Raw genomic sequence first — 55,092 nt, 5'->3', positions numbered from 1 at the left:
CGTGGCGGACCCGCCCGCGCGTGATGTTCACGTCTTCGGCCGGGTCGATGTCGGGCAGCGGGCCGTCCGGGTCATAGGCGGAAAGGTCTTGGCCCCAGACCTGTTCGAGGAAGGCGATGGCGGTCTGCGGGGTCACCTGCTGACGGCGCAGGTGGTGCGCTCGTTCGTGGGCGTCGGCCGTGGTGTCGCCGAGCACGAATCCGGCGGCGGGCAGGATCTTCAGGTCATCGCGGCCGCGACCGTACTTGGCCAGGCGGCCCTTCACATCCCGGTAGAACCGCTGCCCATCCTCGAGTTCGCCGTGCGCGCTGAAGATGACATCGGCGGTGGCGGCGGCGAATTCGCGGCCTTCGTCGGAGTCACCGGCCTGGATCTGCACCGGATAGCCCTGCGGACTGCGCGGCAGCACGAACTGCCCGTCGATCTCGAACTGCTCGCTGGAGAAGTGCACGGTCGGGACAGGCGGCGCGAAAACCCCGCGCTCCCGGTCGATCACGAGCTCACCGTCGGGACGGCTGTCCCACAGGGCCCGGGTGGCGTCCACGACCTCGCGAGCCCGGGTGTAGCGCTTGGCGTGCTCCAGATAGCCGCCGCGCCGGAAGTTCTCGCCGGTGAACGCGTCCGAGGAGGTGACCGCGTTCCAGGCGGCACGACCACCCGAGAGGTGATCCAGCGTCGCGAATTGCTTTGCCAGCTCGAACGGTTCGTTGAAGGTGGTGTTGATGGTGCCCGCGAGACCGAGATGGGTGGTGACGCCCGCAAGCGCATTGAGCACCGTGAAGGTGTCCGGGCGGCCGACCACGTCCAGGTCGTGGATGCGGTCGCGGTGCTCACGCAGCCGCAGGCCCTCGGCCAGGAAGAAGAAGTCGAACAGTCCGCGCTCGGCGGTGCGCGCCAGGTGCACGAAGGAGTCGAAGTCGATCTGACTGCCCGAGGCGGGATCGGTCCACACGGTGTGGTGGTTGACGCCCGGGAAGTGGGCGGCCAGGTGAATCTGCTTGCGCAGGCGCGGATCCGGCATGGTGGCTCCTCAGGCGGTCGCGTAGCGGGAGGCGGGGCGCGCCAGGCCCAGTCGTCCGCGCAGGGTCGGGGTGAGGGCGGGCAGGTGCGGCAGTGCGGCGGGCAGGGCGAGTGGCCGCAGCACCACGCCGTCGGCGGCACAGTCGGTTTCGATGCGATGCAGGATGTGGCGGAGTTCGGCGGTGGTGCCGATGTGGAACACCGTCGGCGGGGCCGGGGTGGCGATCCAGTCCTCCAGTTGCGCCACCTCGGCGGCGGCCGCGTCGACCGACGCCGCGAGATGAATGTCGAGATCCAGCAGCACCCGGACCAGGTTCGGGTCGCGACCGGCGGCGGCGATCGCGGCCCGCAGTTCGGTGCGGGTGGCGGCGGCGGTCGCGAGATCCGGTGCGGCAATCCGGATCAGATCGGCGCGATGTACGGCGAGGCGGATGCTGTGCGGGTCGGCGGCGCGCACGGTGACCAGTGGTTGGCCCTGCGGCGGGCGCGGGGTGATGGACGGGCCCTTCACCGCGAAGTGCTCGCCGGTGAAGTCGATGTAGTGCAGTTTCTCGCGGTCGATGAAGCGGCCGGTGGGTTCGTCGCGGATCTCGGCGTCGTCCTCCCAGCTGTCCCACAGCCGGGTGACCACCTCGACGGCCTCGTCCGCCTCCTGCCAGCGGGAGCGCTCGTCCTGCTCCGGCTTGCGCCCGAACAGCGCGGCCTCGCCCGCCGACACGGTGACCTCCCAGCCCGCCCGGCCCTTGGTCGCGAAGTCCAGGCTCGCAATGGCTTTGGAGAGATGGAAGGGCTCGGTGTGGGTGACCGACGCCTGCGGGACCAGGCCGATGCGGCGGGTCGCCGCGGCGGCGCGGGCGGCCACGGCCACCGCGTCCAGGCGGCCCGGCACGCCGCCCGTCGGCAGGGTGAAGGCATCCGGCAGGAAGGCGAGATCGAGGCCCGCGTCCTCGGCGGCCCGCAAGGCGTCCACCCAATACGAGGCGCCGAACACGTCCTCGGCGCGGGAGTCGGCCCGCCGCCAGGAGGCGGGGTGCACGCCGGTCCCGGACAGTTCCAGGCCCAGCAGCAGCGGTGACGGTTGCGGCATCAGGCTGTCCTTTCGAGCGGGGTGGGGACCTCGGGCACGGCGACCCGGGGCACGGCCGCGAGCAACTCGCGGGTGTAGTCATTGGCCGGATTGTCGAAAAGCTGTGCCGTGGCGGCTGTTTCGACGACCACGCCTTGGCGCATGACGGCGACGCGATCGGCCAGGCGGCGGACCACGGCCAGGTCATGGGAGATGAACAGGTAGGCCAGATCCAGTTCCGCCTGCAGGTGTTCGAGCAGGTCCAGGATCTGCGCCTGCACCGAGACATCCAGGGCGGACACCGGTTCGTCCAGGACCAGCAGGTCCGGACGCAGGGCCAGGGCGCGGGCGATGGCGACCCGCTGACGCTGGCCGCCGGACAGTTCGGCGGGACGCCGATCCAGGTAGGTGGCGGGCAGGGCGACCTGGTCGAGGAGCTCCGCGACCGTCTCGCGGCGGGAGTGCCGATCACCGATTCCGAACGCCTGCAAGGGTTCCGCCACGATCTTGCCGATCGTGAGCTTGGGATTCAGCGAGACGTACGGGTTCTGGTAGACGACCTGGATGCGGCGGCGTAGGGCGCGCAGCCCGGACCCACGCAGGGCGGTGATGTCCTGACCGTCGAAAGTGACTGTGCCCGAATCGGCCTCGGCGAGCCGGGCGATGATGCGGGCGGTGGTCGACTTGCCCGAGCCGGATTCGCCGACCACGGCCAGGGTTTCGCCGCGGCGCACCTCCAGGGAGACGTCGTCGACGGCGGTGAGGGTGAAATCCCTGGTGATACGGAAGGATTTACGCAGGCCGGTCGCCGTCAACAGTGGTGGCGACGGCTCCCGGACCGGGCGCGGCGGCGGTGTGCCGGTCGGTTCGAGGCTCGGTGCGGCAGCGATCAGGCGTTTCGTGTATTCGTGCTGCGGATTGCCGAGCACCTCGGCGGCGGTGCCGGTTTCGACGATCAGGCCCGCCTGCATCACGGCGATGCGATCCGCGCGCTCGGCGGCCACCGCCAGATCGTGGGTGATCAGTAGTACCGCCGCCCCCGTCTCCTCGGTGCGCCGCGCCAGATGGTCGAGGATGCGGCGCTGCACGGTGACATCCAGTGCGCTGGTCGGCTCGTCCGCGATCACCAACTCCGGCCCGCAGGCCAATGCGATCCCGATCAGCACCCGCTGGCGCTGACCACCGGACAGATCCTGTGGATACTGCCGCGCCCGCAGTTCCGGCCGATCCAGCCCGGCCTCCTCCAGAATCCGCACCGCCTCCAGCCGGGCGGTGCGGCGATCCGCCCGGCCGTGGATGCGCAGCACCTCCCCGACCTGTTCGCCGATGCGCAGCACCGGATTCAGCGAGGTGCCCGGATCCTGCGGCACCAGCCCGATATGCGCGCCCCGAATGCGGCGCAGCACCCGCTCCGGGGCACGCTCGATGCGCTCCCCGGCGAAGGTGATCTCGCCCCCGGTGATGTGACCGCCGTTCAGCAGCCCGATCACCGCGTGCGCGAGAGTGGACTTCCCGGAACCGGATTCGCCGACCAGGGCGACCGTCTCCCCGGGCCGCACCTCGAGCGACACCCCGCGCACGGCGGCCGTGGTCCCGGTGCTGCCCCGATAGTCGACCTGCAGCCCCTCAATACTCAGCAGGCGATCGGTCATCGCGCACCGTCCTTCTGAAGTGCGCGCGCAATGCGCTGGGTGGACAACACCAGGGCGACGATGACCAGGCCCGGCAGCGTGGTCATCCACCAAGCGGTCGCCAGGAACCCGCGCCCGTCGGAAACGAGCGAGCCCCACTCCGGGGTCGGCGGCACCGCCCCGTAGCCGAGGAAACTCAGCGAAGCCACGAACAGCACCGCGACGCCGAAATCGACCGCCGCCAGCGCCGCCACCGGGCCGTAGGCATTGCGCAGCACATGCCGGAACAGCACCGTGTGCCACCACACGCCGGAGGCGAAGGCCGCCTCCACGTACGGTGCGCGCCGCACCCGAAGCACCTCGCCGCGCATGACCCGCGCGAACCGGGCGATCAGCGAAACACCCACGGCTATCGCCACATTGCGGGTGCCCAGACCCAGCACGGTGATCATGGCGAGCGCCACCAGCAGATCCGGGATGGAAAGCAGGACGTCGACCACCCGCATCAGCGCGGAGTCCAGCTTGCCGCCCGCGGCACCCGATACCAGGCCGACCAGCGAGCCCACGACCAGACCCAACGCGACGGCGAACACCGTGGCGCTCACCGAAAGCCCCGTGCCGTGCACCACCCGCGTGTACAGATCGCGCCCGAGATTGTCGGTCCCGAACCAATGCTCGGCGCTCGGCCCACGCAACTTCTGGGCCGGGATACCACGCAGCGGATCACCACTCGCGAAGATCGAAGGCACCAGTGCCCACGCCAACACCAGCGCGACGACAACGCCGGCGACGGTCAGCCCGAGGTGGCGGCGAACCCATACTCCGGCTGCCGCCGCGCGCTCGCCGACCGCCGCACCGGGCGCGGGCAGCGTCGGGGCGTCGGCCACCAGCGGCTCAGGCATCGAACGCCTCCTCGTCCTCGACCCAGTAGGCGATGCCCGGGTCCAGGAGCGGGTGGGTGAAGGTGATGACGCGGAGCTGGGAGCGCGGGCCCGATGGGACGCGCAGGCGCTCGCGCAGGTTGCGGATCAGATGGCTGGTCGGGCGGTCAGGCATGAGCGCGCTCCTTCGGTGCGTTGCGCTGCACCACACGGGGATCCAGGAGTGGATAGGCGAGGTCGATGAGCAGGTTGACGGTGACGAACGCGAGCGCGGCGAACACGACGATGCCCTGCACCACCGGGATGTCCTCGTGCAGCACCGATTCCTGAGTCAGTCGGCCCAGACCGGGGCGGGAGAACACGGTTTCGGTCACCACCGAGCCCGCCAGCACCTGACCGACCCAAAGACCAGCCACCGTCAATGCCGGCGTGGCGGCAGGCCGCAGTACGTGGCGCAACTGCACCCACCAGCGCGAGGCACCCTTCGCGAAGGCGACCTCCACGAACGGCTGCCGCCAGGTGCCGACCAGGCTCGCGTAGAGCACCTGGGCGATCACGGCGCCGACCGGAAGCGCAAGGGTGACGGCGGGCAGGATGGTGCCGCCGAATCCGGTACCGCCGAACGCGGGCACCAGCCGCAGCCGGAACGAGAACAGTTGCAGCAGCAGTAATCCCACCCAGAACGCGGGCAACGACGCACCGATCGGCGGCAAGGCCGTGAGCAGACCGCGCAGCCACGGCCGCCGGGTGTAGGCGGCGGCGAGCGCGAGTGCGGTGCCGCCCGTGATCGCCAGCAGCAGGCCGAATCCGGCCAGCGCCAGGGTCGAGGGCAATGCGTCGGCCAGCGCACCGGTGACGGTCTGGCCGCTGAAGATCGAGTGCCCTAGATCGCCGCGCAACGCGTGGGTGAGCGCCGTCCAATACTGTTCCCACAGCGGCTGATCCAGGCCGTATCTGGCCCGCATTTCCGCCACCGCCGCGGCGTCGACCGGGGTTCCGGCGACGGCGTTGACGGCCATGTCCACGGGATCGCCCGGCAGCAGGTAGAGCACGACGAACGACAGCGTGAACGCCGCCCACAGCACGCCTATCGCCTGGAGCACCCGTCCGATCACGTAGCGGCCCATGGGATTACCGCCTCAGCCAGGTGTCGTGGAACTGCAGGCGGGCGGAGGCCTCGAACTTGACGCCCGCGGTGTTCTTGCCGACGCCGATGGCCTGGGAGAGTTCGATGGTGGGGATCCACAGGCCCTGGTCGAGGACGGCCGACTGGGCGTCGCCGATGATCTTGGCGCGGGCCGCCGGGTCGGTGGCCGAGAGCTGTTGGGACAGCAGGGTGTCCAGGGGTTCGGCGGGGGCGCGGCTGTTGAGGTTGCGCTGGTCGACGGCGAAGGTGGTGCGCAGGATGTCGCCGTCGGCGCGGGTGGAGTTGTAGTAGTCGAAGTCGAAGTCCTTGTTGTTCTGGCGCACATTGGATTCCGCCACCGACAGCGGCTCCAGGCGCAGGTCGAAGCCGACGGCTCGGAGCTGCTGCTGGGTCAGTTCGAGAATGGCCTGGTTGCCCGCGAAGACCGGCGCGAAGATGACGCTCGCGGACAGTCGCTGACCGTCCTTGACGCGGATGCCGTCCGCGCCCGGCGTCCAGCCCGCCTGGTCTAGCAGCTTCTTGGCGGTGTCCGGGTCGTACTTGACGCGCGACGAAAGATCCACGTAGCCCGGCGTTTTCGAGGCCAGGACGCTGGTCGCCACCTGGAACTGCGGGCCCAGCACGGTGTCCACCAGTTCCTTGCGGTTGATGGCGGGCACCAGGGCCGTCCGCACCGCCGGATCGCGCAGCGGGCCACGGGTCACGTTGACCTGCAGGCCGAAGGGAACGCCTGGGTTGGCGGTGAACTGCACTCGGCCGCCGCCGGATTCGATCTGCGAGACATCCTGGGGCAGTGCGTCACTGATGGCGTCCAGCTGCCCGGAGGCGAGGCTGCCGGTGCGGACCCCGGACTCGGGGACCACGGTGAACACGATCTTGTCGAGATACGCCTCGCCCTGGCTGGCGAAAACCGCCGAGCCCCAGGCATATCCGGCCCGTTTGGCCAGCGTCGCGGAGGCGTTCTGCTTCCACTCGGTGTAGGTGAACGGCCCGCTGCCGATATTCGTGCCCAGGCAGCGGTCGTCGGCGGACTTCGCGACGGTGGCATCGGACTGGATACCGAGCTGCGGGGTCGAGGTCGCCTGCAGAAACTGCGAATTCGGGCCAGAGAAGTCGACGCGCACCGTGTGCGGATCCACCACCGTGCTGCCGGTGTATCCGGCCAGGTAGCTCGCACCGAGCGGTGCCTTCGCGCCGCCCAGCGCCACGATCGAGTCGAAATTCCTGCGCACCGAATCGGCGGTGAGCGGAGTGCCGTCGCTGAAGGTGATGCCGTCCTTCAGATGGAAGGTGAAGGACTTCGCGTCCGGCGCGACCGTCCAGCTGTCGGCCAGCCACGGCTTCAGCTCACCGGTCACCGGATCCTGATCGACCAGCGAGTCCACGATCTGCCGGGTCACGTAGATCGTCTGATTGGTGGCCGACTGCGCCGGATCCGAGCAGGTCGCCGCGAGCGACAGGCCGTAACGCAGGGTGCCGCCGGGCTGCGGTGGACCGGACGGCTCACCGCTGCCGCCACCGTCACCGCCGCTGCCACAGGCGGTGAGAGTGAACGCGGCGGCCACCGCACCGGTCAGTGCCACAGCACGTTTCATCGGACATCTCCGGTGGGGTAGCGATCGGCGCCCAGCGGGCGGCTCGGAATGCGGCGGCGCAGTTCAGGGGCCACCTCGGCCTGGAACAATTCGAGGCTGTCGTAGTGCTGCGCCTCGGTGCGGCCGTCGGCGTCGGCACTGAGGTGGATGACTTCGTGACCGAACCGCTCGTGGTAGCGGCTCACCTTGTCCAACACCTGCTGCGGGCTGCCGATCAGCGCCGAGGAGCGCGCGGCGAAATCCTCGACGCTCTCGAAGACGATGGGCACGTCGAACTTTCGCGCCACCGCCTGCCGCGCCTCGAAGACCGGGCGGTAGAGGTCCAGCGCCTCCTGCGAGGTGCGGGTCACCAGGAAGCCCGCCGTGCCCGCGCCTACCAGCGCCTCGGCCGGGTCATGGCCGTAGGCCGCCCAGCGCTCCCGGTAGTGGTCGATCAGTTCCGCGTACGGCTCGATCGGGTAGGTGACGTTCGCCGAGAACAGCGGATCCCCGTGCTGCGCCGCGTAATCCGCGGACTCGCGGCTGGTGGCGCTGCCGTGCCAGATGCGCAGCCGCGGCTGCAGCGGGCGGGGCAGCGCCTTGGCCTCGGTCAGCGCCGGACGGAAACGACCCGCCCAGGTGACGCTCTCGCTCTCCCACAGCTTGCGGAACAGCTCGTAGCCCTCGCGATTGCGATCCCACTGGTCATCGGTGGTGACGTGGAACAGCTTGGCCTGCGCCGCGCCGTTGCCCTTGCCGATGATCAGTTCCAGGCGGCCGTCGGAGAGATTGTCGAGCGTCGAGTAGTCCTCGAAGGCGCGCACCGGATCCAGCAGGCTCAACGTGGTGACACCGGTGAACAGGGCCAGCCGCGAAGTGACGGCGGCGAGGTGGCTCAGCACCACCGGCGGTGCGGCGGAGATGAAGGGATCCTCGTGCCGCTCCCCCACCGCGAAGCCGTCGTAGCCGAGATCCTCGGCCAGCCGGGCGGATTCGACCACCCGGCGCAGGCGCTGCCGGGGCGTCTCGGTGTCACCCGTCACCGGGTCCGGGGTGTGCGTGATCAGGGTCAGGAGCAGGAATTTCATGCGGGGACGCTCATCCCTTCTTCTTGGGCAGTCCGGGCGGGTTGATCCGCGACTGCTTGACGGCCTCGCCGCCGAGCCCCCAGCGGTCGAGCACCTTCTGGTAGCTGCCGTGGTCGATGGCGTACTGGATGGCCTGCTGCACCGGGCCGATCAGCCCGTTGTCCTTGCGGGTCAGCGCCGCGATCTCGGCCTGCAGGGCGTCACCCGCGCCCGACCAGGTGGTGAGGATCTTGGTGCCGGTCGTCGCCGAGTGGTACTGCGCCGACGGGTTCGGACCCACGAAGCCGTCGATCCGGCCCGAGGAGAGCGCCAGGTAGTAGTCCGAAGGCTGCTGGTAGTAGGCGAGTTCCAGCTTGGGCAGGCCCTCGGCCACGTTCTGCTCGTTCCAGCCGACCAACAACTGCTCCTGATTGGTGCCCGAGCCGACGCCGATCTTCTTGCCCGCCAGCGATTTCCGATCCTGGTAGGTCCAGGTCGAATCCTTCGGGACCTCGAGGGCGATATTGTCCAGGCGGTAGGTGGCGAAGTCGTACTTCTCCTTGCGCTCCTCGGTGACCGTCGCATTGCTGACGAACAGGTCCGCCTCACCGGAGTCGATCTTCACGAAGTTCTGCGCCCAGTCGCCGTTGCGGCGGTCCGCCTTCAGGCCGAGGATGTCGGCGATCAACACTCCGAAATCGATCTCCGACCCGACGACGGTGCGGTCGTCGGTGGCGTAGAAGCCGAGCGGCGGGGTCGCCCCGATGGTGCCGGTCACCACCAACGTGCCGCGATCGCGAATGGCCTGCGGCACCTGTGCCGCAATCGAATCCACCTTCTCCGCGTGCACCCGCCCGGCCTGCTCCGGCGACAGGTCGTAGGTCAGGCCGTTCACACTGCGGGTCTCGGTGGTACCGCCGTCGCCCTTGCCGCAGGCACCCACCAGCAGGCTCAACAGGGTGACGGCGATCAAGGCGCTGGTCCGTCTGCGACGGCTCGCCAGGGACATGGGCGGATTCCTTTTCTGCTGGGGACTACGTCAGAGGACGTGGGCGAGAAAGGCTTTGGTGCGCGGATGCGCGGGGTGGTCGAGGACCTGAGCGGGCGGACCCTGCTCGACAATGCGACCGGCATCCATCAGCACCACGGTGTCGGCGACCTCGCGGGCGAAACCGATCTCGTGGGTGACGATCACCAGCGTGGAACCGCCGCGCGCCAGATCCTTGATGACGTCGAGCACCTCGCCGACCAGCTCCGGATCCAGCGCGGAGGTCGGCTCGTCGAACAGCAGCACCTCCGGCCGCAGCGCCAGCGCCCGCGCGATGGCGACCCGCTGCTGCTGGCCGCCGGAGAGGCGGCTCGGATACTCATCGGCCTTGTCCGCCAGCCCGACTCGGGCCAGCAGATCCAGTGCCTCCGCGTTCACCGCCGCCTTGGAACGGCGCTGGGTCGCGACCGGCGCGAGCGCCACATTCTCCCGAACCGTCAGGTGCGGAAAGAGATTGAAGTTCTGGAACACGAAACCGATGCGGGCGCGCTGGCGCAGGATCTCGCGCTCGTGCAGTTCGTAGAGCTTGTCGCCCTTGCGGCGATAGCCGACCAGTTCCCCGCCGACGCGGACCGTGCCGCCGTCCACCTGCTCCAGGTGATTGATGGTGCGCAGCAGCGTCGACTTACCGGAGCCGGATGGGCCCAGAATGACCGTGACCTCGCCCGGCCGCACCGTCAGATCGATGCCGGACAGCACCTCGTTGCGGCCGAACGACTTTCGGATGCCGCGCAATTCGATCGCGAACTCGCTCACCGGCGATCACCGCCCCACCCGCCGTGGCCCTTGGCGTAGTGCCGCTCGATATAGAACTGGATGACGCTCAGCACGGTGGTGAGCAGGATGTACCAGACGGTCGCCACCATGAGCAGCGGCACCACCCGGCCATTGCGACCGTAGATCACCTGCACCTGGTAGAACAGTTCGGCGATGGCCATCACCGACACGATCGACGTGCCCTTGAACAGGCTGATCACCTCGTTGGCGGCATTCGGCAGAATCCCGCGCATGGCCTGCGGGGCCACGATGGTGAAGAACTGCCGCCGCCACGGCAGGCCCAGCGACCGGGCGGCCTCCCACTGGCCCTGATCCACCGAAATGATCCCGGCCCGAATGATTTCCGCCGAGTACGCCGCCTGGTGCAGTGCCAATCCGATGACGGCCGCGGTGAATCCGCTGATCACGCCATTGGTCTGGAAGCGCACCAGCTCGGGCCCGAACGGAATGCCCAGCGACAGCGTCTTGTACAGGTAGGCCAGGTTGAACCAGAACAGCAACTGCACGATCAGCGGGATCGAGCGGAACGCCCAGATGTAGGTCCATGAGATCGCCCGCAGCACCGGGCTTTTCGACAACCGGCCGATGGCCAGCCAGATGCCGAGGAAGAAGCCCAGCAGGGTGCCCCAGAAGGTCAGCTCCAGGGTCACCTTCAGCGCCGACAACACCGACGCCGCGGTGAAGTACTGCGCGAAGGTGCCCCAATCCCAGCCCGCATTGGTGATCAGGCCGTGCGCGAACTGCGCGACCAGCACCAGCGCGACCGCCGCCGTGGCCCAGCGCCACGGGTGGCGGGTGCGGACCACGGGCAGATCGCCGTCCTCGTGCTCGACCGCCGCCACCGACTGCGTGGATACCGCTACGGTGCTCATGAATGCGACGATACGAATTCGGCAGTGTGCTGTCGCCGGTCCGGATCAGTCTGAATTCAATTGTGTGACAGGTAATTTCCCGAATTCACGCGGGAATAAGGAAATTCAGACCGCGGCTTCGTCGATCTCCGGCGCACCGTCGTAGAGGGCGCGGAAACCACTGCGGTGAAACACCAGCGGCTCGGACTCCGGGCGCACGCTCACCCGATGCACCCGCAACAGCACCACCGCGTGATCGCCCGCCGGAACCTGCTCGTGCACCGAGGTTTCCAGCCAGGCGGTGGCGCCGCCCACGAACGCCGCATTGCCATTGCCGGTGTGCAGCTCCAGATTTCGGAACCGATCCCCGCGCCGCGAGCTCAGGCTCCGCGCCGCCGGCTGCTGCGCACTGCTGAGCAGGCTCAACCCCAGTCGACTGGCCTGCTCCAGCCGGGGCCAGGTCTCCGAGGAGTATTGAATGCACACCGAGACCAGCGGCGGATCCAGCGAGACCGGCACGAAGGTGCTGGCCACCAGGCCGTACGGGGTCCCGCCGATCCGCGCACACACCGCCACCACACCACTGGGGAAGTGCGCGAAGGCCCGGCGCAGATCGGTGCCGTCTACCGGTGAAAGCGCGGCAGCCGCGCCGTGAATCGAGGTCAGCTCGCCCATCACACCACTCCAGCACCGGCGCGCCGACACCGACAGGATTGAGCTCACCCCGATTACAACGAACCCCCGCCCACCAAGGTGGACGGGGGTCGATACACAGTGCGCAGTCGTGAAATTACTTCGGCGCGACGATGTGCGGCTGATTGATCGTCACGAAGTAGTTGTACGCGGCGGCGATGGCGACCGGCGCGGTCACGAAGAGCTGACCGGCAATGGTGCCCAGGAAGCCGACGGTCGCGGCGCCGAACAGGCAGCCGCCCAGCGGGCCGAGGCCGAACAGCGTCGCCAGCGCGCCGGTGGCGACCAGACCGACACCGATACCCAGCACGCAGCCGACGGCCGCGCCACCCAGGCCACCGACCAGGGTGCCGATGGTGGCGCCCGTGGCGATGGTGTCCTTCATGCGGTTCCAGGCGGCCTGCTCGCGGTCGTAGTCCGACTTGAACGGCGCCTGATCCTCGTAGGGCAGGTTGACGTCCTTGGCGACCGGCGCATAGGTCGCGTGATCCATGTCGTACTGCGGGGTCAGCGTCGCGGTGTGATCGGCGATGTCCGCGGCGATCGGGAAGGTGAAGTCGTCGACGCGGAACGACAGCGGCAGACTCGCGACCACATTGCCGTTGGCGGCCTTGATCTGGAAGGTGTTGTTGTTGTCGACCACCATCGAACCGGCGTCCGTGCGAATGACGGCATTGGTGTCGGAGGTGGTAGCGGCGTAATCGATGACGCCGTTGTCGGCCGGAGCGGCATTGACGGTGCCTGCGGTAACGCCCATGGCGGCCGCCACCAGCGCCGCGGTCACGGCGAAATTCTTGAAGCGCATTTCTTCTGTTCCCTCATCAAGGCAGGTCCGTAGGTGTGGACCGCATGATCGAAACGCGCCGAGACTAACGAATTGTGTCCACCGGGTACTGCTTCGGTGAACTCTCCAGAATTGGGAAACCCGCCCGACCGAAAGGCCGAGCGGGCTGTCCCGATGAGGTAATGCTGATTCTATAGAGCCCCTTGCTCTTTCGGGTCGCCTTGCAGATCGCTTACTTGGGGGCGATGTGCGGCTGGTTGATGGTGGTGAAGTACTGGATCGCGGCGGCGATGGAAACCGGCGCGGTGATCAGCAGCTGACCGGCGATGGTGCCGAGGAAGCCGACGGTCGAAGCACCGACGAGGCAGCCGATGATCGGACCGGCACCGAACAGCGCGGCGAGCGGGGCCGAGGTCAGGGCACCGACACCGAAGCCGAGGACACAGCCGACGGCCGCGGCACCCAGGCCACCGACCAGGGTCGCGATGGTCGCGGCCATGGAGATGGTGTCCTTCATGCGGTTCCAGGCGGCCTGCTCACGGTCGTAATCCGACTTCCACGGAGCCTGATCCTCGTACGGCAGGGCGACATCCTTGGCGACCGGCGCATAGGTCGCGTGATCCATGTCGTACTGCGGGGTCAGGGTCGCGGTGTGGTCCGAGATGTCCGCGGCGATCGGGAACTCGAAGTCGTCCACCCGGAACTTCAGGGGCATACCGGCGACAACGTTGCCGTTGGCGGCCTTGATGACGAAGTTGCCGTTCTCGACGACCATCGCACCCGCATCCGTGCGGATGATGGTGTTGGTGTCGGTGTTGGTGGCAACGTAGTTGATCGGAGAGTTGTCGGCGGCCGGAGCCGCGTTCACGGTACCGGCGGTGACGCCGAGAGCGGCGATAACCAGTGCGGAGACCGCGGTGAAATTCTTGAGGCGCATGTGTTTTCGAGATTCCTCTGGCAGATGAACAGATGCGTCCCAGGGGAACATTGTCAGGTGTGTCCCCTGGGACGCTGTTAGCGAAACCGGCCTATACAAACGCCGAGTGGCTGGCCGGGGCACCTACGGTTAACCTTTGCCCATCGGTTGCCGAAGGTGATCTACTTCGCAGGTGTGAACGGCTGATTGATAGTTGTGAAGTACTGCACCGCAGCGGCAATGGCGACCGGGGCGGTCACGAACAACTGCCCGGCGATGGTGCCCAGGAAACCGACGGTCGACGCGCCGATCAAGCAACCCGCCACCGGACCCACGCCGAACAGGGTGGCCAGCGGGGCCGTCGCCGTCGCGAAGACCACGCCGCCCAGGACGCAACCGAGCGCCGCGCCACCCAGGCCACCGGCCAGCGTGCCGATGGTCGCGCCTAGGCTCACGGTGTCGCGCAAGCGGTTCCACGCAGCCTGTTCACGGTCGTACTGGGACTTCCACGGGGCCTGATCCTCGTACGGCAGCGCCACCGGCTTGTACACCGCGTGCGACTCGTCGAACTGCGGCGTCAGGGTCGCGGTGCGATCGGCGACCTGCGCCGCGATCGGGAACTCGAAATCGTCGACCCGGAACGACAGCGCCGTTCCCGCGACCGTGGTTCCGTCGGCCGCCTTGATCTTCAGCGCGCCGTCCTCGACCACCAGGGAACCCGCGTCGGTGCGAATGACCGCACCGGTATCGGTGGCCTGATTGGTCCAATTGATAACACCGGGACCGGTTTCGGCCGCGGCCGGGGCGGCGTAAGCGGTACCGGCCGTTACGCCCGTCGCGGCGATCACCAATGCCGCGATCCCGGCGAATTTCCTCATCTGCATTTTACTTACTGCTTCCACTGCCCGAAATGAACTGTCGGCGGCAAGCATTAAGCAACCTCACAGGATTCTGGAGGTTAAAAACCAGCTTGATTCGATCGGGCCGGGTGGAACCGGTTACTTCTCCTTGGCGGCAGCCTTGGCCTGCTTCTTGAATTCCCTTACCTGGGTGAGGGATTCGGCGTCGGTGACGTCGGCGACCGAGCGGCGCGAACCGTCCTCGCCGTACGCGCCCGCGGCCTCCCGCCAGCCCTTCGCGGTCAGGCCGCGCTGTTTGCCCAAGAGTGCCAAGAAGATACGTGCCTTCTGGTCACCGAACCCGGGCAGCTTCTTGATCCGCTTCAGCACTTCCTTGCCGTCCGGATCACCGTCGGTCCACAGCGCCGAGGTTTTGCCGTCGTAGTTCTCCTCGATGTAGCGGGCCAGTTCCTGCACCCGCCGCCCCATGGAACGGCCGTAGCGGTGGATGGCCGGCGGCGTCGAGGCCAGCTCCTCGAATTCCTCGGGATCGGCGGCGGCGATCTTGTGGATATCGAAGCCACCCATTCGATCGGCGAGTTTCCACGGGCCACGGAATGCGTGCTCCATCGGAAACTGCTGATCCAGCATCATTCCGACCAACAGGGCGAAATCATCGGTCGAAAGCAGCTCGTCGGCATCGGATTCCTGCGCAATACACAGCGTGCGGCTCATGCGTCGATCATCCCATTCATCGTGCGTTGCCGTGACACGGGTCACCCTTTCCGCGTCGAGTGACTAGGCTTCGGGCCATGCCCGACACCATGGCTAATTCTTCAGTACGAGCCGTGCCGCAACCTGGCACCGGGTCCGGACTGCGACCGGACCGTTTCGACCGTGATGGACAAGACCAGCTCGTCGACGTCAACGATCTACAGGCAGCCCTGCCGGGCATCCGGCGGCTGCGCAACTGGGCCCATGAGGCCCTGGCCACCCGATCCGGCGAGAGCGCCGTCGATATCGGATCCGGCACCGGATCCGAAGTGCTGACCCTCGCCGACCGGGTCGGCCCCACCGGCACCGCGCTCGGCGTCGAGCCCGACCCGGACCTGCTGTTCGCCGCCGAACGCCGGGCGACCCAGGCCGGATCCGGCGCCAAATTCATCAGCGGCGACGCCTACGGCCTGCCCGTCGGCAGCGAAAGCTTCGATGTGGCGTTGTGCGAGCGCGTCTTCGGGCACCTGACCTCCCCCGCCCGCGCGGCCGGTGAGATCGCCCGCGTGCTGCGCCCCGGCGGGCGCGTGGTGGTCATGGACAGCGACTGGGGTACCGCCATCGTGCATCCCGGCGACCGGCACGTGGTGCACGAGGTCATCGAGACCATGATCGCCGGAACCACCAACCCCTTCGCGGGCCGCCGCCTGAGCGGGCAGCTCACCGCGGCCGGACTCGTCGTCGACGACATCGCGTCGCACGCGCTGATCCAGGACGGTGGTGTCGGCGCGGGCGCGCTGGTCGCCCGCGTCGCCGATCGCGCGGTCGCACGCGGTTCCATCAGCCTGCGCCAGCGCGACCAGTTGCTGGCCGATCTGGAGGCCGGTGCGGCCAGCGGTGACATTCACCTGTCGGTAACCATCTTCGCGGTACTGGCACACAAGCCCAGCTGACGCGGAAACGTAAGAGGCGCGCACCGTTTCGGGGTGCGCGCCTCTTATTTCGTTGTAGCCCTTACGCGTTCATGAGCTTCTCGGAGGCGGCCAGCAGCACGCAGGTGGCCAGGCCGTCCATCGCCTTCTCCAGTTCCGCCGTGGACGGGAAGCTGGGGGCGATGCGAATGTTCTTGTCCTCCGGCTCTTTTCCATACGGATAGGACGCTCCGGCGGGGGTCAGCGCGATGCCCGCCTCCTTGGCCAGCGCGACCACCTTGCTCGCGGTGCCCTCCAGCACATCCAGGCTGATGAAGTAGCCGCCCTTGGGCTCTGTCCAGGACGCTACCTTGGACGCACCCAGGCGATCCTCCAGAATCCGCAGCACCAGTTTGAATTTCGGCTCCAGGATCTCCCGGTGCTTCTGCATGTGCGCCCGGACGCCCTCGGCGTCCTCGAAGAAGCGCAGGTGCCGCAGCTGGTTGACCTTGTCCGGGCCGATCGTCTTCTTGCCCAGGTGCTTCAGGTACCACTCGACATTCGCGGTGGAGGAACCGAAGAAGCTCACGCCCGCACCCGCGAAGGTGATCTTCGAGGTGGAGGCCAGCACGAACACCCGGTTCGGGTGCCCGGCCTCCTCGGCCATGCCCAGCACGTCCAGCACCGGCTCGGCGGTGTCGGTGAGCGGGTGTACCGCGTACGCGTTGTCCCAGATCAACCGGAAGTCCGGCGCGGCCGTCGGCATCGAAACCAGTTCCCGGGTCACGGCTTCGGAGAAGGTGATGCCGGTCGGGTTGGAGTAGTTGGGCACCGCCCACATGCCCTTGATACTCGGGTCCGAAGCCACCAACTCCGCGATCAGATGCGTGTCCGGGCCGTCACCCTTCATCGGGATCGGGATCATCTCGAAGCCGAGCGCCTCGGTGATGGCGAAGTGGCGGTCGTAACCCGGTACCGGGCACAGGAACTTGAGCACCGGCTCGTCGATCCAGCGGCGCACCGAATCCGCGTTGCCGTGCAGCATGGAGAAGACCAGCAGGTCGTTCATGATCTCCAGGCTGGCATTGTTGCCGGCCAGCAGGTTCGAGACCGGAATGTTGAGCAGCTCACCGAAGATGGCGCGCAGCTCCGGCAGGCCGTGCAGGCCACCGTAATTGCGCACATCGGTGCCGTTGGCGTCACGGTAGTCGGCAACGCCCGGCAGCTCGAGGAGTTCCTGCGAGAGGTCCAGCTGCTCGGGCGAGGGCTTACCCCTCGTAATATCCAGCGTCAGCTTTTCGGTCTTGAGCTTCGCGTAGTTCGCGGTCTGCGTCTCGTGTTCCGTCACGAGTTCCGCATGGCTCATCAAACCGAATTGCGTCTGCCGAGGCATCTGACAGCCTTTCCAAGGGCGTGGATTCTTGTCGAGGTTTGCGCCCCCCACTACTCGAACACGGGAGGCGCGAACCCAACCGCCCACGTTACTAGGACGCCCCCGGGATTCCGCAGGGATATACGGACTCTGCGCACACCAGACCGGAAGTGCGCTCCCCACAAAAAGAAAGGGGACCCAGCGCACCCGGCAGAGCCCGTTGACCCTTGCTGCCTTCCGGCCCTGGGGGAGTTCACAGGATGCGCGCCGCGCTGGATCCGTCGGCCAGTGTAGCGGCTCACCGCGCCCACCGCCGCCCGGGGTCGATACGATGCCAGCGACATGCGGGGTGACCCCGCTCGATTCCGGAGGGGAAAGAATCAGATGACGAGTTCCGATCCAGGACAGGGCGGGGCGCACGACCCGGCGAAGGCGCAGGAGACCGCGCAGTGGTGGGCCACCGCGCCCACCGGAACCGAGCCCGGCCAGCCGGTCCAGGGTGCGGACCCGACCATGCTGAACTACGGAACGTCCGGCATGCCCGGCGCCTACACCCCGCCCGCCCAGCCGATGCCGCCCGCCCAGTCCGGCGGCGGTTACCCGCAGCAGGCGATGCCCGTCGGCTACCCCCAGCCGCCGGTCTCCGGTGGCTACCCGCAGCAGCCGATGGACGCGTTCGCGCAGCAGCCCGCGCCGGTCGGCTACGCGCAGCCGATGTCCGGCGGCTTCCCGCAGCAGCAGTTCACCCCGCCGCCCCCGGTCCCGCCGGTCGGACCCGGGTACGCCTACCCGACACAGCCGCCCCGCTCGGGCGGCAACAAGACCGGCTTGATCATCGCCGCTGTCATCGGTCTGGTGGTCGTCGTCGGTGCGGTCATCGGCATCGTGGCGTTCTCGGGCAGCAGCGGCGGCGGTGGCGGCGCCAAGAAGGACGCCGGCAAGTACACGATGAACGGTGTCACCAACGGCTGCACCGTGATCGACACCTCGGTGCTGAGCAAGTTCGCCGCCAATTCCAAGGGCACCCCCGAGCACTCCGAGACCAAGCCCACGGATTACTCGGGTGGCCGCTTCGACTGCCGCGCGGGCAACGAGGAGACCACCAAGCCCGACAAGTACGGCTCTACCAACACCAACACCGCCGACCTGACCCTCAATGTGTCCTTCCTGAGCGGTGCGTCCAGTGCGTACAACCGCGCCGAGTACGACATGTGGAAGACCTCCGACACCGGCACCACCGGCAGCGGCCGCACCTCGGGTGACCTCGCGGGCATCGGCGAAGCCGGGTACTGGGTGTCCAAGTCCGACGACTACACCTACTTCACCACCACCGACTACACCTGCGCGGTCAAGGACGACAACGCCTCGGTCAAGATCAACTTCCGACTGACCATGTACAAGGGCAAGGACGTCAGCAAGGACGATCTGGCCCAGTCCTGCAAGGACCAGGTCCGCAAAGCACTCACGAATGTGACGAAGAAGTAGCCGCCGACCACGGCATTTGCTTCGAGCGGGGGTATACCCGGTATATTGCTCGACGGAGGATTCGCCTAGTGGCCTATGGCGCTCGCCTGGAACGCGGGTTGGGTTAACAGCCCTCAGGGGTTCAAATCCCCTATCCTCCGCAGAGACGGCCCCGGTTGGAAGCTCACGCTTCCAACCGGGGCCGAGTTCGTTTCACGAAACAGGTTGCATGGACCCCGATTTCACCATCGATGCGCGGCTGGACACCTTCGTCCGCTGGCTGCGGGCGCGACGCGGGTGGACCCGGGTACGCGCCGCCAAGGAAGCCAATGTGGGGCTGGCGACCTACCGCAAGGTCGAGCGGGGTGAGACCGCGGGCTACGGCGAAGTCGCGCTCGAGGGCATCGCGGATTCACTGTGTGACAACGAACACGAGCGGGCGCATCTGTGGGCGCTCGCGGGTCGCCCGGAATTCTCCGCCGCGCAACGCGTGGTCTCCGCCGTCGGATCCATCCACAAGATCATGCGACAGTTCGACGGGTTCCCGGCGGGCTGGCTCACCGAGGGCTGGAAGATCGAGCTGGCCAATGACCGCTTCCGCGAGCTCTACCCGGGCATGACCGAGGCGCCGTCGGTGCCCGAATGGGTGTTCTTCGATCCGCGCGCCCGGCTCGTCTGCCCGGACTGGTGGCGGGAGGTGGAATCACTGGTCGGGGTGTGCCGACACCTGCTGACCGACCCGTACACGCGAGACAAGATCATCCCGCTGCTCGAGGCGCTGCGCAGATCGCCGGTCTTCCGCCAGGTGTGGGCGTCGGGAATCGTGTACACCCAGCGACCCTCGCCCTTCCGCCGGGTCTGGTCACCGGTCGACGAGACGACCATCCTCTACGAGGAATTCCTGCTGCCCACCATGGCGGGCGGTGTGCTGATCCTCACCATTCCCGCGGACGAGACCGAGGTCGCGGAGCTGGACTGGGGTGTGCGCCGGTATCGGTGAAGCCGGTATCGATGAACCGGCGGATCAGCGCGGGGTCGGCCGCGCCCTCGAACCGCAGTGTGGGAGCGGTGATATCGGGGAGCATCACTGTTAGATCGTCGCGATAGAGCAGACAGCGCACCGCGGCCGATGTCCGGGCCGAATCCGGTTCCGGGACAGCCGCATCGGTGTCACCGAGCAGCAGGGCGCGTACCCGCGCCGGGCGCTGCAACGCCATGCGCTGCGCGACCATGCCGCCCTGGCCGTGGCCACCGAGGACGACCCGGTCCACCCCGAGTGCCTCCACCAGGTCCCATCCGTCGCGGGCCAGATCCCACAGTGTGTACTCGGCCTCGATCTCCACGGTCCGGCCGTGTCCGCGCGAATCGATGGTGATCACCCGATACTCCGGCGCGAGTTCGCGGCGCTGTACCGCCCACATCTCCGAATCGCGGAACAGGTCGTGCAGCAGCACCAGCACGGGACCGTCGCCGCCGGTGTCGCGGTAGTGCAGCTCGGTTCCGTCGAAGGTGGTCACGGTCGGCACGAATCCGGTCCTTTCAGCGATTCCCCCTGCGCCGGTTCGGCTTCCCGACGCAGCGCGTGGACGGCCTCGTCCACCGCCGACTCCAGCAGCGCGGCATAACCGTCGAGGTCGGCCACCACCGCGGGGTCGGCGTACACCGAGATCGTGACGGTGTCGCCGAGGCCGTGGACACCGTGGGTCAGGTGCATGACCGCGCCGAGGGCCGGGAACCCCGCGGTGAAACGCACCGCGCCACCGCCGAATTCGAGATCCGCGGCACCCCGGTCGACGCTGGAGAGCACGGTGTGGCCCGAAACCCGGTCCGGGAGTATGTCGAGGCGGGCCTGGGCCACGTCGCGGTGCAGCAGTGCGGCCGGGAGGACCGCGGTCACGGCATCCTGCGCGTCCTGCAGCGGATGCGCGGCGCGCTCGCGGCGGGCGGCCAGGTCGGCGGCAATGCGGTCGGCGCGCTGCGGGAGCGGTTCGGCCACGGCCAGATCCACCGACAGGTCGCGGTAGCCGTTGCGGGCGGGCCCGACCATCGCCATGGGCACCTGGGCGCGGAGTTCGGTGACCGGCTCGCCACGGTCGCGCAGGTAGCGCTCGAGCGCCAGCGAGACGGCGGTGAGCGCCACCACCGTCACCGAGCGGCCCGGCGCGCGCAGCCGATTCCGGTCGCACACCAGCATTCGCACACCGTGCGTTCGGGGCATGGCGCCGCCACCGTTCAGGACGTTCGGTTCGACATCGGGGGCCGGTGGCGGGAGCAGTCCGGCGGCCGTGAGCTCGGCCAGCCGACGCTGGGCGTGAGCGGCGCCGAGACCGCGAACCACGGTGCGGGCCATACCGATTGGGAAGACCGGTATGGCCGAGATAGCGGAGAGGGCGCTCAATACTGCTTCCCGGACGGCTCCCGGCACGAGGCCACGGGCAACCCGGGACAATGCACCGGCGTCGCGGGCTGCCGGAAATTCGCTGCTACTGAACAACGCTCGTGCGATGGCCGCGGCGCGGCGGCCGTCGGCCAGCGCATGGGATAGCTGCAGCACCGCTACCGAGGCGGACTCACCGGTAGCGAATCCCGGGGCTTCCCGGACATTTCGGAAGATGTGCAGCCGCCACGCGCGGTCGTTCGCGCGTAAACCCGTGCCCAGCAGCGCACCCACGGCGGCCGTGACATCCGTCCAGGTCTCCACCCGGTGCGAATGATCGACGAACTGGTCATTCGTGAATTCGCAAGGCGCCCAAATCGGATACGCAATGTTTGCAGGAGTGTCCAGCACGTGTACCAGCAAATCCGGAATATGCGCGACCCGGTTCGCCACCGCCGCCCGCAGTTGCTCGGTGTCGCTGCCGGTGCCGTCGAAGCAGTACAGCAGGTACAAGTCGTTGCGGGTGCGCGCGGACAGCCAGTACATGGTCGCGTCGCGGGCAGCCAGGGAATTCACCCGATGACCCTAACGAAAGTCCCCACGACGCAGCCGCACTGGGTGCTACCGTTTGTAGTAGAAGCCTTTTCACTGTCCCGGGGGCGGGGTGACCGCAATGGCAACCACGGCACATCGATCCAAGACCGCCGTTCGACTGGCGGCGCAAGCCAATGAGGCGGATGAGCGGTACCGGGGTGCCGCATTCCTGAAACGCTCGATCAACAAGGTCTTTCCGACCCACTGGTCGTTCCTGCTCGGCGAAATAGCGCTCTACAGCTTCATCATTCTGCTGCTCTCCGGCGTCTATTTGACCTTGTATTTCGATCCGTCCATGCAGGACGTCACCTACAACGGGTCGTATCAGCCGCTGCGCGGGGTCACCATGTCCCGCGCCTACGAGACCGCGCTCAATATCTCCTTCGACGTGCGCGGCGGACTGTTCGTGCGCCAGGTACACCATTGGGCGGCACTGCTTTTCACCGCATCGATGATCATCCACATGTGCCGGGTCTTCTTCACCGGCGCGTTCCGCAAGCCCCGCGAGGCCAACTGGGTGATCGGCGCGCTGCTGTTCATCATGGCCATGTTCGAGGGCTTCTTCGGCTACTCGCTGCCCGACGATCTGCTCTCCGGCACCGGTCTGCGGGCCGCCTTCGCCGGAATCACGCTGGGCAGCCCCGTGATCGGCACCTGGCTGCACTGGCTCATGTTCGGCGGTGACTTCCCCGGCACCATCATCATTCCGCGCCTCTATATCGCGCACGTGCTGCTGCTGCCCGGAATCATGCTGGCGCTCATCGGTGTTCACGTCGCGCTGGTCTGGTATCAGAAGCACACCCAGTACCCGGGGCCGGGCCGCACCGAGAAAAACGTGGTCGGCACCCGCATCGTGCCGGTGTTCTCGCTGGACCAGGGCGCGTACTTCGCCTTCACCCTGGGCGTGCTGGCACTCATGGGCGGGCTGCTGCAGATCAATCCGATCTGGAATCTGGGGCCCTACAACCCTTCTCAGGTCTCCGCCGGCACCCAGCCCGACTTCTACATGATGTGGACCGACGGGTTCCTGCGCCTGTTCCCGGCCTGGGAGATGTACCCGTTCGGGCACACCGTGCCCGGGGCGTTCTCGGTGGCGCTGTTCATGCCGCTGATCTTCACGCTGATCATCGCCTACCCGTGGATCGAGAAGCGGCTCACCGGCGATCGCGCCCGGCACAATCTGCTGCAGCGACCGCGCGACGTGCCGGTGCGCACCGCGATCGGGGCCATGTCGCTGAGCTTCTACCTGATTCTCACGCTAGCCTGCGTCAACGACATCATCGCCTACAAGTTCGACATCTCCCTCAATGCCACCACCTGGGCCTTCCGCATCGGGCTGCTGACCATTCCGCCGCTGGCCTACACCATTGCCTACCGGCTGTGCCTGGGCCTGCAGCGCAGCGACCGCGCGATTCTCGAGCACGGCATCGAAACCGGTGTGGTGCGCCGACTTCCACACGGTGAGTACATCGAGGTGCATCAGCCGCTCGGGCCGGTGGACGAGCACGGACATCCGATTCCCCTCGAATACCAGGGCGCCAAGGTGCCCCGGAAGATGAACGAACTCGGCATCGCCGGGCGGCCCGGCACGGGCGCGTTCTTCTTCGCGGACCCGGCGCAGGAGCAGGAGACGAACGTGGCCAACGACCGCGAGGCCGAACACGCGCAGCTGGCTGTCTTGCGCCAGGTGCAGGAGGGCGCCGCGGGCAACGGGCATCGGCCCGACTAGGCCGACAACCCCGACTGGGCCTCGACCGCAAAGCGAAGCCCCGAGTCTCCGGGACTCGGGGCTTCTGTTTTCTCCCGGCAGCAGCTGGTCAGGTTGGGGCTGAACAGCGCAGAGGGTCTAGCGGAGGGCCGGTCAGGCCCGCTTGAACTCTCCGTCGGAGACGCCGGCTACGAAGGCATCCCACTCGCCGGGGGTGAAGGCCAGGATCGGCCCGTGGCCGGAATCCTTGCTGTCACGGACAGCGACATTGCCGTCACCGAGAAATGCGACCTCGACGCAGTTGCCGTTGGGGCCGCTGTGTTTGCTCTTGCGCCAAACGGCGCCTGTGTAATCCACCTTCACGGTACTAGCTCCTTTGTTGCGGTCAGGCTCGAGCTCTTGCTGGCATCGATCTTGGTGACCTCGGGATCCATCGAGAATGGCGAATCCCTGGTGCGCCACAGGCCGCACGCAAACGCTCCGTACAACCAGTTCTCTGCACTTCGCGATGGGAATGCACCCCCGATGGCCGTTCCCGCGCTAAACACTAGCAGGGTTCGTCATAAGGAGATCGCATTCTTTCGTTTTCAATCAGCAAATTTGCGGCAAGGTTAGCCAGCTAATTATTTGCGCTAAATTAGCCCAATTTGAGGCTTTTCAATTTCAGAAGTCTGAATTCCGTTACCTCGACATTCGCGCATCCACCGGCAAACTCCGTGTCGGCCGGGACCCCCGCCATGGGGAATCATGGGGGACATGCCCGAGCAGCCACCGGATGAAACCGGACGAGACCGCGACGACAACGGACGCGCCCGGAATGCCCGACCTCGTGACCGTTTTGGGCGACCCCTCCCCTTCGGCAGTCCGGGTATCCCGCGCATACCCGACGATCTCGACCTACCGCCCGCCGACACCCTCGACTACGCCCAGCAACTGCTCGATGCCGGCCTCGCTTTCAACGCGCACGAGGTACTCGAGGCCGCCTGGAAGAACGGTCCGTTCGCGGAGAAGTCGCTGTGGCAGGCCCTCGCGCAATTTGCCGTTGGACTGACCCACATTCAACGGGGAAATCCGAAGGGGGCTCGCACCCTGTTGGAACGCGCGACACAACGCCTTTCCAGCTACGGAGCGGCACCCTACGACATCGACTCCCCCGGGTTGATAGCCCTCGCCCAGGGCCTGCTCACCATGCTCGAGCAGGGAAAACCCATTTCCGAGAAGGAGCTTCGACCGCAACTCACAATCTCGCACTGAGTTCGCAAATCGGCTATCCACCCACACTCGGTGTGTGCGCCCGCAAGAATGCGAAGGACCAGGGGCACTGCGAAGCGTGCGAACTACCATCGACAAACGTGCCCGCCGAACCCGCCACAGCAAAGGCCGAACCCGCTCCAGCAAAGGCCGAGACCGGCCCCGGATCCGGCCGCTTCGCGCCCAGCCCGTCGGGCGATCTACACCTGGGCAATCTGCGCACCGGGCTGCTGGCATGGCTGTTCGCCCGCTCGACCGGGCGCGGATTCCTGCTGCGGGTCGAGGATCTGGACCGGGTGAAAAAGGGTGCGGCGCAACGACAACTCGAGGACCTCGCGGCCATCGGACTCGACTGGGATCCGCCGGTGGTGTGGCAGTCGCAGCGGCTGCCGCTGTACGAGACCGCTCTCGAACGCCTGACCACGGCCGGGCTGACCTACGAATGCTTCTGCACGCGAAAGGAAATCCAGCAGGCGGTGACCGCACCGCACGGCCCGATGGGCGCCTACCCCGGGACCTGCCGGAATCTGACCGAGGCACAACGGCGGCAGCGCCGGGCCGAAGGCCGCCCCGCCGCCCTGCGGTTGCGCGCGGAGGTCACCGAATTCACCGTCACCGACCTGCTGCTCGGTGAATACCGCGGCGCGGTGGACGATCTGGTGCTGCGGCGCGGCGACGGCACCCCCGCCTACAACCTGGCCGTCGTCGTCGACGACGCCGAGCAGGGCATCGACCAGGTGGTGCGCGGCGACGACCTGCTGCCCTCGACCCCGCGCCAGGCGTACCTGGCGACGCTGCTGGGCCTACGGGTGCCCGAATACGCCCATGTACCACTGGTATTGAACCCGGCCGGGCAGCGCCTGGCGAAACGCGACGGCGCGGTCACCCTGCGCGATCGCATCGAACTCGGCGAAACCCCGGCGCAGGTGCTGTGCGCGCTCGCCGCATCGCTGGGCTACAGCGATGCAAAGACGCCCTCGGACCTGCTGAAACGATTCCGACCGGACACCCTGCCCCGCGAACCGTGGCGACTCGACCCTAACGGCTTGTTGCAACCCAGTGCGTGTCCGTAACGTACGCACTCGACCAGATCGACCAGATCCCGAACGAATTCGACGAGGACGGCGAACAATGACGAGCGGTGGGTACGACCCCAACCAATATCCGCAGGGTGGCCAGCCGTATGGGCAGCAGCCTTACGGGCAGCAGCCCCAGCAGCCGTACGGTCAGCAGCCGCAGCAGCCTTACGGTCAGTCCGACCCCTATGGGCAGTCCGACCCCTACGCGCAGCAGCCGCAGCAGCCCTACGGCCAGCAGTCGGATCCGTATGCGCAGCAGCAGCCTTACGGTCAGCAGCCGCCGTCGTACGGACAGCAGCCCTCGTACGGACAGCAGCAGCCGTCGTTCGGGCAGCAGGATGCCTACGGCCAGCAGCAGCCCTACGGTCAGCAGCCGTACCAGCAGTTCCCGGGCGGCAACCAGCCCGGTTACGGCGCGGGTGGCTTCGGCGGCTCGCAGCCGGGTGACCTGTGGACCCGTTTCGGCGCGCGCGTCATCGACTGGTTGATCGCGGGCATCCCGTCCTCCATCATCGCCGGAATCGTCGGATTCGCGATGGGCGGTGGCTTTTTCGCCAATATCGTCGAGGTCGTCCTGATCTACGCGGGCATCACCGCCTACTTCGTGCTGATGGAGACCCAGATGGGTGGCCAGACGCTCGGCAAGAAGATCCTGAGTCTGCGGGTCGTCGGACCCGGCGGCGCGCCGATCGATCCGCGGACGTCGTTGATGCGCAACATCTTCGTCCCGATCAACATCATCTACTGCCTCGGCAACCTGGCCAGCCTCGGTCTGATGATCTACATCGCGATCACCATCGAGCAGGACCCGAACAAGCAGGGTTGGCACGACAAGTTCGCGGGCGGCACCCAGGTGCTCAAGGGCTGACACCCGGCCATTACGGCGAATGGGGCGCATCCGTGAGGATGCGCCCCATTCTTTTGCGGCACAGTCGCTTTGCCGGGCCGACCGACACTAGTAGGTCGAGTGCCAGTTTCCGGCGATGATGAGGATCAGCAGCAGCCCCACCCCGAGGACGGTGCCGATCGCACCGATCCAGATGCCGCCCAGCGCCAGGCCCCGACCCTGCTGCTGCGGATTGTTCTTGACCTGGTTGAACGAGACGATGCCCAGCACCAGCCCGACGATCGAAACCACCGGAATGAAGATGCACAGGAACAGGCTGGGCAGGCCGATGATCGACACGACCAACGAGGCGATGGCCAACGAGTTGGTCTGCTGTGCCGGCGCGCCGTACCCGTAGGGCTGGTACCCCGGGTAGCCGTACCCCGGGGGCTGTTGCTGCCCGGCGGGCGGATATCCGGGAATCGGATTCGCCTGCGGCGGAGTGTAATTCGCCTGCGGCGGCGGATAGTTCGGATACACCGGCTGCGGCGGCGGGGTCATCGGCGGATTCTGATACTGCGGGGCGGAGGTGTAGCCCGCCGGGGGCGGCGTCGGTTGCTGGGGCGCCGGTTGGGGTGGCGCCGTGGGCGGGGTTTCGGGCGCGACGCCCTCACCTCCGTACTGCTTCCACCACTCGTCGGAATCACCGGGATTCGTCATTCGCTCAGCCTAAGCTGTGAATCCGGAAGACACCCACCGGTCCGTGTGTATCGCTCCAGGCAGGGATACTTTCCGCGTGAGTGATACGAAAACGGTCGACAGCGACCGATCTGGACACCCCACGCCGGAACACGCGAGCTTCGCGGACGCGGCTGGGGGCTATTTCACACCGGTGGCGGTCGCCTTCACGGCGGTGCTGCTGATTTCCAATGTGTGCGTCGCCAAGGGCGTGCAGTTCTTCTCCGGACATCACCTGTCCTTCGGCCCCGTCACCGTGCTGCCGCTGACGCTGGACGGTGCGTTCTTCCTCTTCCCGCTCGCCTATGTCATCGGCGACATCCTCAGCGAGGTCTACGGCTTCCGCGCGACCCGCCGCCTGGTCTACTACGGGTTCGGCGCGCTGCTGCTGATGATCGCCTGCTTCCAGATCGTCATCAAGCTGCCCGGCAACGACAACCAGAACGCCCAGTCGTTCGCCGATGTCCTCGGCCATACCCCGCAGCTGGCCTTCGCCGGAATCGCCGGATACTTCGTGGGGCAGTTCCTGAACTCGGTCACCTTGGTGCTCATCAAGGAAAAGACCAAAGAGAAGCACCTGTGGGCCCGGCTGCTCGGCTCCACCGTGGCGGGCGAGATCGGTGACACCCTGGTGTTCTGCTCGATCGCCGCCACCGCCATCGGCATCAACACCTTCGGCGACTACCTCAACTACACGATCGTGGGCTTCCTGTGGAAGACCCTCGTCGAGATGTGTGTGCTGCCGATCAGCTACCGCTGCATCGCGTTCCTCAAGAAGCGCGAGCCCTCGTACCGCCCGCGCGAGCGCTCGGCCATCTACGAGTAGGGGTTTCGGCGCGGTTGTGTCTAATCCGCCTGCAGCCCAGGGGCTTTGATGCGACCGCGCCAGCGGCCCAGAAAATCCGTCTTGTAATCGTCGAAGTAGCCGCCGTCCAGGCTTTCCCGGACGCGATCGACCAGGCGCACCGTGAACCGCTCGTTGTGGATGGTGCAGAGCGTGGCCGCCAGCATCTCCTTCGCCTTGAACAGGTGATGGATGTAGGCGCGGGTGTAGTGCGCGCAGGTGTAGCAGTCGCAGGTCTCGTCGATGGGCGCGAAATCGCGCTTGAACCGGGCGGTATTGATATTGAACCGGCCCTCGTCGGTGTACATCGCCGCATTGCGGGCCACCCGTGAGGGATTCACGCAGTCGAAGGTGTCCGCGCCGTGCTCCACCGCGGTGAAGATGTCCTCCGGCTCACTGATGCCGAGCAGATGCCGCGGCTTGTGCTCCGGCAGTTCGTCGCAGCACCAGCCGACGATGGTGCCCAGATTGTGCTTCTCCAGCGCACCGCCGATGCCGTACCCGTCGAAACCCGTCCCGGCCTCGCCGCGCAGCGCCTCGAGATCCCGACATGCCTTGCGGCGCAGGTCTTCGTACTGCGCGCCCTGGATCACCCCGAACAGCGCCTGATACGGCTTGTGCGAACGCGCCGCGGTGAGCCGCTCGTGCTCGTCGAGGCAGCGCTTGGCCCAGCGCCGCGTGCGCTCCAGCGATTCTTCCTGGTAGCCACGGGTATTCATGAGCGTGGTGAGTTCGTCGAAGGCCATCATGACGTCCGCGCCCAGCTGATGCTGGATGCCCATGGACACCTCCGGCGTGAACCGGTGCTTGGAGCCGTCCAGGTGGGAGCGGAAGGTGACGCCGTCGTCGTCGACGTGCGCCAGCCGCTCCTTGCCCTTGGCGATCACATCGTCGTTCTGCACGCCGACGGATTCCATCGCCAGCACCTTCTTGAACCCGACACCCAGCGACATCACCTGGAACCCGCCGGAATCGGTGAAAGTGGGCCCGTGCCAGTTCATGAACTCGGCCAGGCCCCCGGCCTCGTCCACGATGTCCGGGCCGGGCTGCAGGTAGAGGTGATAGGCGTTGGCCAGCAGCGCCTGCGAACCGAGTTCCTTCATGGTCTCCGGCAACACGGCCTTGACCGTGGCCTTTGTACCGACGGGCGTGAAGGCGGGCGTGGCAATCTCCCCATGCGGGGTACTGATCACGCCCGTCCGACCATGCCGACCTTCCAGGCGGGTACCGACCTTGAACGAGAACTCGGAGGCAGAAGACACCGAGTCATCCTCTCAGCCCTTGCTGAGCGCCACCGCGTCCGACTCCGGATCGTCCACATTGTTGCCCTCGCCATCGGTGATGGCGGCGGCGAACTGGGCGTTGTAGAGCCGGGAGTACGCGCCCCGGGCCTCGAGCAGCTTCGCGTGCGTGCCCTGCTCGACGATGCGGCCCTTCTCCATCACCACGATGGTGTCGGCGTCGCGGATCGTCGAAAGCCGGTGCGCGATCACGAAACTCGTGCGATCCCGGCGCAGCGCCGCCATGGCGTGCTGCACCAGCAGCTCGGTGCGGGTGTCGACCGAGCTGGTGGCCTCGTCCAGGATCAGGATGGACGGCTTGGCCAGGAACGCCCGCGCAATGGTGATGAGCTGCTTCTCACCGGCGCTGACGCCGGAGCCCTCCTCGTCGATGACGGTCTCGTACCCGTGTGGCAGCGCGTGCACGAACCGGTCCACATACGCGGCGCGGGCGGCCTCCAGGATCTCCGCCTCGGAGGCATTCGGATTGCCGTAGGCGATGTTCTCCTTGATGGTCCCGCCGAACAGCCAGGTGTCCTGCAGCACCATGCCCATGCGCGAGCGCAGGTGATCACGGGTGATGCGGGTGATGTCCACCTCGTCGATGGTGATCGCGCCGGAATCCACCTCGTAGAACCGCATCAGCAGGTTGACCAGCGTGGTCTTGCCCGCACCGGTCGGACCGACGATGGCCACCACGTGCCCGGGTTCGGCCACCAGCGAGAGGTTCTCGATGATCGGCGTCTCCGGCTCGTAGCGGAACGACACGTCCTCGAACGCCACCCGCCCGCGATCCAGCGGCCGCGCATCCTCCGGATCCGGATCCGCCGTCTGCTCCTCGGCGTCCAGGATCTCGAAGATCCGCTCCGCCGAGGCCACACCCGACTGCAGCAGGTTCATCATCGAACCGATCTGGGTGAGCGGCTGGGTGAATCCGCGCGAGTACTGGATGAACGCCTGCACCTCACCCAGCGACAGATTGCCCGACGCCACCCGCAGGCCACCGACCACGGCGATCAGCACGTAGTTCAGGTTCCCGAGGAACATGATGGCGGGCATGATCAGGCCGGAGATGAACTGCGACTTGAACGACGCGTTGTAGAGCTTGCCGTTGGTCTCGTCGAAATGCTCGCCGACCTCGCGCACGCGACCGAAGGCGCTGACCACCTCGTGACCGGTGAACGCCTCTTCGACCTGAGCGTTCACCTCACCGGTGAGCTTCCACTGATCCACGAAGTGCGGCTTGGAGCGCTTGGCGATCTGCGCGGTCACGATGATCGCCAACGGCACCGTGAGCAGCGCGATCAGGGCCAGGATCCAGGAGATCCAGAACATCATGATCAGGATGCCGATCACCGACAGCACATTGATGATCAGCTGAGACATGGTCTGCTGCAGCGTCTGCGCCATATTGTCGACGTCATTGGTGACGCGGGAGAGCACATCGCCGCGCGGCATGGAGTCGAAGTAGCGCAACGGTAGTCGGTGCAGCTTCTCCTCGATCTGGGCGCGCAGCCGCTTCACGGTCCGGTTGATCACCAGGATCAGCAGCTGGGCTTCCAGCCAGCCGAACACCGCCGCGCCGATGTAGAGCGCCAGCACCCAGGCCAGCACGTGGCCGACCGCGGTGAAATCGATTCCGGTACCGGGAATCACGTTCATGCTCGAGAGCATGTCCGCGAACGTGGTGTTGCCGCTGGCGCGCAGCCCCTCGACCAGCTCGTCCTTGCTGTGGCCCGCGGGCAGCTGCTTACCGACCACACCGTCGAAGATGAGGTTGGTGGCCTTGCCGAGAATCTGCGGGCCCAGGGTATTGAGCACCACCGAGCCGACGGCCAGCAGGAACACCGCGACGAGATACGCCCGGTCGGGCGCGAGCATGCGCAGCAGGCGCTTGAGCGACGGGCCGAAGGACTTCGCCTTGGCGTCCGGCGCACCGGGATTGACCGCTCCGGGCCTCATCGCACCTCCTCCGCGCTGAACTGCGACTCCACGATCTCGCGGTACTCGTTGCAGTCCCGCATCAGCTGGTCGTGGGTGCCGATCCCGGCCATTGCGCCGTCCTCCAGCACCACGATCTGATCGGCATCGCGGATCGTCGAGATCCGTTGCGCCACAATGATGACCGACGCGTTCGAGGTCTCCGGCTTCAAGGCGTCACGCACCCGCACATCGGTGGAGACGTCCAGCGCGGAGAAGCAGTCGTCGAACAGGTAGACGCGCGGCTTGCGCACCAGCGCACGGGCGATGGCCAGGCGCTGCCGCTGCCCACCGGACACCGTCGTACCGCCCTGCGCCACCGGCGTTTCCAGGCCCTGCGGCATCTCCCGCACGAAGTCCGCGGCCTGCGCGATCTCCAGCGCGTGCCACAACTCCTCGTCGGTGGCATCCGGCTTGCCGTAGCGCAGATTCGAGGCCACCGTTCCGGAGAACAGGTACGCCTTCTGCGGCACCAGGCCGATTTCCGAACGCAGCGCCTCCAATTCGAGGTGGCGCACATCGGTGCCGCCCACGTACACCGCACCGTCGGTGACATCGATGAGCCGCGGAATCAGATTGATCAGCGTGGTCTTACCCGCGCCGGTCGCGCCCACGATGGCGGTGGTGGTGCCCGGCGTGGTCTGGAACCGGATGGCCCGCAACACCGCCTTCTCCGCACCCGGGAACTTGAACTCCGCGAACTGCAGGTCCACCGTGCCCGGATCGCCCAGGAACGGTTGCGGCTGACGCGGTTCCGCCACCGAGGACTCGGTGTCGAGCACCGCGCCGATGCGCTCGGCCGACACCGTGGCGCGCGGGGCCATCATGGCCAGGAACGAGGCCATCATGACCGCCATCAGAATCTGCATGATGTAGGCGAGCATCGCGGTCAGGGTGCCGATCTGCATCTCACCGTTGTCGATGCTGTGGCCGCCGAACCAGATGACGCCGACCGTGGTCACGTTCGAGATGAGCATGACCATCGGGAACATCAGCGCCATGTACTTGCCGACATAGAGCGACTGCTCGGTCAGCTCGGTATTGGCGACCCCGAAACGCGAGGTCTCCTGCCGCTCCCGCACGAACGCGCGCACCACCCGGATACCCGTGATCTGCTCGCGCAGTACCCGGTTCACCGCGTCGATGCGCTCCTGCATGCGCCGGAAGCCCGGCACCATGCGGCTGATGATGAAGGCCATCGACAGGCCCAGCGCCGGCACCGCGATGAGCAGCAGCCACGACAGCTGCATGCTCTCCTTCAGTGCCATGAAGATGCCGCCGATACACATGATCGGGGCCATGACCAGGATGGTGGCGCTCATCAGCACGAGCAGCTGCACCTGGCCGACGTCATTGGTATTGCGCGTGATGAGCGACGGCGCGCCGAACACGCCGACCTCTCGCGCGGAGAAGGTGCCCACCCGGTGCAGCAGGGCGGCGCGCATATCGCGGCCCGCGCCCATGGCCGCCTGCGCACCCAGGTACACCGAAACCCCTTGGGCGACGATCTGGATGGCGGTGACCAGCAGCATCCAGCCGCCGGTGGACCAGATGTAGCCGATATCGCCCTTGGTGACGCCGTTGTCGATGATGGCGGCGTTCAGCGTGGGCAGATACAGCATGGCGATGACCGAGATCAGCTGGAGCACGACGACCCCGGCCAGTTGATTGCGATAGGGCCAGAGGAAGGTGCGTAGAAGTCGGATCAACATGATGTTGGCAGGCTACCGCCATCGGGTGTCGGTTGCCGCGACGATTTAAGGTGCTGTCGCGCCGTGGCCTGGATCACAGCAGCACAGGGCCGTCGAGCAATGTTTCAGATATCGGGCTGATCCAGGTCTCGCCACTCGACGGCGTCCTGCCATTCGACCGCGGACTGCTCGCTCGCCGCGGTCGGTGCGTCGTTCGGGCGGGGGCGCCGCGTCCAGGCGTGCGGATCGTGCAGCAGCTCGTCCAGGAACGAGGGCAGCAGGTCATGGGCGATATCGGCGATGCTGACCCGTTCGAGCACCGAGCGGATGTTCACCCGCAGTCCGATCCACACCCGCTGCAACGGTTCCGCCGCGCCCGGATAGGTGACGTCCTCCGGTCGCTGCCCGCGCACCGAGGCCAGCGGACCCTCCACCGCGCGGATCACATCGGCCACGCTGATCTGCGCGGCCGGGCGGGCCAGCCGGTAACCGCCGTCCGGGCCGCGGCGGCTGGTCACCAAGGCGCCCTTGCGCAGATCCGACACCACCGATTCCAGCACCTTGGGCGGAATGTCCTGGGCGGCCACAATGGCGTCGGCCTTCACCGAATCCGGTTGCGCCTTCGCGATTTCCACGAGCGTGCGCACCGCGTAATCGACCTTCGCGGTGATGTGCACGTGAACTCCTGAGCTGACTGTGGTCGATCTGTGGGCGAGTAAAGGAAAACCCTATCGGTTCGGATTCAGCACGCCGAGTGCGGCATTCAACAGCGTCGCCTCGATGTGATCGGTCTCGGTATCGGGCACGATCTCCTGCGACATCATGGCGGTGCTGAGCACCTGCATGGCCGCGGTGGCCCGCAGCAGGGTGTCGGCATCGGCCCCGGGTCCGGCCAGCCAGCGACAGGTGCGGTGATGCAATTCGATCAGGTCGGGGTAGCGATTGCCGAGGGCATTGACGATGGCGACGGTGTCGCGCATGCACAGCGCGCCCACATTGCGGTTGGCCAGCGTCGAGCGGAGGCGGTCGCGGATCACCCGGCGCACGTTCTCGGGGGTGTGCTCGATCTCGTCGAGGGCGTCCACCTGATCGCGGAGTTCGTCGAACATCGGCTCGATGATGGCGACTAGCAGATCGACCTTCGAGGCGTAGTGATAGTAGAGCGAGGCTTTTGTGATTCCCACCGCATCGGCGACCTCGCGCAGGCTGCTGTGGTCGAAACCCTTGGATGAAAAGAGCTGGAGAGCAGCCTCACGGATCGCATCCTTGGTGCTTCTACCTGCGACGACTGTTCCGGAAACGACTGGGGCGCCCATGCTCTCATCCTCTCACTCGCGCTCGGTCCGCGATTCACTCAGCTAGGTATGCGACGTACGCCACCTAGAGTTGAGGTTGTTCCTCCGCTTACTGGCTCGGTAGTCTACCTACCGCACGGTAGGCAGATTAGTTTTCGTGGAGGCGGGGGGCCGAGGCTCCCGGCGGCAGTGCCTGTCTACGCGCTTGCGCACAAGCACCCTGTTTCGCCCGCATACCCATTCGCCAGGAGAACCCCTCGTGTCCGTATACCTCTATCGGTGGGGAAAGTTCGCCTTCCGCCGGAAATGGATCGTCATCACGGCGTGGATCGCCGCGCTGCTCATCATCGGCGGCACCGGCGCCGCCCTCAGCAAGCCCTTCCAGGACAGCTTCTCCATGCCCGGCCTGCCGTCCGAGCGGGCCACCGAAATCCTCGACAAGCACTTCCCCGGTGCCTCCAAGGATTTCGACGCCAACGCCGTCACCGGCACCTATGTGATCGCCGCACCCGACGGTGAGAAGCTCACCGACGCCAAGAACGCGGCTGCGCTGCAAGGGTTCATGGATGACCTGAACAAGCTGTCGATCGTGGACAAGTCGGACCCGAAGAAGTCTCCGATGAATCCCATCGACCTCACCAAGAAGATCGGTGAACCGGCCGGTGTCAACTGCCTCGACGGCGACCGATCCGCCGCGAACTTCGCCGCCAACTGCTCGAACGCGCCGCTCAATGTCCTGAACAAGACCAGCCCGGACTCGGTGGCGGTCGTCAAGGCCACGTACACCATTCCCAAGTTCTCCGACATCAAGCCGGCCGACCAGGACGCGGCCTATGACGTCGGCAAGAACGCCCGGGCCGCCGGGCTGCAGGTGGAACTCACCGGCAATATCGCGCAGAAGCAGGCCGCCGGTGGCGCATCGGAGATGATCGGCATCGGCGTCGCCCTGGTCGTCATGATCATCGCGTTCGGCGCGATCGTCGCGGCATTCGTGCCGATCATCACCGCGATCTTCGGTGTCGGTACCGCCATGGCCATCGTCATGTTCGGCACCCACTGGCTGACCGTGCCCGCCTTCACCCCGACGCTGGCGTCGATGATCGGCATCGCCCTGTCGATCGACTACGCCATGTTCATCGTGTCGCGCTACAAACACGAACTGGCCGTATCGGATTCGCCGGAAGAGGCGGCGGGCACCGCGGTCGGCACCGCCGGTTCCGCGGTCATCTTCGCCGGTCTGACCGTCATCATCGCGCTGGCCGGGCTCAGCTTCGTCGGCGTCAACTTCCTCACCTACATGGGTATCGGCGGCGCGATCACGGCCACCATGGCGGTGCTGGTCGCCGTGACCCTGATGCCCGCGCTGCTCGGCGCGTTCGGCGGCACGCTGTTCAAGCCGAAGCTGCCGCTGGTCGCCCAGCACGATCCCGAGGACGAGAACTCGGTCACCAACGGAATTCGCTTCGCCCGCTTCATCGGCAAGGCGCCCTGGCTGACGCTCGCGGCGTCGGTGGTGCTGCTCGGACTGCTGGCCGCACCGGCGGCGAACCTGCAGTTGGGTCTGCCCGGCGGCGACTCCATGCCGAAGGACACCACCCTCTACAAGGCATACGACCTGCAGACCAAGGGCTTCGGCGAAGGCTCCAACGGCACCCTGATGGTGGCCGTGGACCTCAGCAAGACGCCGGAGGGCCAGCGCGATCAGGCGCTCGAGGAGCTGCGCAATTCGCTGAAGACGCCCGGCATGGACTACCTGACCGCCACGCAGCGCAGTCAGGACGGACAGGCCGCGCTGTTCATGGGCGTGCCCAAGTCCGGGCCGAACAACAAGGAAACCAAGGATCTCGTCGAGAACGCGCGCAATGCGGAAGCCAAGTTCAATGCCGATTACGGCATGGAATACGGCATCACCGGTAGCACCGCCATCTTCACCGATGTCTCGCAGGCCCTGCTGCACAAGATCATTCCGTATCTGTCCATCGTGGCGGGCGCGGCATTCCTGTTGCTGCTGTTGGTCTTCCGTTCCGTGCTGGTCCCGCTGACCGCCGCCCTCGGCTTCCTGCTCTCCATGGCGGCCACCTTCGGCGCGACGGTCCTGCTGTTCCAGGAGGGCACCTTCGGGCTGTTCGACCCGCATCCGCTGGTCAGCTTCCTGCCGATCATGTTGATCGGCTTGGTATTCGGTCTCGCCATGGACTACCAGGTCTTCCTGGTGACCCGCATGCGTGAGGAATACGTGCACGGCAAGTCGGCCAAGGACGCCATGATCAGCGGCTACCACCACGGCGCCCGCGTCGTGACCTCGGCGGCCATCATCATGATCTCGGTGTTCAGCGCCTTCATGCTCGACGACAATGTGGTGGCCAAGTCCATGGGCTTCGCCATGGCGGCCGGCGTCTTCTTCGACGCCTTCATCGTCCGCATGGTCCTCATCCCGTCCCTGCTCGCCCTCCTGGGCGACAAGGCCTGGTGGATCCCCAAGTGGCTCGACCGCATCCTCCCCGACATCGATGTCGAAGGCTCCAAGCTCACCAAGCTCAAGGAAGCCTCCGCCCCGATCGAGGACCGTCAGCCCGCCACGGTCGGCTGATCCGACTCCGAAATGCCTCGGCCCCCACCCGATTCCGGGTGGGGGCCGAGTGCTTTGCCGGGCGGGCTCAGAACCCGAGGGCCTTGAAGATTCCGCCGATGACGGGGATGGAATCCGCACTACCTGTGCCACCGCCGGTGGACGGGGTGCAACTCGACGCGGCTACCACGGTGACCGCCAGTGGTCCGCCGAAGGGCGTGCCGTAGCCGCCCTGACTGAAGGGCGCCATCATCAGCTGCCACTGCCCTGCCGCGGGTGGCGTCCACTGCACGGTCACGTCCTGGCCGGCGATATATTTCACCGGTGGGGAGACGGTTGTCGACAGTCCGCTGCCGGCGGACGGTGTTTCCACCAGCGCCCACTCGTTCTGAGCGGTCTCGACCGCAGGCATTTGCGCCCACAGCGCCGCGGCATCCGCCGCAGGCAGGGTGACCGCATAGGTGCTGCCGACACAGTAGGCCGACGACTGGGTGATGCTCATCTGCGCCGACGCGGTAGTGGCCGTGACAAGGGTGGCCACCCCGATGGCTGCGAATCCGGCAATCCCGATGCCCGCCCGACGGATTCGAGTGTTCTTCACGTAGCTCTCCCCTTCATTCGTTCGACGCCCTAACTATCGACGTCCGAGGCTGAAGCTATCGCACCCCACCGACATTCTGAACGGAATTCATTTAACTATTGGTTTTCGGCTGAAAAGACGAGCTCGGCAAGGGTATTCGCGGCGTGATACCGGACCAGGAACTCGGTGTCGTCCAGCGCGTGCCGCAAGGCCGCGAGCACCTGCGGCGTGGCCCGGACGTCCGCCAGCGCACGGGCGGCATCCATTCGAGTGGTCCACGGCCCGGCGGTGGCGAGCAGGCCGACGATGGGGTCGAGCCAGGCTTCGTCATCGGTCAGCGAGTACAGGGCGTGCGCGACCGTCAGGAGAAATTCGTCCACTGCGCGAGAAGCCGCCGACAGCAACAACTCCCGCGACCGCGCCGGGGCGAGACCTTCGGCATTCAGCATCCGCAAGGAGTCTGCGGCGAGTGAATCCGCCTCTCCCAGACCCAGTGCGAGCATGCGCCCCACCGCTTCCCGATCCGACCGGGCCAGCTCGAGCAGTTGCCGGAAGTCCGCACCGTCATGCCAGACGAGGTACGGATCTCCGAAAACTGCCAGCCGCCACGTCCGCCACTCCCCGGCCGAATCGCTCATCTCCCCATCCTTCCAAGCAGCACCGGTCTTTTCAGCGCATGAAGCGGGTGACGGTGTTGCGGACAACGATGCCCGGTGAGGTGGCCGGGACCATCATGGCGGCCGCGGCGCGCATGCCGCGCTGCTTGGGCTCGACCAGCTTGCGGTGGCGCCGTTCGTAGGTCGCGAAGGCAGTGCGGGGCTGGTCGGGGGTGCGGGTGAGTTCCTCGGCGAGGGTGTGGGCACCCGCGATGGCGAGGGTGGAACCGTCACCGAAGAGGGACAGGCAGGAGCCGGCGTCGCCGAGCAGGGCGATGCGGCCGTCGGACCAGTGCGGCAGGTCGACCCGGCTGACCGAGTCGAAGTAGAGGTCGTCGGCGGCCTTCAGCTGATCGAGCAGGTCGGCGAAGATGCCGAGCGGGCCGGCGAAGGCGTCGGCGACCAGCTGCTTGTGCTGGGCGAGGTCGCGGTGATCGAAGCCCGGCACGGCGCTGTGGCGGAACATGAAGGCCGCCACCGCCTTTCCCTTGGACGGGTGCACGGTGATGGCGCTGCCGGGGCGGTTGAACATGATCACCTCGCGTTCACCGCCGAAGGCCCGGTCCACCGGCAGGGTCGCGACGTAGAGGCCCATGTGCCGGATGAACCGCTCTTCCGCGCCGAAGACCAGCCGTCTGACATTCGAGTGCAGGCCGTCGGCGCCGATGACGTAGTCGTAGTTCCCCGTCGCACCGCTGTCGAAGGCCACCTCCACCCCGGTGTCCTCCTGGTCGATCCCGGAAATCGAATCGGCCCAGCGGATTTCGGCCTGATCGCGAGCCGCGTCCAGCAGGATGGCCGCCAGATCCGCACGAGCAATCTCCACCTCGCGATCACCCGCCCCACCCTGAAAAGCACTGAGCCGCAACTGCGATCGCTCCCGCCCGGTCGCATCCACGAAGCTCATCCGATCTACCCGCGACCCCGCGGCTCGCAGTCGAGGCATCACCCCCATGCCCTCGACCACGTCGACCGCAGCCCCCTTCACGTCGATGGGATTGCCGCTGGAGCGCTGCGCCCCAGCGCGTTCCACCACGGTCACGTCGAATCCGTTGCGCCCCAGCCAGTACGCCAGGGTCGAGCCGCCGATACCGGCTCCGGAGATCAAGACCTTCGTGCTCATCGTCATCACCCTCGATCCAAGTGGACGATTTCCGTCCGTTTCCAAGACGGTACGCTAACCGGAAGAACTTCGTCCACTTTTTCCGGAGGTGAGGACAACGGCCGAGCTCAGAGCCGACGCCCGCAGCAATCGCGACCAGATCCTGGCCGCCGCCCAACTCGTCTTCCGCCAACAAGGCGTCAACGTCTCGATGAAGGACATCGCCGACGCCGCCGGCGTAGGCGTAGGCACCCTCTATCGCCGCTTCCCCGACCGCGGCGCCCTCATCACCGCCGCCGCCCACTCCTACCTCTCAGCGCTGGCCGACCTAGCCGCCATCGCCGAACGCGAATCCCCCGACGCCTTCCAGGCCCTCTCCCGCTTCCTCCGAGACTGCGCCGAACTCCGCCTCGGCGCCCTCGCCGCCGCCATCGAACCGGCCCTCCACGCCGACATCCAATCCACCCCCGCCCTAACCGAAGTCCGCACCACCATCACGGATCGCCTAGCCGCCCTCACCACCCGAGCCCACGCCGAAGGCACCCTCCGCCCCGACGTAACCCCCACCGACCTAGCCCGCCTACTAACCCTCCAGATCTACACCCGCCCCGACGACCCCTACCCCACCGCCATCAACCGAGTCCTAGACCTCCTCCTCGACGGCCTACACACCTGAACCACTGCGGATTACGCGTACGTGCGAGTGCGGATCCAGCGCCCGGTGGCGGGGTGGGCTGCCAGCACGACGATGGCCAGATAGAAGGCGAAGAAGCCCAGCGGAAAGACGATGTCCTCGATGCCGTGGACGATGTAGAGGGACCGGTCTGCGAAGGCATCGGCGAAAGCGGGAAGCACGCCGATGATCACGAAGACACGGCCGACCGTAAGGCGGCGGAGCAGCAGGATGCCGCCCACGACGGGCAGCATCGCTGCGAGGGGACGGTAGATGAGATGGGTTTCGGAACCCACGAACGAACGCGATATCTCATCCTCCGACCAAAGGTCGTAGCTCGCCAGGGTGCCCAGCGTGAACCACACACCAAGGCAAAGCGCGAAGGCGGCGGCCAGAACCGCGGTGGCATTGTTCGGCCGGGGCGCGGGTGCCGGGTACTGCTGGCCGAAATGGTTGTGCGGGTACGACATCGGAGCCTCCTGATCACCCGGCCGCATGAAAGATGCCGCCCTACAACCGATCTTGGTCGGACGCCCTTAACCAATCCTTGTCGTCAAGATAAAGAGCGCCAGCGGGCGATCGTGGAGTATGTGGGCAACCTCGAATCGGCCGCTCACCGTGCCCTGCAATGGTTTTGGTCAGGCATGCCATAGGCGTTCGTCACACTGTGCCGACACTCGTGCCCGAGCTCTCGGACCCATCGGTTCCCGGTGCCAGCCACGGCCGGTCCCCGGGCGGCAGTTCGCCACTACGGACGCCGAGGTCGGCACGTGCGCATTCATAGAACTCGTTCCGTCTGCGCCCCATCTCCGAGTACAGCCGGACGTACTCCGAATGTTCGATCGCGTGCCCTCGTGCAGGCCAACCAAGTTCCCACGCGGCCCTGTTCCATTCCCGGGCCGCAGCCACAGCCTCAGGAGAGCCGAGGAGTAATACCGCTTCCCACTTGACGGTCTTCTCCGCCTCCGCCTCCGCCAACAGCTGTAGCCCCGTATCGGTGTCGATCGGTTGCGCCGTTGCAGGGTAGCCACGCGCCGCCGCGAGTCGAAACGACACCTGAACGTATTGCTTCAACGCGTTCGCAAACTCGCTGTACGCGGCCAAACGCTTGTCATCCCACCGCGTGTCCTGACCCCGCCGCCATTTCGCCTGCTCCGTCAACGTCGTCGCAGCAAACGTCGATCCTGCGCCAAGTACCACTGCGGCAAGTGTAAGCACCTGCTGTACAACTGGATTCACCATTCGATTCTGAGACAAACTGGATGCGACGGCTATGCAATCGGAGCCTCCTGGCTGCTCGGAAGCATGAAAGGTGCTGCCCTGCAACCGATCTTGGCCAGCACCCTTGATCAAATCCTTGCCATCCGGATAAGAGCGCTACTGCGGCGAGCGTTCGAATACGACTTGTTTGCCGTCCTGCTCGATATCCAGCAGGCAGAGGGGGCTGTCGTGGTCGATTGCCAAGGACGCGAACCAGTTTCGGACTCCCGAGGATTCCAGGAAGAGTCTGCTCATGCGGGTGGTCGCGGCCATGAAGCAGAATTCGAGGTGGTCGGGCGCCAGTCGGGACGCGTCGTGAACGCTGAGGTAGATGAGGCCCACACGATGGCGGCCGTCATCTTCGGGATCGTTGTAGGCGCGGAGGCTGTCGTCTGCGTCGAAACGCAAGACCAGGTCCAGGAATTCGTGTTTGCTGCCCGAAGGGTCGAGTCCTACCGTCCGACCGCTCTCGAAGCGCGCGGAGCAGGGCAGCAGAACACGATCGCCTGCGATTTCCGCGATCGTCCACTCGCCGTGGCGACTCTCCTCCGCCATGTTGTCGGCAATGCTGCCGAGCAGCGCTGGCGCGCGGTCGCGGTGGATGTAGACCTCGTAGCTGTAGTCCAGGCCCATGGGAACCTCCGACTACTGATGACGGGAAAGAGAAAGGCTCCGACCTGAATCAGGTCGGAGCCTTTCTTGGCGGTGGCGGAGGGATTTGAACCCTCGGAGGGGGGTTACCCCTCACACGCTTTCGAGGCGTGCTCCTTAGGCCGCTCGGACACGCCACCGGTGGTGACTTTACCTGAGGACCCTGCGGAATCCGAAATCGGCTGGAGAGGGGGGTCAGGGGCGGTGGGATCGGAAGAAATCGTCGAGGAGGGCGGCACATTCGGGTTCGAGGATGCCGGCTCGGACTTGGGGGCGGTGGTTGAGACGTCGGTCACGTACTACGTCCCAGAGGGAGCCGACGGCGCCGGTCTTGGGTTCCCAGGCGCCGAAGACGAGGCGGGAGACTCGGGAGAGGACCAGGGCGCCCGCACACATGGTGCAGGGTTCGAGGGTGACGGCGAGGGTGGCGCCTTCCAGACGCCAGCCGTCGCCGACGACGCGGGCGGCCGCGCGCAGGGCGAGGACTTCGGCGTGGGCGGTCGGATCACCCAGGGCCTCACGGGCATTGGCGGCGCGCGCCAGTTCCCGGCCCTGGGCGTCGAAGACGACCGCGCCGACGGGGACGTCACGCGGGTCCGCCGCCTGTGCGGCGGCGATGGCGGCCCGCATCATCGCCTCGTCGGCAGCGAGCGAGCCGATCAACGCGGCAGCTTGTCCAGGACCGCGGAGAGTTCGTTGGCGAAGCCGAGGCGCTGGGCGATCATGCCGAGCTGCTCGTCGGGGTAGAGGTCGGTCTCGGCGAGAATGACCGCAAGCACCGGTTCGGGCAGACCGAGATCGGCGAGGACGCCGAGGTCGCCCTCCTCCCAGGGCTCGACGTCGTCGAGCTCGTCGGGATCGATGTCGGGGATCTCGATATTGAGTTCCTCCAGCACATCGGCCGCGATGTCGTAGTCGATGGCGGCCGTCGCGTCCGACAGCAGGATGCGGCTGCCGGTCGGGCCGGGGCGCAGGATGACGAAGAACTCGTCGTCGATGTCGAGCAGGCCGAACACCGCGCCCGAACTTCGCAGCGCACGCAATTCGTCCTCGGCCGCGGACAGACTGGACAGTGTCGCATCACTCAGCGGCGTCACTTTCCAGTTGGCTTCTTCGCGGACAACCGCCACTGCGAACCCTTCTACGTCGTCGTTTTCGTCCGACGCCGCCCTGTTCGTGCTCGAGCGCTGTGCTGCCATGGGCGCAACGGTAGTCCGCTTCGGGGGAAATGTTGAAGTCGTATGCGAATCTGATCCGATGACGGGCACTCCGAAACCAGCTGTCTGCGTCCTGGGTACCGGTTTGATCGGCGGTTCGGTGCTGCGCGCCGCCGCCGCGGCCGGGTACGAGGCGTTCGGCTACAACCGTTCCGAGGTGGGCGCGAAGGCGGCCCGTCTGGACGGCTACGACGTGATCAGCGAGGTGGCCACCGTGCTCACCCGCGCCGCCGACCGCGACGCGCTGATCGTGATCGGCGTGCCCATGCCGGCCATCGACGCCGTGCTCTCGGATGTGAAGACCTACGCTCCCGAGTGCGTGATCACCGACGTGGTGAGCGTGAAGGCCCCGGTGGCGGCGGCCGTGCAGCGGCACGAGCTGGGCGCGAAGTACGTGGGCGGCCACCCGATGGCCGGGACCAGCGAATCCGGTTGGGCGGCATCGAGTCCGGACCTGTTCAAGAACGCGGCCTGGGCGGTCAGCGTGGATCCGGGTGTGCACGCCGACCAGTTCCGGCGTGTCGCGCAGCTGGCCCTGGACTGCGGCGCGGTGGTGGTGCCGGTGCTGGCGGTGGAACACGACCGCGCGGTGGCCCGCATCTCCCACCTACCCCACCTGCTGGCGGAGGCGCTGGCCATCGAGGGCTCCAACGGCGGCCCGCTCGCGCTGGGCCTGGCCGCCGGTTCCTTCCGCGACGGCAGCCGGGTCGCCGCCACCTCCCCCGACCTGGTCCGGGCCATCTGCGAACCGAACGCCGCGGCCCTGCTGGACGTGCTGGACGACACCTTGGAGGTGCTCACCCAGGCTCGCGACAGCCTGCGAGCCAACGGCACCATCACCGAATTGGCCGAGGCCGGGCACGACGCCCGCACCGAATACGACGATCATGAACGCTGGGTGATCACCGATATCCGCCCCGGCGAGCACAACTGGCTCACCAAGCTGATCGACGCCGGACGCGACGGCGGCGTGCTGACCGCGCTGGATTAGATCCGCTCGGCCAGGCCCGGGTAGTCGAGCAGGAAGCCGTCCTCGTCGACCGTGACGGTGGCCGAGGAGACCGGCGACAGCACGTGGATGCCGTCGGGCCCGCTGCTGTAGGTGAGGCTGGCTTCCTGCACCAGCAGGTCGGGCAGGCGCACGTAAACGACCGGGACCTGTACGTCCTCGCTGGCGTGCGAGAGGCCGTAGCGGCGGATGGGCAGGGTGTTGAAGAACGGGCTCAGCACCACGTCCACATCCAGCGCGCCCCCGAAAGTGGAGCGGACGTGGGTGTTTCCGGCATCGATGAGCCAGTAGTTCTCCTCGTCGCGGGCGATCGAGGCGTGGCGTTCACCGGTGGCGAGGGTGCTGCGCAGCGACAGCCGCTTGGTCACCCCGGATTCGTCGGTGACCAGGTCGTAGGAGGCGCTGAAGGCGGGGTGGTCCTCGCAGTCGCCGGCGATGATGCGGCCCGCGGCGCGAATCCGGTTGCCGCTCACCACCACCCGCACCGACTCCATCCGCGAGGCGTTGTGCGCGCGCCAGGTGAGAATGGCAGGCCACCGCGGCGCACCCGGCTTGGCTTCCGCACTCCCGTTATCCGTCACGCCTATCACCGTAGTTGCCGTCGCCCGCGCGCCCATGCTCCCCGGCCGGTATCACTGTCCGCGCGCGACATCGTGATCAACATGCAATGGTGCGGACCGGTTCTCGGCGTTTGCCCACGCCATCGCCTGCTGATCAACTGCCCGAGTGATAGCGAGAGGCTCTGGGAGAGGCCGTGGATGGGTGTTGGTCACGGTAGGGGTGGAGGGACTCGAGTAACCTGCTCTGGGCACGGGGGACACCGGGGTGAAAGGGACTGTTGTGACGAGCGCGCGGATGGTCGGCCTGTTCGCCGGCATCGGCGGGCTGGAACTCGGGCTCGCCGCGCACGGGTGGCGCAGCGAACTGCTGTGTGAGATCGATTCCGGCGCACAGGCCGTGCTCGCGGCGCACTTTCCCGATGTGCCACTGCATTCCGATGTGACCAAGCTGCGCTCACTGCCGTCGGGGACGGAGTTGGTGGCAGCCGGATTCCCCTGCCAGGACCTGTCGCAGGCCGGGCGCACCGCCGGAATCACCGGCGCCCGTTCAGGTTTGGTCGACGAGGTGTTCCGTCTGGTCAAGCGCCAGAAGGGCCCGCGCTGGCTGCTCATCGAGAACGTGCCGTTCATGCTGCAGCTCGGCGGCGGGGCGGCCATGCGCCACATCACCGACGCCCTCACCGAACTCGGCTACACCTGGGCCTACCGGGTGGTGGACGCGCGCGCCTTCGGGCTGCCGCAGCGTCGCGAACGGGTGCTGATGCTGGCCTCCCGCACCGAGGATCCGCGACCGGTGCTGTTCGGGACCGACGCGGGACCGCGCGAGGTGGGCGATCCGGCGCACGACCCGTGCGGCTTCTACTGGACCGAGGGCAATCGCGGCCTGGGCTGGGCGGTGAATGCGGTGCCGACGCTGAAAGGTGGTTCGGCGCTGGGCATCGCGAGTCCGCCCGCGGTGCGGCTGCCGTCGGGTGAGCTGGTGACGCCCGGGATCACCGACGCGGAACGCCTGCAGGGCTTCGACCGGGATTGGACCACACCGGCTTTGGAAGTGCCCGGGATCCGCAAGGGTCATCGCTGGAAGCTGGTCGGCAATGCGGTGAGCGTGCGGATGGCGTCCTGGATCGCCGAGCGCGTCACCAACCCGGCCGACGATTCGTATCCCGACGGCGAAGCGCTGACGCGCCGCAGCTGGCCCACCGCGGCCTGGGGGCACGGCGGGGTGGTGCAGCGGGTTCCGGTGTCCACCTGGCCCGTTCATGCGCCGTACGAGGATCTGCGCTGGTTCCTCGACGACTCGCGGCTGCTGTCGGCGCGCGCGACCGCGGGCTTCCTGCGGCGCACCGGCATGGGTTCGCTGCGCTTCCCCGAGGGTTTCCTCGAGGATGTGGCCAACCATCTCGAGCGCATGGGAGGCGCCCCGCGCGAGGCCGCCTGACGGCCCGGCGGATCTTGCCGGGGGTGCCCGGCGTCAGCAGGATGGCGGCATGGCAGACGCACGCCCGACGACGGACGCGGCGACCAGTGCGCGCCTGGCCAAACAGCGGCGGGCAGGCACGAAACCGGAAATGGACCTGCGGCGGGAATTGCATCGCAGGGGAAAACGGTTCTTCGTAGATCGGGCTCCGCTGCCCGGGCTGCGGCGGCGGGCCGACCTGGTGTTCCCGCGGCGGAAGGTGGCGGTCTATGTCGACGGATGCTTCTGGCACAGCTGTCCCGAGCATGCGACACGCCCGAAGAACAATGCGCAGTGGTGGGCCGAGAAGCTGGCCGGAAACGTGGCGCGCGACCGTGACACCGACGCCCGGTTGACGGCGGCGGGCTGGACCGTGGTGCGGGTGTGGGAGCACGAAGCCGCGGTTTCGGCGGCCGACCTGGTGATGCGGGCGTTGACGGAGTGAGACGAGCATCGCCGCGCGGGGTGTGACGGCCAGGTTAATCGGATGGGCGACAATGGTCCTACGAGCGGACCAGCCGACCAGTCCGAACACAGCAGCTCCGGGCAGGGAGTACGAGTAAGCGAGGCCAGCGAAAGCGAGCGCGGTGATGACGCCAACCGAGCAGAAACTAGCCGAAGCGGTACCGAGCACAGCGGCTCGGCAGCCGCGCTGGCGCCGGGCGCTCCGATGGCTCATCGCGATCTTGATCGCGGTCGCCGGGCTCGGCTATTCGTCCTGGGTGCTGGAGTTCATCCTGCCGATCGACAGCAACCCCACCAACACCTTCCTGAGCCAGCTGGCCGAGAAGGGCGCCCCCTTCCGGTGGGTGTTCTCCACCGGCGACACCGTGTCCGGTTCGCTGCTGGTGGCGGCGGGAATCGGTGGCCTGCTGCTGTTCTCGCGGCGGCTCTATTCGAATATCGGCTGGGTGGCCCTGACCTGCTTCGGCGCCTCCACCATCGCCGACGCCCAGTGGCCCATCGAACCGGAGGACCCGGACGGGCCGAAACGGTACGTCGACACCGGGCTGTTCCCGCAGCTGCATCAGATTCACGCGCTGACCAGCACCCTGGCCGTGTTCTCCATCTATATCGCCATGTTCGCGTTCACGGTGGCGGCCTTCAAATATCGGCGCTGGCCGATCCTGCGGCACACCGGCCTGTGGATTCTGATCGTCGGTTCCGCCGTGACGGCGTGGATGCTGATCGCCGACAATCTGCCCGGCAACTACGGGCTCGGGATCGCGCAGCGCATCCAGGTCGGGGCGATGTCGCTGTGGCTGGTGGCGCTGGCGGTGCAAATCGTTGTCGCCGAACGGGATTCCGGGGTGCCGAACCACTAGGGTCGAAGGCGTGACCAGCGACGCATCGCAACTCGCCGACACCAGCGCCCAGCTCGATATCGTCGCCACCGCGACCGGTCGGCTGCTCCCGGCGGTCGCCGCCCTCGGCGAGGCCGATCTGGCCGAGCCCTCCCTGCTGCCCGGCTGGACCCGCGGCCACGTCCTGGCCCACCTCTCCCGCAATGCCGACAGCCTGGTCAACCTGCTGCTGTGGGCCCGGACCGGCATCGAAACCCCGCAGTACGCCAGCCAATTCCTGCGCGAGGCCGATATCGAGGCGGGTGCGCCGCGCCCGCTGCGCGAACAGCTCGAGGACCTCACCGCCTCGCACGAGCGCTGGCTGGCGCTGGCCCGGGTGATGCCCGCCGACCGCTGGTCCAGCCTGGTGCGCAATCGCGCGGGCGGCGAGATCCCCGCCACCCGGGTGGTCTGGATGCGCCTGCTCGAGGTCGAGATCCATCACGTGGACCTGAATCTCGGCTATACCCCGGCCGATTGGCCCGCCGACTTCACCACCGGCCTGCTCGCCCAGTCCATCACCGAGGTCAAGCCCGCCGACGGCACCGGCTTCACGGTGACCGCCACCGATACCGGCTTCACCGCCACCGTCGGCACCCCCGCCACCACCGTCACCGGCCCCGTCGCCGCCCTGGCCGCCTGGCTCATCGGCCGCTCCCCCGGCACCGACCTCACCGGCGACCTCCCCAATCTCGCCGCCTGGAAGTAGTCACTCCCCCGCGATGGCGGTGATCGCCTGGGCGACCGTCGTGATCGCGGGCGTGGTCGCGCCGGGGAGCCGGGCCAGCAGGACCCGGCGGAATTCCGGTGGCGCGCCCTGCACGCGCACCGCGGTCACCCCCGGCGGGAAGATCGGCGCGAGGCTGTCGGGGACCGTCGTGATCCCGAAACCACCGGCGACCAGCCGCAATTTCGTGAGCCAGTCGCGGGCGCCGTGGACGATCCGGGCCCGCCCCGGCAGGCCCGGCCAGACACCGAGCAGCGGTTCGGCATTCGAGGAGGGCGTGGCGATCCACGGGGCGTCGACCAGTTCGTCGGCATGCACCGCGGTGCGGCCCGCGAATGTGCCGGTGGCCGATACCGCCACGACGAGTTCGGTGTCCTGAACCGTGGTGAGATGCAGGCGCGGCGATTCGCCGTCCGGTGGCCGGTGTGGCGGACGTGAGGACAGCACCGCGAGGTCGATCGAGCCGGTCCGCAAGGCCCGCGTCAGGGCGGGTGTCGTGCCTTCCCGGGTGGTGACGCTGATCTGTGGCGCGACGTCGGCGAGGCGCGCCAGCGTGGCGGGCAGGAGCACCGGTCCGGCACTGAGAAACATCCCGACCCGCACCAGCTCGGTGCGCGGCGGTTCACCCTTCAGGTCGCGTTCGGCGGCGTCCACCGACTCCAGAATCGTTCGGGCATAACGCAATAGCGTCAGCCCCGGTGCGGTGAGCCGGACCCCGTCGGGATGCCGCTCGAACAGGGTGACGCCCGCGCCGCGTTCGAGCGCGAGCGCCTGCCGCGACACCGCCGACTGGGTGTAGCCCAGTCGGGCGGCGGCCGCGGTGAAGCTGCCCGATTCGGCGATCTGGCACAGCACCCGCAGGTTCGCGCTCGACAGGTCCATGCCGACTACGCATACCAGAGATGCCGATCCTTCGCTTCCCGCATGCCATCGACCTGCCTAGCGTGGTGGAAGACGAGATGACGGAAAGGCTTTCCCATGCGCGCGGCGACACTGACCGAGTTCGGCACACCGCTCACGGTGCACGAGGTGCCCGATCCCGACACCGGCGGTGGTGAGGTGCTGGTCGAGGTGCTGGCGACCTGCGTGCTGCCGTACACGGCCGAGGTGTTCAGCGGCGAAAGGCGTTACCCGCTGGAACCGCCTGTCGTGCCGGGCATCGGCGGCATCGGCCGGATTGCGCGTGTCGGTCCGGATGCGACCAGACTGCGCGTCGGCGACCCGGTGTGGTGCGATGCGACGCTGCGCGCCCGTGACGACGCCCTGACACCGGATATCGCCTTGCAGGGCTGGAGTTCTCGCGGCGAGGGCGGTGCGCGCCTGGCCCGGTACCTGCACGACGGATCCTTCGCCGAACTCATGCGCGTGCCCACCGAGAACGTCCATCCGCTGCCCGCCGCGGCGGCCGCCGATCCCGCCCGCTGGTCGAGCCTGACCGTGTACTCCGTCCCCTACGGTGGCTTGCTGGCCGGAGAGCTCCAGGCCGGAGAGACGGTATTGATCAGCGGGGCTACGGGAAACTTCGGCAGCAGCGCGGTCGCCGTCGCCCTCGCCATGGGTGCCGGGCGCGTGGTGATCCCCGGCCGCAATCGGCCCGTTCTGGACCTGCTCGTCGATCGTTTCGGCGCACGGGTGCGTCCGGTCGAGCTCACCGGCGACGAGGACGCCGACCGCGTCGCGATGCAGGCGGCCGCCGACGGCCCGATCGACCTCGTCCTCGATCTCCTGCCGCCGCAAGCCCCCACCTCGGCGGTGCGCGCCGCGGCCATGACCGTCCGCGAGTTCGGCCGCGTCGTATTGATGGGCGGCGTCGGCATGCTCGGCGGCGCCGACCTCGCCCTGCCCTACCCCTGGCTCATGCGCAACTCGGTGACCGTCCGCGGTCAGTGGATGTTCCCCCGCACCGCGAACGTCGGCCTGATCCGCCTCGCCGCCGCCGGCACCCTCGACCTCACCGCCGACCACCTCACCCGCTTCGACCTCGACCGGGTCAACGACGCCATCGCCCACGCCGCCGCCCACGGTGGCCCCTTCGACCGCACCGTCCTCACCCCGGCAGCCTGAAAGCCCGCCCCCTACTTCGACATTCACCGATGCCGGACATACGACGAAGCCCTTGATCAGATACCTGATCAAGGGCTTCGTTACTGCGCGCCCGGAGAGACTCGAACTCCCAACCTTCTGATCCGTAGTCAGATGCTCTATCCGTTGAGCTACGGGCGCAGGATTATTCAGTTAAATGTGGTCACCCGGCGTACCGGGTGGTGGCGGAGGCGAGAGGATTTGAACCTCCGGTCCCCGTGAAGGGACAACTCATTAGCAGTGAGTCCCATTCGGCCGCTCTGGCACGCCTCCTGGTGCCCCTCTTCGAGGGCGCCGGTCCTTTCGAACCGCCGGGACAGAAGATTACACAGCGGGTGACCAATAGGCCAAATCGGCTGGTCAGCGGGGTGGATCAACGGAGATGACTGTCGAACCAGTCGTAGATTCTGGTCTGGGCGTCGAGGACGAAGGCGTCGTCGAGGGCGGCGGGGTCGAAGCCGGGGTGGTCGGGGCGGTGGTGCAGGCCCGGGTAGGTGACGACGAGGGTGGCGACGTCGGCGTGGGCGGCCGCGTCGCGCAGGCGGTCGACCTGGTCGGGTGGGGTGAGGGGGTCGTCGTCGCCGAAGAGGCCGAGCCAGGGCGCCTTCAGGCCGGGGGCGGCGGCGAGCAGGGCGACGGCCTGCGGGGTGAGCGGGGTTTCGATGCCGGGGGCGGCGACGCTCACCGCGGCGCCGACGCGGCGGTTGGTGGCGACCAGGGCGGCGGCGGTGCCCGCGGAGTCGAAGCCGAGGACGCCGATGCAGTCGCGGAAAACACCGTGCGCGGTGAGCCAGTCGAAGCAGGCGTCGAAATCGGCGAAGAGGTCCTCACCGAAGACGCGGTCGGCGGTGTGGCCGTTGGTGGGTCGATGGAACAGATCCGGGGCCAGCACGGTCCAGCCGTCGGCGGCGAGCGCGCGCATGAGTTCGAGCAATGGCTCGGTGAATTCCCGTGATTCGTGCAACACCACGATGCCGCCGCGGGCGTGACCCTCGGGTTCGAGCACGGTGAGCGGGACCGCGGTCGTGTCGTGCACAGGGGCGTGTTCTCGATAGATGCCCGACATAGGGCCACTGTAGTTGCGCTAGGTAAAAACGGGATAAATCTTTCGCGGGGTCCGATCTTCCGGAGATATTCCGGGCGAGCGGCATTCGAGCAAACCGGGTGACACCGCGAGCGGGTCCGTTATGGGTGGGACATAGGGTAGAGGGGTGAGTGCGCACATTCGCCCGGATCTCGATGCCATTCCGGCGTACGTCGCCGGCAAGACCCACCCCGGTGCGGTGAAGCTGGCCAGCAACGAGACCACCTTTCCGCCGCTGCCGTCGGTGACCAAGGCCATTGCCGAGGCGGTCGAGCTGTCCAACCGGTACCCGGACAACCATGCGGTCGAATTGCGTGGCGCGCTCGCGGATTTCCTGGGTGTGGAGCTCGAGAACGTGGCGGCCGGGTGCGGCAGTGTGGCGCTGTGCCAGGAGCTGGTGCAGATCACCTGCCGGCATCCCGAGGACGAGGTGCTGTTCGCGTGGCGCTCGTTCGAGGCGTACCCGATCGTCACGCAGGTGGCGGGGGCGAAGGCGGTGCAGGTGCCGCTGGATGGTGAATTCACCCACGATCTGGACGCTTTGGCGGCGGCGATCACACCGAACACCCGGGTGGTGTTCGTGTGCAACCCGAACAATCCGACCGGTACCGCCCGCAGCAAGGCCGAGATCGTCGAATTCCTCGACCGGGTGCCGAGCGATGTGCTGGTGGTGCTGGACGAGGCGTACTTCGAGTACCTGCGGATGCCCGCCGAGGACTTCCCCAATGGCGTCGAGCTGGGTCGCACCCGCCCGAATGTGCTGGTGCTGCGCACGTTTTCGAAGGCGTACGGCCTGGCCGGGCTGCGGGTCGGCTACGCCGTCGGCGCGCCCGAGGTGATCACCGCGCTGATGAAGGTGCATATCCCGTTCAGCGTGAGCCGGGTGGCGCAGGCGGCGGCCATCGCCTCGCTGGAGGCGCGGCACGAACTGCTGGAGCGCACCGACGCGGTGGTGGCCGAGCGGGATCGCATGCGCGCGGCGCTGATCGCGGCGGGCTACCGGGTGCCGGTGAGTCAGTCCAACTTCCTCTGGCTGCCGCTGGGTGACCGCAGTGCCGAATACGGCGCGGCCAGTACCGAAGCCGGGGTCATCATCCGGCCCTACGGCACCGACGGCGTGCGCGTCACTGCGGGCGACCCGCACGAGAACGACGCCTTCCTGCGCTTCGCCACCGATCCGGAGACCGTCGCGCGGTTCTTGGGTTAGACGCGGCCTGGGCTAGTCGAGGCCGAGCCCGGCGGCCATCGTCGGCCAGGAGCGTGGGAGTTCGTCGGCCCAGTAGGGCCAGGAGTGGGTCCCGGTCGGGCGGCGGTTGACCGTGGCCGGGATGCCCAATTCCGTGAGCTTCTCGGCCAATTGGCGGGTGCACATGTCCGCGCCCGCCTCGATCGGGCCGCCGAAGAGCACCGCATTGCGCAGATCCGGGTTGCCGGGGGTGTCGTGCTCGCCGGGCAGGCCGCTGCCCGAGGAGAGGTAGATGGCCTTGCCGCGCAACGCTTCCGCGTGCGACACCACATCGTGGTCGGCCCACTGCGGATCGTCGGTCGGACCGAACATATTGTCCGGATCGCCGCCGAAGGTGCCGACCACCGCCCGCGCCTGCGCCTGACCGAAGTCGGAACTCATTGCGTAGCAGCCGCTGTGGGCCGCCACGGCGCGATACAGGCTCGGATTGCGGGTCGCCAGCATCATGGCCGCCTCCGCGCCCATGGAGACGCCCTCGAGGCCGTTGCGGCCGTCCCCGGCGAAGCGGGCGTCGATGAGCGGCGGCAGTTCCCGGGTGAGGAAGGTTTCCCAGCGATTGGTGCCGAGCTTGGGATCGCTGTGCCGCCAGTCGGTGTAGTAGCTGGCGGGGCCGCCGAGGGTGAAGACCACGTTCACATTCTTGTCGGCGAAGAACGACAGCGCGTTCGCGCGGGCGGTCCAGTTGTTGACGTCGGGGGCGGCACTGCGGCCGTCGAGCATGTAGACGGTGGGCCGCGGGGCGTCCTGCTGCGCCGGGACCAGCACTTGCACCTGGACGGTGCGGCCCATGGCCGGGGAGGCGACGTAGACGCCGAAGAGGTTGCCGGACAGCGGTTCCACGCGTTCGATGCGCGCCAGGGCGGGATGGATCGGGTCGGTGCCGGGCGCGGATTCCTCGTTGGAGCCGGTCTCGACGGGCGGATCGGTGACACCCGGTGGCGCTTGCGCGGTCACCGCACCGGCCAGCAGGACGGCGCCGGCGAGGGCACCCAGAAGGCGACGTGCGCTGCGGCTGACCACTCAGCCACATTTACCAGAAACGATCAATCGGCGGCGAGATCACGTTCCCAGCGCGTCTCGATATCGGTGAAACGCCAGACCGCGAGCGCCACCGCCCAGGTGAGCGCGAACAAACCGACCACAATGAAGCCGAGGCTGCCCAGGTCCAGATTGCCGACCCAGGCCACCAAACCGGATGTGATGTCCAGCTTTTCGACGAAGATGGAGATGATCTCCTGCACGCCGATGAGCAGGGCCACCGCCACCGACAGCCCGGTGATCACCAGGTTGTAGTAGATCTTGCGGACCGGACGCGCGAAGGCCCAGTCGTAGGCGTGGCTCATGAACGCGCCGTCGAGCGCGTCGAACAGCGCCATGCCCGCCGAAAACAGCAGGGGCAGCACCAGAATCGCGTACCAGGGCAGTCCGGTGGCGGCCGCGCCGCCCGCGATGACCAGCAGGCCGACCTCGGTGACGGTGTCGAAGCCGAGGCCGAACAGCAGGCCCACCGGGTACATCTGCCAGGGCTTGCGCACCAGCCTGACCACCGGGCCGAGCACCCGATTGAGCAGGCCGCGGTCGGCCAGTGCCTGTTCCAGTGCGGGCTCGTCGAAGTCGCCGCCGCGCATCCGGCGGTAGACCCGCCAAATGCCGATCAGCGACACCAGATTCAGCAATCCGATGGCGATGAGGAAGGCGCCCGAGACGCTGGTGCCCCACAGCCCGGTCCACCGGTGCAGGCCCGAACCCTCGTCCTCGATGGATCCCGCGAGCGCCCGCACCCCGAACGCCAGCAGCGCGACCATCACGAACACGATGCTGGAATGCCCGAGCGCGAACCAGAAGCCGACCGTCTGCGATGTCGCACGGCCGTTCTCGGCCACCAGTTTTCGCGTGGTGTTGTCGATGGCAGCGATGTGATCGGCGTCGAAGGCGTGCCGCATGCCGAGCGTGTAGGCGGTGATCCCGAGTCCGACCCCGAAGACAGAGCCCTGCACCACATGATGGGCGGGCACCACCACCAGCAGGAGAGTGCCCCACCCGAGAACGTGTAGTGCGAGCACAGCCAGACCCATACCGATCCAACCGCGCACGCACACACCTCATCATCGACAAGAAATGGCGGAAGCGGAGGGATTTGAACCCCCGGTTGCTTTCACAACGCTCGCTTTCAAGGCGAGTGCATTCGGCCGCTCTGCCACGCTTCCAGGCGAAGAGATATTAACCGATGGCGTCTGCGGTCTGCCTCCCACTTCTCGGGCGGCGGGTGCGGGTCAGTCCAGATCGGCGGTCGGGCGGGCGCCGGCGCGCTGGTCGGCGGCCTGGTTCACCAGGTCCAGGGCGGCGGCGACGGCTTCGAGTTGCTGGGGTGTGAGCAGGTCCACGAAGAAGCGGCGGACGGCGGCGACGTGGCCGGGGGCGGCGGCGCGTAGTCGGCGCAGGCCCTCGTCGGTGAGCTG

57 protein-coding genes, 5 tRNA genes and 1 other RNA gene (2 of these 63 cut by a window edge) are annotated in these 55,092 nt (G+C 67.2%); 18 read left to right on the top strand and 45 right to left on the bottom strand.

What is annotated here, in order from left to right:
- The 16 genes from ACYVN4_RS16295 to ACYVN4_RS16220 form a co-directional block, all read right to left on the bottom strand.
- Positions 1-1,021: the 5' portion of an NtaA/DmoA family FMN-dependent monooxygenase gene (locus tag ACYVN4_RS16295; protein WP_460721844.1), read on the bottom strand. The gene continues 344 nt to the left of window position 1, outside the view; only the first 1,021 of its 1,365 coding nucleotides appear in the window; it begins with the start codon at positions 1,019-1,021; its stop codon lies off the left edge, out of view.
- 9 nt (positions 1,022-1,030) lie between these two features.
- Positions 1,031-2,107, bottom strand: coding sequence for an LLM class flavin-dependent oxidoreductase (locus tag ACYVN4_RS16290; RefSeq protein ID WP_460721842.1), 1,077 nt, complete (start codon positions 2,105-2,107; stop codon positions 1,031-1,033).
- On the bottom strand, positions 2,107-3,738 hold the full coding sequence (locus ACYVN4_RS16285; RefSeq protein ID WP_460721840.1) for an ABC transporter ATP-binding protein: 1,632 nt from the start codon (positions 3,736-3,738) through the stop codon (positions 2,107-2,109). Before ACYVN4_RS16285 ends, ACYVN4_RS16290 begins: the two co-directional genes overlap by 1 nt.
- Positions 3,735-4,619, bottom strand: coding sequence for an ABC transporter permease (locus ACYVN4_RS16280; RefSeq protein ID WP_460721838.1), 885 nt, complete (start codon positions 4,617-4,619; stop codon positions 3,735-3,737). Before ACYVN4_RS16280 ends, ACYVN4_RS16285 begins: the two co-directional genes overlap by 4 nt.
- Positions 4,612-4,773: a hypothetical protein gene (locus ACYVN4_RS16275; RefSeq protein ID WP_460721836.1), complete on the bottom strand. Its 162-nt coding sequence runs from the start codon at positions 4,771-4,773 to the stop codon at positions 4,612-4,614. The genes ACYVN4_RS16280 and ACYVN4_RS16275 overlap by 8 nt, the downstream gene beginning before the upstream one ends.
- Positions 4,766-5,725, bottom strand: coding sequence for an ABC transporter permease (locus ACYVN4_RS16270; protein WP_460721834.1), 960 nt, complete (start codon positions 5,723-5,725; stop codon positions 4,766-4,768). The genes ACYVN4_RS16275 and ACYVN4_RS16270 overlap by 8 nt, the downstream gene beginning before the upstream one ends.
- 4 nt (positions 5,726-5,729) lie before the next feature.
- A complete protein-coding gene (locus ACYVN4_RS16265; RefSeq protein ID WP_460721832.1) occupies positions 5,730-7,340 on the bottom strand; it encodes an ABC transporter substrate-binding protein in 1,611 nt (536 codons plus the stop codon).
- On the bottom strand, positions 7,337-8,407 hold the full coding sequence (locus tag ACYVN4_RS16260) for an LLM class flavin-dependent oxidoreductase (protein ID WP_460721830.1): 1,071 nt from the start codon (positions 8,405-8,407) through the stop codon (positions 7,337-7,339). The genes ACYVN4_RS16265 and ACYVN4_RS16260 overlap by 4 nt, the downstream gene beginning before the upstream one ends.
- Positions 8,408-8,417: 10 nt before the next feature.
- Positions 8,418-9,395 (bottom strand): transporter substrate-binding domain-containing protein, encoded by a 978-nt coding sequence (locus tag ACYVN4_RS16255; RefSeq protein ID WP_460721828.1) that lies wholly within the window; start codon positions 9,393-9,395, stop codon positions 8,418-8,420.
- Between the two features lie 30 nt (positions 9,396-9,425).
- Positions 9,426-10,190, bottom strand: coding sequence for an amino acid ABC transporter ATP-binding protein (locus tag ACYVN4_RS16250; RefSeq protein ID WP_460721826.1), 765 nt, complete (start codon positions 10,188-10,190; stop codon positions 9,426-9,428).
- On the bottom strand, positions 10,187-11,083 hold the full coding sequence (locus tag ACYVN4_RS16245) for an amino acid ABC transporter permease (protein ID WP_460721824.1): 897 nt from the start codon (positions 11,081-11,083) through the stop codon (positions 10,187-10,189). Before ACYVN4_RS16245 ends, ACYVN4_RS16250 begins: the two co-directional genes overlap by 4 nt.
- A 105-nt stretch (positions 11,084-11,188) precedes the next feature.
- Positions 11,189-11,737, bottom strand: a complete 549-nt coding sequence (locus ACYVN4_RS16240) for a flavin reductase family protein (RefSeq protein WP_460721822.1) — start codon at positions 11,735-11,737, stop codon at positions 11,189-11,191.
- Positions 11,738-11,852: 115 nt separating this feature from the next.
- Positions 11,853-12,560, bottom strand: coding sequence for a hypothetical protein (locus tag ACYVN4_RS16235; protein ID WP_460721820.1), 708 nt, complete (start codon positions 12,558-12,560; stop codon positions 11,853-11,855).
- Between the two features lie 211 nt (positions 12,561-12,771).
- A complete protein-coding gene (locus ACYVN4_RS16230; RefSeq protein WP_460721818.1) occupies positions 12,772-13,476 on the bottom strand; it encodes a hypothetical protein in 705 nt (234 codons plus the stop codon).
- Positions 13,477-13,637: 161 nt separating this feature from the next.
- On the bottom strand, positions 13,638-14,339 hold the full coding sequence (locus tag ACYVN4_RS16225) for a hypothetical protein (RefSeq protein WP_460721816.1): 702 nt from the start codon (positions 14,337-14,339) through the stop codon (positions 13,638-13,640).
- A gap of 114 nt (positions 14,340-14,453) precedes the next feature.
- Positions 14,454-15,029 (bottom strand): HhH-GPD-type base excision DNA repair protein, encoded by a 576-nt coding sequence (locus ACYVN4_RS16220; protein ID WP_460721814.1) that lies wholly within the window; start codon positions 15,027-15,029, stop codon positions 14,454-14,456.
- Between the two features lie 77 nt (positions 15,030-15,106).
- Here ACYVN4_RS16220 and ACYVN4_RS16215 point away from each other — a divergent pair, with 77 nt between their 5' ends.
- Positions 15,107-15,961: a methyltransferase domain-containing protein gene (locus ACYVN4_RS16215; RefSeq protein ID WP_460721812.1), complete on the top strand. Its 855-nt coding sequence runs from the start codon at positions 15,107-15,109 to the stop codon at positions 15,959-15,961.
- A 61-nt stretch (positions 15,962-16,022) separates the two neighbouring features.
- Here the strand turns inward: ACYVN4_RS16215 and ACYVN4_RS16210 are convergent, their stop codons facing one another.
- Together ACYVN4_RS16210 and ffs are read right to left on the bottom strand one after the other, a co-directional pair.
- Entirely contained in the window at positions 16,023-17,312 is a 1,290-nt protein-coding gene (locus ACYVN4_RS16210) for an aminotransferase class I/II-fold pyridoxal phosphate-dependent enzyme (RefSeq protein WP_460721810.1), read from the bottom strand.
- Positions 17,313-17,479: 167 nt separating this feature from the next.
- An RNA gene (gene ffs / locus ACYVN4_RS16205) (signal recognition particle sRNA small type) lies at positions 17,480-17,574 on the bottom strand.
- A gap of 101 nt (positions 17,575-17,675) precedes the next feature.
- On the opposite strand from ffs, the gene ACYVN4_RS16200 reads away from it, so the two are divergent.
- The 3 genes from ACYVN4_RS16200 to ACYVN4_RS16190 all read left to right on the top strand — a co-directional run bounded on the left by ACYVN4_RS16200 (position 17,676) and on the right by ACYVN4_RS16190 (position 19,755).
- On the top strand, positions 17,676-18,776 hold the full coding sequence (locus tag ACYVN4_RS16200) for a hypothetical protein (protein ID WP_460721808.1): 1,101 nt from the start codon (positions 17,676-17,678) through the stop codon (positions 18,774-18,776).
- 54 nt (positions 18,777-18,830) lie between these two features.
- A tRNA-Ser gene (locus tag ACYVN4_RS16195) sits at positions 18,831-18,916 on the top strand.
- A gap of 68 nt (positions 18,917-18,984) precedes the next feature.
- Positions 18,985-19,755, top strand: a complete 771-nt coding sequence (locus ACYVN4_RS16190) for a helix-turn-helix domain-containing protein (protein ID WP_460721806.1) — start codon at positions 18,985-18,987, stop codon at positions 19,753-19,755.
- On the opposite strand, the gene ACYVN4_RS16185 is transcribed toward ACYVN4_RS16190, so the two are convergent.
- Positions 19,691-20,281, bottom strand: coding sequence for an alpha/beta fold hydrolase (locus ACYVN4_RS16185; protein WP_460721804.1), 591 nt, complete (start codon positions 20,279-20,281; stop codon positions 19,691-19,693). The genes ACYVN4_RS16190 and ACYVN4_RS16185 overlap by 65 nt on opposite strands.
- Positions 20,269-21,708, bottom strand: coding sequence for a WS/DGAT/MGAT family O-acyltransferase (locus ACYVN4_RS16180; RefSeq protein ID WP_460721802.1), 1,440 nt, complete (start codon positions 21,706-21,708; stop codon positions 20,269-20,271). Before ACYVN4_RS16180 ends, ACYVN4_RS16185 begins: the two co-directional genes overlap by 13 nt.
- 97 nt (positions 21,709-21,805) lie before the next feature.
- Between ACYVN4_RS16180 and qcrB the strand changes: the two genes are divergently transcribed.
- Positions 21,806-23,455, top strand: a complete 1,650-nt coding sequence (gene qcrB, locus ACYVN4_RS16175) for a cytochrome bc1 complex cytochrome b subunit (RefSeq protein WP_460721800.1) — start codon at positions 21,806-21,808, stop codon at positions 23,453-23,455.
- Between the two features lie 132 nt (positions 23,456-23,587).
- Here qcrB and ACYVN4_RS16170 read toward each other — a convergent pair whose 3' ends face one another.
- Positions 23,588-23,797, bottom strand: coding sequence for a DUF397 domain-containing protein (locus ACYVN4_RS16170; protein WP_460721798.1), 210 nt, complete (start codon positions 23,795-23,797; stop codon positions 23,588-23,590).
- 393 nt (positions 23,798-24,190) lie between these two features.
- Between ACYVN4_RS16170 and ACYVN4_RS16165 the strand changes: the two genes are divergently transcribed.
- The 3 genes from ACYVN4_RS16165 to ACYVN4_RS16155 all read left to right on the top strand — a co-directional run bounded on the left by ACYVN4_RS16165 (position 24,191) and on the right by ACYVN4_RS16155 (position 26,632).
- Positions 24,191-24,688, top strand: a complete 498-nt coding sequence (locus ACYVN4_RS16165) for a DUF309 domain-containing protein (RefSeq protein ID WP_460721796.1) — start codon at positions 24,191-24,193, stop codon at positions 24,686-24,688.
- A 98-nt stretch (positions 24,689-24,786) separates the two neighbouring features.
- Positions 24,787-25,758, top strand: coding sequence for a tRNA glutamyl-Q(34) synthetase GluQRS (gene gluQRS / locus ACYVN4_RS16160; protein ID WP_460721794.1), 972 nt, complete (start codon positions 24,787-24,789; stop codon positions 25,756-25,758).
- 58 nt (positions 25,759-25,816) lie between these two features.
- Positions 25,817-26,632 carry an RDD family protein gene (locus ACYVN4_RS16155; protein WP_460721792.1) on the top strand — a complete coding sequence of 272 codons (816 nt, stop codon included), beginning with the start codon at positions 25,817-25,819 and terminating at the stop codon, positions 26,630-26,632.
- Between the two features lie 87 nt (positions 26,633-26,719).
- On the opposite strand, the gene ACYVN4_RS16150 is transcribed toward ACYVN4_RS16155, so the two are convergent.
- Positions 26,720-27,310, bottom strand: coding sequence for a DUF4190 domain-containing protein (locus ACYVN4_RS16150; protein WP_460721790.1), 591 nt, complete (start codon positions 27,308-27,310; stop codon positions 26,720-26,722).
- A gap of 76 nt (positions 27,311-27,386) precedes the next feature.
- On the opposite strand from ACYVN4_RS16150, the gene ACYVN4_RS16145 reads away from it, so the two are divergent.
- Complete coding sequence (locus ACYVN4_RS16145; protein WP_460721788.1) at positions 27,387-28,154, top strand: queuosine precursor transporter; 768 nt, start codon at positions 27,387-27,389, stop codon at positions 28,152-28,154.
- A gap of 20 nt (positions 28,155-28,174) precedes the next feature.
- Here ACYVN4_RS16145 and tgt read toward each other — a convergent pair whose 3' ends face one another.
- The 5 genes from tgt to ACYVN4_RS16120 form a co-directional block, all read right to left on the bottom strand.
- Positions 28,175-29,434, bottom strand: coding sequence for a tRNA guanosine(34) transglycosylase Tgt (gene tgt / locus ACYVN4_RS16140; protein WP_460721786.1), 1,260 nt, complete (start codon positions 29,432-29,434; stop codon positions 28,175-28,177).
- Between the two features lie 12 nt (positions 29,435-29,446).
- Complete coding sequence (locus ACYVN4_RS16135) at positions 29,447-31,414, bottom strand: ABC transporter ATP-binding protein (RefSeq protein WP_460721784.1); 1,968 nt, start codon at positions 31,412-31,414, stop codon at positions 29,447-29,449.
- On the bottom strand, positions 31,411-33,144 hold the full coding sequence (locus ACYVN4_RS16130) for an ABC transporter ATP-binding protein (RefSeq protein WP_460721782.1): 1,734 nt from the start codon (positions 33,142-33,144) through the stop codon (positions 31,411-31,413). Before ACYVN4_RS16130 ends, ACYVN4_RS16135 begins: the two co-directional genes overlap by 4 nt.
- 104 nt (positions 33,145-33,248) lie before the next feature.
- Positions 33,249-33,800, bottom strand: a complete 552-nt coding sequence (locus tag ACYVN4_RS16125) for an RrF2 family transcriptional regulator (protein ID WP_460721780.1) — start codon at positions 33,798-33,800, stop codon at positions 33,249-33,251.
- Positions 33,801-33,851: 51 nt separating this feature from the next.
- Positions 33,852-34,439, bottom strand: coding sequence for a TetR/AcrR family transcriptional regulator (locus ACYVN4_RS16120; RefSeq protein ID WP_460721778.1), 588 nt, complete (start codon positions 34,437-34,439; stop codon positions 33,852-33,854).
- Positions 34,440-34,677: 238 nt separating this feature from the next.
- Here ACYVN4_RS16120 and ACYVN4_RS16115 point away from each other — a divergent pair, with 238 nt between their 5' ends.
- Positions 34,678-37,008, top strand: a complete 2,331-nt coding sequence (locus tag ACYVN4_RS16115; protein WP_460721776.1) for an MMPL family transporter — start codon at positions 34,678-34,680, stop codon at positions 37,006-37,008.
- Positions 37,009-37,075: 67 nt separating this feature from the next.
- Here ACYVN4_RS16115 and ACYVN4_RS16110 read toward each other — a convergent pair whose 3' ends face one another.
- The 3 genes from ACYVN4_RS16110 to ACYVN4_RS16100 all read right to left on the bottom strand — a co-directional run bounded on the left by ACYVN4_RS16110 (position 37,076) and on the right by ACYVN4_RS16100 (position 39,346).
- On the bottom strand, positions 37,076-37,588 hold the full coding sequence (locus ACYVN4_RS16110) for a hypothetical protein (RefSeq protein ID WP_460721774.1): 513 nt from the start codon (positions 37,586-37,588) through the stop codon (positions 37,076-37,078).
- Positions 37,589-37,683: 95 nt separating this feature from the next.
- Complete coding sequence (locus tag ACYVN4_RS16105; RefSeq protein ID WP_460721772.1) at positions 37,684-38,205, bottom strand: HEAT repeat domain-containing protein; 522 nt, start codon at positions 38,203-38,205, stop codon at positions 37,684-37,686.
- Between the two features lie 31 nt (positions 38,206-38,236).
- The gene (locus ACYVN4_RS16100; protein ID WP_460721770.1) at positions 38,237-39,346 is read right to left on the bottom strand and encodes an FAD-dependent monooxygenase; all 1,110 of its coding nucleotides are present in this window, start codon (positions 39,344-39,346) and stop codon (positions 38,237-38,239) included.
- A gap of 88 nt (positions 39,347-39,434) precedes the next feature.
- Here ACYVN4_RS16100 and ACYVN4_RS16095 point away from each other — a divergent pair, with 88 nt between their 5' ends.
- Positions 39,435-40,001, top strand: coding sequence for a TetR/AcrR family transcriptional regulator (locus ACYVN4_RS16095; protein WP_460721768.1), 567 nt, complete (start codon positions 39,435-39,437; stop codon positions 39,999-40,001).
- An 11-nt stretch (positions 40,002-40,012) separates the two neighbouring features.
- Here the strand turns inward: ACYVN4_RS16095 and ACYVN4_RS16090 are convergent, their stop codons facing one another.
- From ACYVN4_RS16090 to ACYVN4_RS16065, 6 genes are all read right to left on the bottom strand, one after another.
- Positions 40,013-40,468 (bottom strand): hypothetical protein, encoded by a 456-nt coding sequence (locus ACYVN4_RS16090; protein WP_460721766.1) that lies wholly within the window; start codon positions 40,466-40,468, stop codon positions 40,013-40,015.
- Positions 40,469-40,658: 190 nt separating this feature from the next.
- Positions 40,659-41,198 (bottom strand): hypothetical protein, encoded by a 540-nt coding sequence (locus tag ACYVN4_RS16085; RefSeq protein ID WP_460721764.1) that lies wholly within the window; start codon positions 41,196-41,198, stop codon positions 40,659-40,661.
- Between the two features lie 177 nt (positions 41,199-41,375).
- Positions 41,376-41,891 (bottom strand): hypothetical protein, encoded by a 516-nt coding sequence (locus ACYVN4_RS16080; RefSeq protein ID WP_460721762.1) that lies wholly within the window; start codon positions 41,889-41,891, stop codon positions 41,376-41,378.
- Positions 41,892-41,958: 67 nt separating this feature from the next.
- A tRNA-Ser gene (locus ACYVN4_RS16075) sits at positions 41,959-42,049 on the bottom strand.
- A 55-nt stretch (positions 42,050-42,104) separates the two neighbouring features.
- The gene (locus ACYVN4_RS16070) at positions 42,105-42,542 is read right to left on the bottom strand and encodes a nucleoside deaminase (protein ID WP_460722705.1); all 438 of its coding nucleotides are present in this window, start codon (positions 42,540-42,542) and stop codon (positions 42,105-42,107) included.
- 26 nt (positions 42,543-42,568) lie between these two features.
- A complete protein-coding gene (locus ACYVN4_RS16065; RefSeq protein ID WP_460721760.1) occupies positions 42,569-43,108 on the bottom strand; it encodes a tRNA adenosine deaminase-associated protein in 540 nt (179 codons plus the stop codon).
- A gap of 58 nt (positions 43,109-43,166) precedes the next feature.
- Here ACYVN4_RS16065 and ACYVN4_RS16060 point away from each other — a divergent pair, with 58 nt between their 5' ends.
- Positions 43,167-44,117, top strand: a complete 951-nt coding sequence (locus ACYVN4_RS16060) for a prephenate dehydrogenase (RefSeq protein WP_460721758.1) — start codon at positions 43,167-43,169, stop codon at positions 44,115-44,117.
- Here the strand turns inward: ACYVN4_RS16060 and ACYVN4_RS16055 are convergent.
- Positions 44,114-44,629, bottom strand: a complete 516-nt coding sequence (locus tag ACYVN4_RS16055) for a putative glycolipid-binding domain-containing protein (protein ID WP_460722703.1) — start codon at positions 44,627-44,629, stop codon at positions 44,114-44,116. The two genes, ACYVN4_RS16060 and ACYVN4_RS16055, sit on opposite strands and share 4 nt — an antisense overlap.
- Positions 44,630-44,990: 361 nt before the next feature.
- Here ACYVN4_RS16055 and ACYVN4_RS16050 point away from each other — a divergent pair, with 361 nt between their 5' ends.
- From ACYVN4_RS16050 to ACYVN4_RS16035, 4 genes are all read left to right on the top strand, one after another.
- Entirely contained in the window at positions 44,991-46,133 is a 1,143-nt protein-coding gene (locus ACYVN4_RS16050; RefSeq protein WP_460722701.1) for a DNA cytosine methyltransferase, read from the top strand.
- A gap of 49 nt (positions 46,134-46,182) precedes the next feature.
- Positions 46,183-46,596 carry a very short patch repair endonuclease gene (locus ACYVN4_RS16045; RefSeq protein WP_460721756.1) on the top strand — a complete coding sequence of 138 codons (414 nt, stop codon included), beginning with the start codon at positions 46,183-46,185 and terminating at the stop codon, positions 46,594-46,596.
- A gap of 145 nt (positions 46,597-46,741) precedes the next feature.
- Entirely contained in the window at positions 46,742-47,476 is a 735-nt protein-coding gene (locus ACYVN4_RS16040) for a DUF998 domain-containing protein (RefSeq protein WP_460721754.1), read from the top strand.
- Positions 47,477-47,486: 10 nt separating this feature from the next.
- On the top strand, positions 47,487-48,203 hold the full coding sequence (locus tag ACYVN4_RS16035; RefSeq protein WP_460721752.1) for a maleylpyruvate isomerase family mycothiol-dependent enzyme: 717 nt from the start codon (positions 47,487-47,489) through the stop codon (positions 48,201-48,203).
- Here the strand turns inward: ACYVN4_RS16035 and ACYVN4_RS16030 are convergent, their stop codons facing one another.
- Positions 48,204-49,103, bottom strand: coding sequence for a LysR family transcriptional regulator (locus ACYVN4_RS16030; RefSeq protein ID WP_460721750.1), 900 nt, complete (start codon positions 49,101-49,103; stop codon positions 48,204-48,206).
- 96 nt (positions 49,104-49,199) lie between these two features.
- Between ACYVN4_RS16030 and ACYVN4_RS16025 the strand changes: the two genes are divergently transcribed.
- Entirely contained in the window at positions 49,200-50,285 is a 1,086-nt protein-coding gene (locus ACYVN4_RS16025) for an alcohol dehydrogenase catalytic domain-containing protein (protein ID WP_460721748.1), read from the top strand.
- Positions 50,286-50,371: 86 nt separating this feature from the next.
- Here ACYVN4_RS16025 and ACYVN4_RS16020 read toward each other — a convergent pair.
- From ACYVN4_RS16020 to ACYVN4_RS16010, 3 genes are all read right to left on the bottom strand, one after another.
- A tRNA-Arg gene (locus tag ACYVN4_RS16020) sits at positions 50,372-50,444 on the bottom strand.
- A gap of 42 nt (positions 50,445-50,486) precedes the next feature.
- Positions 50,487-50,576, bottom strand: a tRNA-Ser gene (locus ACYVN4_RS16015).
- 100 nt (positions 50,577-50,676) lie between these two features.
- Positions 50,677-51,369, bottom strand: a complete 693-nt coding sequence (locus tag ACYVN4_RS16010; protein ID WP_460721746.1) for a dienelactone hydrolase family protein — start codon at positions 51,367-51,369, stop codon at positions 50,677-50,679.
- A gap of 145 nt (positions 51,370-51,514) precedes the next feature.
- Between ACYVN4_RS16010 and hisC the strand changes: the two genes are divergently transcribed.
- Entirely contained in the window at positions 51,515-52,594 is a 1,080-nt protein-coding gene (gene hisC / locus ACYVN4_RS16005) for a histidinol-phosphate transaminase (RefSeq protein ID WP_460721743.1), read from the top strand.
- Positions 52,595-52,606: 12 nt separating this feature from the next.
- Here hisC and ACYVN4_RS16000 read toward each other — a convergent pair whose 3' ends face one another.
- The 4 genes from ACYVN4_RS16000 to ACYVN4_RS15985 form a co-directional block, all read right to left on the bottom strand.
- Positions 52,607-53,653 carry an alpha/beta hydrolase gene (locus ACYVN4_RS16000; protein WP_460721741.1) on the bottom strand — a complete coding sequence of 349 codons (1,047 nt, stop codon included), beginning with the start codon at positions 53,651-53,653 and terminating at the stop codon, positions 52,607-52,609.
- 23 nt (positions 53,654-53,676) lie between these two features.
- On the bottom strand, positions 53,677-54,708 hold the full coding sequence (gene nicT / locus ACYVN4_RS15995) for a Nickel transporter NicT (protein WP_460722699.1): 1,032 nt from the start codon (positions 54,706-54,708) through the stop codon (positions 53,677-53,679).
- A gap of 44 nt (positions 54,709-54,752) precedes the next feature.
- Positions 54,753-54,840, bottom strand: a tRNA-Ser gene (locus tag ACYVN4_RS15990).
- Positions 54,841-54,906: 66 nt separating this feature from the next.
- Positions 54,907-55,092, bottom strand: the 3' end of a protein-coding gene (locus tag ACYVN4_RS15985) for a MarR family winged helix-turn-helix transcriptional regulator (protein ID WP_460722697.1). Its footprint extends 249 nt past the window's final position; the window shows 186 of its 435 coding nt (coding positions 250-435); the start codon falls outside the window, past its right edge — the gene reads right to left on this strand; the stop codon is at positions 54,907-54,909.

The organism is Nocardia heshunensis (genome assembly GCF_054782115.1).
The sequence above is the reverse complement of the archived record's forward strand: the minus strand, read 5'-3'. Positions and strand labels throughout refer to the sequence as shown.

Bases quoted from the DNA above. Each gene is read 5' to 3' on its own strand.
- ACYVN4_RS16260 (WP_460721830.1), bottom strand. From the start codon at position 8,407: ATGAAATTCCTGCTCCTGACCCTGATCACGCACACCCCGGACCCGGTG.
- ACYVN4_RS16290 (WP_460721842.1), bottom strand. From the start codon at position 2,107: ATGCCGCAACCGTCACCGCTGCTGCTGGGCCTGGAACTGTCCGGGACC.
- ACYVN4_RS16275 (WP_460721836.1), bottom strand. From the start codon at position 4,773: ATGCCTGACCGCCCGACCAGCCATCTGATCCGCAACCTGCGCGAGCGC.
- ACYVN4_RS16220 (WP_460721814.1), bottom strand. From the start codon at position 15,029: ATGAGCCGCACGCTGTGTATTGCGCAGGAATCCGATGCCGACGAGCTG.
- ACYVN4_RS16120 (WP_460721778.1), bottom strand. From the start codon at position 34,439: ATGGGCGCCCCAGTCGTTTCCGGAACAGTCGTCGCAGGTAGAAGCACC.
- ACYVN4_RS16010 (WP_460721746.1), bottom strand. From the start codon at position 51,369: ATGTCGGGCATCTATCGAGAACACGCCCCTGTGCACGACACGACCGCG.
- ACYVN4_RS16265 (WP_460721832.1), bottom strand. From the start codon at position 7,340: ATGAAACGTGCTGTGGCACTGACCGGTGCGGTGGCCGCCGCGTTCACT.
- ACYVN4_RS16230 (WP_460721818.1), bottom strand. From the start codon at position 13,476: ATGCGCCTCAAGAATTTCACCGCGGTCTCCGCACTGGTTATCGCCGCT.
- ACYVN4_RS16045 (WP_460721756.1), top strand. From the start codon at position 46,183: ATGGCAGACGCACGCCCGACGACGGACGCGGCGACCAGTGCGCGCCTG.
- ACYVN4_RS16080 (WP_460721762.1), bottom strand. From the start codon at position 41,891: ATGGGCCTGGACTACAGCTACGAGGTCTACATCCACCGCGACCGCGCG.
- ACYVN4_RS16165 (WP_460721796.1), top strand. From the start codon at position 24,191: ATGCCCGAGCAGCCACCGGATGAAACCGGACGAGACCGCGACGACAAC.
- ACYVN4_RS16090 (WP_460721766.1), bottom strand. From the start codon at position 40,468: ATGTCGTACCCGCACAACCATTTCGGCCAGCAGTACCCGGCACCCGCG.
- ACYVN4_RS16280 (WP_460721838.1), bottom strand. From the start codon at position 4,619: ATGCCTGAGCCGCTGGTGGCCGACGCCCCGACGCTGCCCGCGCCCGGT.
- ACYVN4_RS16150 (WP_460721790.1), bottom strand. From the start codon at position 27,310: ATGACGAATCCCGGTGATTCCGACGAGTGGTGGAAGCAGTACGGAGGT.
- ACYVN4_RS16065 (WP_460721760.1), bottom strand. From the start codon at position 43,108: ATGGCAGCACAGCGCTCGAGCACGAACAGGGCGGCGTCGGACGAAAAC.
- ACYVN4_RS16270 (WP_460721834.1), bottom strand. From the start codon at position 5,725: ATGGGCCGCTACGTGATCGGACGGGTGCTCCAGGCGATAGGCGTGCTG.
- ACYVN4_RS16155 (WP_460721792.1), top strand. From the start codon at position 25,817: ATGACGAGCGGTGGGTACGACCCCAACCAATATCCGCAGGGTGGCCAG.
- ACYVN4_RS16255 (WP_460721828.1), bottom strand. From the start codon at position 9,395: ATGTCCCTGGCGAGCCGTCGCAGACGGACCAGCGCCTTGATCGCCGTC.
- ACYVN4_RS16225 (WP_460721816.1), bottom strand. From the start codon at position 14,339: ATGCAGATGAGGAAATTCGCCGGGATCGCGGCATTGGTGATCGCCGCG.
- ACYVN4_RS16235 (WP_460721820.1), bottom strand. From the start codon at position 12,560: ATGCGCTTCAAGAATTTCGCCGTGACCGCGGCGCTGGTGGCGGCCGCC.
- ACYVN4_RS16055 (WP_460722703.1), bottom strand. From the start codon at position 44,629: ATGGAGTCGGTGCGGGTGGTGGTGAGCGGCAACCGGATTCGCGCCGCG.
- ACYVN4_RS16130 (WP_460721782.1), bottom strand. From the start codon at position 33,144: ATGTTGATCCGACTTCTACGCACCTTCCTCTGGCCCTATCGCAATCAA.
- qcrB (WP_460721800.1), top strand. From the start codon at position 21,806: ATGGCAACCACGGCACATCGATCCAAGACCGCCGTTCGACTGGCGGCG.
- ACYVN4_RS16135 (WP_460721784.1), bottom strand. From the start codon at position 31,414: ATGAGGCCCGGAGCGGTCAATCCCGGTGCGCCGGACGCCAAGGCGAAG.
- ACYVN4_RS16100 (WP_460721770.1), bottom strand. From the start codon at position 39,346: ATGAGCACGAAGGTCTTGATCTCCGGAGCCGGTATCGGCGGCTCGACC.
- ACYVN4_RS16200 (WP_460721808.1), top strand. From the start codon at position 17,676: ATGACGAGTTCCGATCCAGGACAGGGCGGGGCGCACGACCCGGCGAAG.
- ACYVN4_RS16070 (WP_460722705.1), bottom strand. From the start codon at position 42,542: ATGATGCGGGCCGCCATCGCCGCCGCACAGGCGGCGGACCCGCGTGAC.
- ACYVN4_RS16215 (WP_460721812.1), top strand. From the start codon at position 15,107: ATGCCCGACACCATGGCTAATTCTTCAGTACGAGCCGTGCCGCAACCT.
- ACYVN4_RS16190 (WP_460721806.1), top strand. From the start codon at position 18,985: ATGGACCCCGATTTCACCATCGATGCGCGGCTGGACACCTTCGTCCGC.
- ACYVN4_RS16210 (WP_460721810.1), bottom strand. From the start codon at position 17,312: ATGCCTCGGCAGACGCAATTCGGTTTGATGAGCCATGCGGAACTCGTG.
- ACYVN4_RS16030 (WP_460721750.1), bottom strand. From the start codon at position 49,103: ATGGACCTGTCGAGCGCGAACCTGCGGGTGCTGTGCCAGATCGCCGAA.
- ACYVN4_RS16040 (WP_460721754.1), top strand. From the start codon at position 46,742: ATGACGCCAACCGAGCAGAAACTAGCCGAAGCGGTACCGAGCACAGCG.
- ACYVN4_RS16105 (WP_460721772.1), bottom strand. From the start codon at position 38,205: ATGAGCGATTCGGCCGGGGAGTGGCGGACGTGGCGGCTGGCAGTTTTC.
- nicT (WP_460722699.1), bottom strand. From the start codon at position 54,708: ATGGGTCTGGCTGTGCTCGCACTACACGTTCTCGGGTGGGGCACTCTC.
- ACYVN4_RS16050 (WP_460722701.1), top strand. From the start codon at position 44,991: ATGGTCGGCCTGTTCGCCGGCATCGGCGGGCTGGAACTCGGGCTCGCC.
- ACYVN4_RS16285 (WP_460721840.1), bottom strand. From the start codon at position 3,738: ATGACCGATCGCCTGCTGAGTATTGAGGGGCTGCAGGTCGACTATCGG.
- ACYVN4_RS16240 (WP_460721822.1), bottom strand. From the start codon at position 11,737: ATGGGCGAGCTGACCTCGATTCACGGCGCGGCTGCCGCGCTTTCACCG.
- ACYVN4_RS16025 (WP_460721748.1), top strand. From the start codon at position 49,200: ATGCGCGCGGCGACACTGACCGAGTTCGGCACACCGCTCACGGTGCAC.
- ACYVN4_RS16245 (WP_460721824.1), bottom strand. From the start codon at position 11,083: ATGAGCACCGTAGCGGTATCCACGCAGTCGGTGGCGGCGGTCGAGCAC.
- ACYVN4_RS16060 (WP_460721758.1), top strand. From the start codon at position 43,167: ATGACGGGCACTCCGAAACCAGCTGTCTGCGTCCTGGGTACCGGTTTG.